General features: G+C 46.7%; 60 protein-coding genes, 2 tRNA genes and 3 rRNA genes (2 of these 65 only partly in view). 54 read left to right on the top strand and 11 right to left on the bottom strand.

The features are described 5' to 3' along the window. The 8 genes from EL262_RS05795 to EL262_RS05760 all read left to right on the top strand — a co-directional run. A protein-coding gene (locus tag EL262_RS05795) for a SusC/RagA family TonB-linked outer membrane protein (RefSeq protein ID WP_025838096.1) crosses the window boundary here: on the top strand, positions 1-947 show its 3' end. 2281 nt of this gene lie to the left of the window's left edge; only the last 947 of its 3228 coding nucleotides appear in the window; the start codon falls outside the window, past its left edge; its stop codon occupies positions 945-947. A 16-nt stretch (positions 948-963) separates the two neighbouring features. Continuing rightward, positions 964-2592: a RagB/SusD family nutrient uptake outer membrane protein gene (locus EL262_RS05790; RefSeq protein ID WP_159442738.1), complete on the top strand. Its 1629-nt coding sequence runs from the start codon at positions 964-966 to the stop codon at positions 2590-2592. 20 nt (positions 2593-2612) lie between these two features. Next, on the top strand, positions 2613-3365 hold the full coding sequence (locus tag EL262_RS05785) for a DUF4843 domain-containing protein (RefSeq protein WP_025838097.1): 753 nt from the start codon (positions 2613-2615) through the stop codon (positions 3363-3365). Between the two features lie 30 nt (positions 3366-3395). Further along, on the top strand, positions 3396-5057 hold the full coding sequence (locus EL262_RS05780) for a PKD-like family lipoprotein (protein WP_078735804.1): 1662 nt from the start codon (positions 3396-3398) through the stop codon (positions 5055-5057). A 36-nt stretch (positions 5058-5093) separates the two neighbouring features. After that, a complete protein-coding gene (locus EL262_RS05775) occupies positions 5094-6020 on the top strand; it encodes an ABC transporter ATP-binding protein (protein WP_036844711.1) in 927 nt (308 codons plus the stop codon). Between the two features lie 278 nt (positions 6021-6298). Further along, positions 6299-8593: a Gldg family protein gene (locus EL262_RS05770; RefSeq protein ID WP_078735805.1), complete on the top strand. Its 2295-nt coding sequence runs from the start codon at positions 6299-6301 to the stop codon at positions 8591-8593. A 42-nt stretch (positions 8594-8635) separates the two neighbouring features. Next, positions 8636-9958, top strand: a complete 1323-nt coding sequence (locus EL262_RS05765; protein WP_025838101.1) for a MutS-related protein — start codon at positions 8636-8638, stop codon at positions 9956-9958. Further along, a complete protein-coding gene (locus EL262_RS05760) occupies positions 9955-11286 on the top strand; it encodes a MutS-related protein (RefSeq protein WP_078735806.1) in 1332 nt (443 codons plus the stop codon). The genes EL262_RS05765 and EL262_RS05760 overlap by 4 nt, the downstream gene beginning before the upstream one ends. Before the next feature lie 185 nt (positions 11287-11471). Here EL262_RS05760 and EL262_RS05755 read toward each other — a convergent pair whose 3' ends face one another. The 6 genes from EL262_RS05755 to EL262_RS05730 form a co-directional block, all read right to left on the bottom strand. After that, entirely contained in the window at positions 11472-12146 is a 675-nt protein-coding gene (locus EL262_RS05755; RefSeq protein ID WP_025838103.1) for a YggS family pyridoxal phosphate-dependent enzyme, read from the bottom strand. A 17-nt stretch (positions 12147-12163) separates the two neighbouring features. Next, positions 12164-12592, bottom strand: coding sequence for a DUF4494 domain-containing protein (locus EL262_RS05750; RefSeq protein WP_025838105.1), 429 nt, complete (start codon positions 12590-12592; stop codon positions 12164-12166). Between the two features lie 23 nt (positions 12593-12615). Beyond that, entirely contained in the window at positions 12616-13188 is a 573-nt protein-coding gene (locus EL262_RS05745; RefSeq protein ID WP_078735807.1) for an isochorismatase family protein, read from the bottom strand. Next, positions 13185-14360 (bottom strand): 1-acyl-sn-glycerol-3-phosphate acyltransferase, encoded by a 1176-nt coding sequence (locus EL262_RS05740; protein ID WP_025838109.1) that lies wholly within the window; start codon positions 14358-14360, stop codon positions 13185-13187. Before EL262_RS05740 ends, EL262_RS05745 begins: the two co-directional genes overlap by 4 nt. 17 nt (positions 14361-14377) lie before the next feature. Beyond that, positions 14378-15391, bottom strand: coding sequence for a D-alanine--D-alanine ligase (locus EL262_RS05735; protein WP_025838112.1), 1014 nt, complete (start codon positions 15389-15391; stop codon positions 14378-14380). 219 nt (positions 15392-15610) lie between these two features. Next, entirely contained in the window at positions 15611-16693 is a 1083-nt protein-coding gene (locus EL262_RS05730) for a sugar-transfer associated ATP-grasp domain-containing protein (protein WP_036853589.1), read from the bottom strand. Positions 16694-17023: 330 nt separating this feature from the next. Here EL262_RS05730 and EL262_RS05725 point away from each other — a divergent pair, with 330 nt between their 5' ends. Further along, positions 17024-17983, top strand: a complete 960-nt coding sequence (locus tag EL262_RS05725) for a glycosyltransferase family 2 protein (protein ID WP_025838116.1) — start codon at positions 17024-17026, stop codon at positions 17981-17983. A 23-nt stretch (positions 17984-18006) separates the two neighbouring features. After that, complete coding sequence (locus EL262_RS05720; RefSeq protein ID WP_025838118.1) at positions 18007-18963, top strand: glycosyltransferase family 2 protein; 957 nt, start codon at positions 18007-18009, stop codon at positions 18961-18963. 303 nt (positions 18964-19266) lie between these two features. On the opposite strand, the gene EL262_RS05715 is transcribed toward EL262_RS05720, so the two are convergent. Both EL262_RS05715 and EL262_RS05710 read right to left on the bottom strand, forming a co-directional pair. After that, entirely contained in the window at positions 19267-19524 is a 258-nt protein-coding gene (locus EL262_RS05715; protein WP_036853591.1) for a hypothetical protein, read from the bottom strand. Positions 19525-19666: 142 nt separating this feature from the next. Next, positions 19667-21277 carry a hypothetical protein gene (locus EL262_RS05710; protein ID WP_025838122.1) on the bottom strand — a complete coding sequence of 537 codons (1611 nt, stop codon included), beginning with the start codon at positions 21275-21277 and terminating at the stop codon, positions 19667-19669. Positions 21278-21559: 282 nt separating this feature from the next. On the opposite strand from EL262_RS05710, the gene EL262_RS05705 reads away from it, so the two are divergent. The 39 genes from EL262_RS05705 to rplQ all read left to right on the top strand — a co-directional run bounded on the left by EL262_RS05705 (position 21560) and on the right by rplQ (position 46618). Continuing rightward, positions 21560-22246, top strand: coding sequence for a helix-turn-helix transcriptional regulator (locus tag EL262_RS05705; protein WP_025838124.1), 687 nt, complete (start codon positions 21560-21562; stop codon positions 22244-22246). Positions 22247-22667: 421 nt separating this feature from the next. Beyond that, positions 22668-24199, top strand: a 16S ribosomal RNA gene (locus EL262_RS05700). A gap of 138 nt (positions 24200-24337) precedes the next feature. Then, positions 24338-24411, top strand: a tRNA-Ile gene (locus tag EL262_RS05695). A gap of 20 nt (positions 24412-24431) precedes the next feature. Further along, a tRNA-Ala gene (locus tag EL262_RS05690) sits at positions 24432-24505 on the top strand. Positions 24506-24796: 291 nt separating this feature from the next. Further along, positions 24797-27693, top strand: a 23S ribosomal RNA gene (locus EL262_RS05685). A 368-nt stretch (positions 27694-28061) separates the two neighbouring features. Then, a 5S ribosomal RNA gene (rrf, locus tag EL262_RS05680) occupies positions 28062-28170 on the top strand. The 16S, 23S and 5S rRNA genes sit together here with 2 tRNA genes alongside, the layout of an rRNA operon. Positions 28171-28379: 209 nt before the next feature. Continuing rightward, positions 28380-28790 (top strand): 30S ribosomal protein S12, encoded by a 411-nt coding sequence (gene rpsL, locus EL262_RS05675; RefSeq protein ID WP_025839414.1) that lies wholly within the window; start codon positions 28380-28382, stop codon positions 28788-28790. 272 nt (positions 28791-29062) lie between these two features. Continuing rightward, positions 29063-29539: a 30S ribosomal protein S7 gene (gene rpsG / locus EL262_RS05670; protein ID WP_025839415.1), complete on the top strand. Its 477-nt coding sequence runs from the start codon at positions 29063-29065 to the stop codon at positions 29537-29539. Positions 29540-29559: 20 nt separating this feature from the next. Further along, the gene (gene fusA / locus EL262_RS05665; protein WP_078735979.1) at positions 29560-31683 is read left to right on the top strand and encodes an elongation factor G; all 2124 of its coding nucleotides are present in this window, start codon (positions 29560-29562) and stop codon (positions 31681-31683) included. A 22-nt stretch (positions 31684-31705) separates the two neighbouring features. Beyond that, on the top strand, positions 31706-32017 hold the full coding sequence (rpsJ, locus tag EL262_RS05660) for a 30S ribosomal protein S10 (RefSeq protein ID WP_025839418.1): 312 nt from the start codon (positions 31706-31708) through the stop codon (positions 32015-32017). Positions 32018-32062: 45 nt separating this feature from the next. Then, on the top strand, positions 32063-32680 hold the full coding sequence (gene rplC / locus EL262_RS05655; protein ID WP_025839420.1) for a 50S ribosomal protein L3: 618 nt from the start codon (positions 32063-32065) through the stop codon (positions 32678-32680). Continuing rightward, on the top strand, positions 32680-33309 hold the full coding sequence (gene rplD / locus EL262_RS05650; RefSeq protein ID WP_025839422.1) for a 50S ribosomal protein L4: 630 nt from the start codon (positions 32680-32682) through the stop codon (positions 33307-33309). Before rplC ends, rplD begins: the two co-directional genes overlap by 1 nt. A 15-nt stretch (positions 33310-33324) precedes the next feature. Further along, positions 33325-33618 carry a 50S ribosomal protein L23 gene (rplW, locus tag EL262_RS05645; RefSeq protein ID WP_025839425.1) on the top strand — a complete coding sequence of 98 codons (294 nt, stop codon included), beginning with the start codon at positions 33325-33327 and terminating at the stop codon, positions 33616-33618. A gap of 8 nt (positions 33619-33626) precedes the next feature. Beyond that, positions 33627-34451 carry a 50S ribosomal protein L2 gene (gene rplB / locus EL262_RS05640; RefSeq protein WP_036847951.1) on the top strand — a complete coding sequence of 275 codons (825 nt, stop codon included), beginning with the start codon at positions 33627-33629 and terminating at the stop codon, positions 34449-34451. A 26-nt stretch (positions 34452-34477) separates the two neighbouring features. Then, positions 34478-34747, top strand: coding sequence for a 30S ribosomal protein S19 (rpsS, locus tag EL262_RS05635; protein ID WP_025839427.1), 270 nt, complete (start codon positions 34478-34480; stop codon positions 34745-34747). 42 nt (positions 34748-34789) lie between these two features. Continuing rightward, a complete protein-coding gene (gene rplV / locus EL262_RS05630; protein WP_036847954.1) occupies positions 34790-35194 on the top strand; it encodes a 50S ribosomal protein L22 in 405 nt (134 codons plus the stop codon). Positions 35195-35198: 4 nt separating this feature from the next. Continuing rightward, on the top strand, positions 35199-35936 hold the full coding sequence (gene rpsC / locus EL262_RS05625; protein WP_025839430.1) for a 30S ribosomal protein S3: 738 nt from the start codon (positions 35199-35201) through the stop codon (positions 35934-35936). A gap of 32 nt (positions 35937-35968) precedes the next feature. Next, positions 35969-36388, top strand: a complete 420-nt coding sequence (rplP, locus tag EL262_RS05620) for a 50S ribosomal protein L16 (protein ID WP_025839431.1) — start codon at positions 35969-35971, stop codon at positions 36386-36388. 19 nt (positions 36389-36407) lie between these two features. Beyond that, positions 36408-36602, top strand: a complete 195-nt coding sequence (gene rpmC / locus EL262_RS05615) for a 50S ribosomal protein L29 (RefSeq protein WP_025839433.1) — start codon at positions 36408-36410, stop codon at positions 36600-36602. 2 nt (positions 36603-36604) lie between these two features. Then, positions 36605-36871, top strand: coding sequence for a 30S ribosomal protein S17 (rpsQ, locus tag EL262_RS05610; protein ID WP_276525049.1), 267 nt, complete (start codon positions 36605-36607; stop codon positions 36869-36871). Positions 36872-36873: 2 nt separating this feature from the next. Then, positions 36874-37239, top strand: a complete 366-nt coding sequence (gene rplN / locus EL262_RS05605) for a 50S ribosomal protein L14 (RefSeq protein ID WP_025839437.1) — start codon at positions 36874-36876, stop codon at positions 37237-37239. 24 nt (positions 37240-37263) lie between these two features. After that, complete coding sequence (gene rplX, locus EL262_RS05600; RefSeq protein ID WP_025839439.1) at positions 37264-37584, top strand: 50S ribosomal protein L24; 321 nt, start codon at positions 37264-37266, stop codon at positions 37582-37584. Position 37585: 1 nt separating this feature from the next. After that, positions 37586-38134 (top strand): 50S ribosomal protein L5, encoded by a 549-nt coding sequence (rplE, locus tag EL262_RS05595; RefSeq protein WP_025839441.1) that lies wholly within the window; start codon positions 37586-37588, stop codon positions 38132-38134. 20 nt (positions 38135-38154) lie between these two features. Beyond that, entirely contained in the window at positions 38155-38424 is a 270-nt protein-coding gene (rpsN, locus tag EL262_RS05590) for a 30S ribosomal protein S14 (RefSeq protein ID WP_025839443.1), read from the top strand. A 111-nt stretch (positions 38425-38535) separates the two neighbouring features. Then, positions 38536-38931, top strand: coding sequence for a 30S ribosomal protein S8 (gene rpsH / locus EL262_RS05585; RefSeq protein ID WP_078735978.1), 396 nt, complete (start codon positions 38536-38538; stop codon positions 38929-38931). A gap of 15 nt (positions 38932-38946) precedes the next feature. Beyond that, positions 38947-39498, top strand: a complete 552-nt coding sequence (gene rplF / locus EL262_RS05580) for a 50S ribosomal protein L6 (RefSeq protein ID WP_025839446.1) — start codon at positions 38947-38949, stop codon at positions 39496-39498. A gap of 24 nt (positions 39499-39522) precedes the next feature. Then, entirely contained in the window at positions 39523-39867 is a 345-nt protein-coding gene (gene rplR / locus EL262_RS05575) for a 50S ribosomal protein L18 (protein ID WP_025839448.1), read from the top strand. A gap of 21 nt (positions 39868-39888) precedes the next feature. Beyond that, positions 39889-40395: a 30S ribosomal protein S5 gene (gene rpsE, locus EL262_RS05570; RefSeq protein WP_025839450.1), complete on the top strand. Its 507-nt coding sequence runs from the start codon at positions 39889-39891 to the stop codon at positions 40393-40395. An 8-nt stretch (positions 40396-40403) separates the two neighbouring features. Next, positions 40404-40580, top strand: a complete 177-nt coding sequence (gene rpmD, locus EL262_RS05565) for a 50S ribosomal protein L30 (protein WP_025839452.1) — start codon at positions 40404-40406, stop codon at positions 40578-40580. A gap of 20 nt (positions 40581-40600) precedes the next feature. Beyond that, positions 40601-41047: a 50S ribosomal protein L15 gene (rplO, locus tag EL262_RS05560; RefSeq protein ID WP_025839454.1), complete on the top strand. Its 447-nt coding sequence runs from the start codon at positions 40601-40603 to the stop codon at positions 41045-41047. Positions 41048-41052: 5 nt separating this feature from the next. Further along, positions 41053-42381 (top strand): preprotein translocase subunit SecY, encoded by a 1329-nt coding sequence (gene secY / locus EL262_RS05555; protein WP_025839456.1) that lies wholly within the window; start codon positions 41053-41055, stop codon positions 42379-42381. A gap of 18 nt (positions 42382-42399) precedes the next feature. Continuing rightward, the gene (gene map, locus EL262_RS05550; protein ID WP_025839458.1) at positions 42400-43185 is read left to right on the top strand and encodes a type I methionyl aminopeptidase; all 786 of its coding nucleotides are present in this window, start codon (positions 42400-42402) and stop codon (positions 43183-43185) included. A gap of 12 nt (positions 43186-43197) precedes the next feature. Then, positions 43198-43416 carry a translation initiation factor IF-1 gene (gene infA / locus EL262_RS05545; protein ID WP_025839460.1) on the top strand — a complete coding sequence of 73 codons (219 nt, stop codon included), beginning with the start codon at positions 43198-43200 and terminating at the stop codon, positions 43414-43416. Between the two features lie 13 nt (positions 43417-43429). Continuing rightward, positions 43430-43546: a type B 50S ribosomal protein L36 gene (ykgO, locus tag EL262_RS05540; protein ID WP_078735977.1), complete on the top strand. Its 117-nt coding sequence runs from the start codon at positions 43430-43432 to the stop codon at positions 43544-43546. Between the two features lie 43 nt (positions 43547-43589). Beyond that, positions 43590-43970, top strand: a complete 381-nt coding sequence (gene rpsM / locus EL262_RS05535) for a 30S ribosomal protein S13 (RefSeq protein WP_025839462.1) — start codon at positions 43590-43592, stop codon at positions 43968-43970. 16 nt (positions 43971-43986) lie between these two features. After that, complete coding sequence (gene rpsK, locus EL262_RS05530) at positions 43987-44373, top strand: 30S ribosomal protein S11 (RefSeq protein WP_025839465.1); 387 nt, start codon at positions 43987-43989, stop codon at positions 44371-44373. 152 nt (positions 44374-44525) lie between these two features. After that, positions 44526-45125: a 30S ribosomal protein S4 gene (gene rpsD, locus EL262_RS05525; RefSeq protein WP_025839467.1), complete on the top strand. Its 600-nt coding sequence runs from the start codon at positions 44526-44528 to the stop codon at positions 45123-45125. Between the two features lie 11 nt (positions 45126-45136). Then, positions 45137-46129 carry a DNA-directed RNA polymerase subunit alpha gene (locus EL262_RS05520; RefSeq protein ID WP_036847970.1) on the top strand — a complete coding sequence of 331 codons (993 nt, stop codon included), beginning with the start codon at positions 45137-45139 and terminating at the stop codon, positions 46127-46129. A gap of 21 nt (positions 46130-46150) precedes the next feature. Next, positions 46151-46618, top strand: coding sequence for a 50S ribosomal protein L17 (gene rplQ, locus EL262_RS05515; protein WP_025839469.1), 468 nt, complete (start codon positions 46151-46153; stop codon positions 46616-46618). 131 nt (positions 46619-46749) lie between these two features. Here rplQ and EL262_RS05510 read toward each other — a convergent pair whose 3' ends face one another. From EL262_RS05510 to EL262_RS05500, 3 genes are all read right to left on the bottom strand, one after another. Next, the gene (locus tag EL262_RS05510; RefSeq protein ID WP_126464375.1) at positions 46750-47895 is read right to left on the bottom strand and encodes an IS256 family transposase; all 1146 of its coding nucleotides are present in this window, start codon (positions 47893-47895) and stop codon (positions 46750-46752) included. A gap of 211 nt (positions 47896-48106) precedes the next feature. Beyond that, positions 48107-48562 (bottom strand): hypothetical protein, encoded by a 456-nt coding sequence (locus EL262_RS05505; protein WP_025839571.1) that lies wholly within the window; start codon positions 48560-48562, stop codon positions 48107-48109. Positions 48563-48596: 34 nt separating this feature from the next. Beyond that, on the bottom strand, positions 48597-51233 hold the full coding sequence (locus EL262_RS05500) for a valine--tRNA ligase (RefSeq protein ID WP_078735850.1): 2637 nt from the start codon (positions 51231-51233) through the stop codon (positions 48597-48599). A 465-nt stretch (positions 51234-51698) separates the two neighbouring features. Here EL262_RS05500 and EL262_RS05495 point away from each other — a divergent pair, with 465 nt between their 5' ends. The 5 genes from EL262_RS05495 to EL262_RS05475 form a co-directional block, all read left to right on the top strand. Beyond that, entirely contained in the window at positions 51699-53945 is a 2247-nt protein-coding gene (locus tag EL262_RS05495) for a RelA/SpoT family protein (RefSeq protein WP_078735851.1), read from the top strand. Between the two features lie 70 nt (positions 53946-54015). Beyond that, positions 54016-54675, top strand: a complete 660-nt coding sequence (gene rpe / locus EL262_RS05490; RefSeq protein ID WP_025839573.1) for a ribulose-phosphate 3-epimerase — start codon at positions 54016-54018, stop codon at positions 54673-54675. An 18-nt stretch (positions 54676-54693) separates the two neighbouring features. Next, a complete protein-coding gene (locus EL262_RS05485; protein ID WP_078735852.1) occupies positions 54694-56229 on the top strand; it encodes a ComEC/Rec2 family competence protein in 1536 nt (511 codons plus the stop codon). An 80-nt stretch (positions 56230-56309) separates the two neighbouring features. After that, positions 56310-56663 (top strand): redox-active protein, encoded by a 354-nt coding sequence (locus tag EL262_RS05480; RefSeq protein WP_078735853.1) that lies wholly within the window; start codon positions 56310-56312, stop codon positions 56661-56663. Between the two features lie 213 nt (positions 56664-56876). Continuing rightward, on the top strand, positions 56877-57186 hold the 5' portion of the coding sequence (locus EL262_RS05475; protein WP_025839603.1) for an Lrp/AsnC family transcriptional regulator. 164 nt of this gene lie beyond the right edge of the window; the window shows 310 of its 474 coding nt (coding positions 1-310); the start codon lies at positions 56877-56879; its stop codon lies off the right edge, out of view.

Here is a 57186-nt window from a genome sequence, read left to right as displayed (position 1 = left end):
TTGAAGCGAACTACTACCGTAAGGAAACCAATGATCAGATCTCTCAACTCAATATTCGCACTTCTTCGGGATTTGAGACTTATCATACCAATGCCGGCAGTATCCTCAATACCGGGTATGAGTTCAGACTCAATGCTGTGCCATATCAGGATAGAGACTGGCGCGTCGCTATCAATGCAACTATGGCTGCTAACAAGAATAGGGTGACATCACTTGGTCAGGAAGCGGAGCAGTACAACAAAAATATCCAAGACTTCCACAACGGAAAGTTGAAGATCGACTCCAAGGGCAGTGAAAAAGCCAAAAACGACTACGAGAAGCTGATGTTCATCCCATTGACTCAGTACTATGTGGGAGCGTCTACTACTGCTATCTATGCTGTCAGATCTTTAGGTATCGATCCATCATCCGGTCGTGAGCTCTTCCTCAAGAGAGACGGTACTCCCACTTATATCTGGGATGCAGTAGATCAACTTGTCGTGGGCGACACCAGTCCTAAGGCACAAGGAGCGTTTAGTATCAATGTCGGCTGGAAGAGATTTTATGTCAATGCCAACTTCCTTTATCAATTCGGTGGTCAGCAGTATAATGAAACGCTCTTACAGAAGGTCGAACATGCGGAGATCAGAGTTGGTAATGTTGACCGTCGTGTCCTTCTTGATAGATGGAAAAAGCCCGGAGATGTAGTGCCATTCTATGATATTGCACTTCAGATAAAGACCCAGCCTACTTCTCGTTACGTGCAGAACAATAACTATTTAGCATTCAGCGGTTTCTCTGCGGGGTATGATTTCGGTTCGGAAGTTACACAGAAGCTACACCTGACTTCTCTCGGTATTCGATTCAATGCGAATGAGATCACTCGTTGGTCAACCATCAGACAGGAGCGTGGTACAAGCTATCCTTATGCGAAGAATTACAGCTTTACGCTTACATTAGGAATATAACAAACAAGTAATGAGTATGAAATTATATATAAAGACCTTTACCTTCCTCTTCTGTCTAAGTCTCAGCGCATGTTCTTGGCTGGACATCGAACCTGAGGGTGAAGCAACAGATAAGAAATTGTACGGCACGGGAGATGGTTACCGTACTGCGTTAGCAGGTGTGTATAGCCAGATGGCCAATGAAAAACTCTACGGTGTAGAGTTGCAGTTTGGTTATATTGACTGTCTCTCTCAGCAATATGATTGGACTTGGAGCCGTAGTGATTTTGGCGGGCAAAGTAATGCCTCAGTATATCAAAGAATATCGTCGTTTGAGTTCCGGAATGAGGAAGTCTTGAATATGACAGATGCCATCTGGAAGACCGGTTATAATGCCATTGCTAATGCCAACAACCTCATTCAACAAGCAGAGCTTGAATCTCCAAGTCTTTTTGAGTATAAGGAGATAGAGCGATCGATGATTCTCGGTGAGGCTTATGCTTGTCGTGCATTGATGCACTTCGATCTCTGTCGACTTTTCGCTCCGGCTCCGGTCGAGAATGACAATAGTATCAAGCTTCCTTACGTCAAGAAGTATCCTGAGATTCAACCTGAAGGTATCGAAATATCAGCATACCTTGACAATGTAGTAGCAGACTTTGAAAAGGCGGCAGAGCTTACTTTGGCTTACGATACTACAGCTTTAGGTATGGGATCGAATGCCAGTTGGAGAGCTCGTTTTGAAAATGAAAATGAGAATGGGTTTGAGGATAAAGTACCCTCGGGTGAAGTACCCGAATCTTTCTTGAAGAACAGGGGCTTCCGTCTTTCTCATTATGCCATCAAGGCTCTTCTTGCAAGAGTGTATCTCTATATGGGAAACTATGACAAGGCTATGGCATGCGCGAAGGCTGTCTGGGATGCGAAGGCTGAAGGTATCAAGGGCTCAGGAGTTGTAAGAGATATGTACAAGGATGAAGAGTGGTACAATGTTGCTGGAACCAACGATGCCGAGCAAAAGAAAAGTCTTCGTCTGCCTTGGAATATCATCTTTGCTCTAAATAATGACAATGCCTATAACGACTACAAAATCGAGTCTTATTTTAAGAAGGTTGCTGATCGCCAGTCGCCCGGACGCTGGTTCTTGTTGGCTCTCAATGCTCAAGGTATTTTTACCAACAAGTCTGACAATTCGGATGAGTTCGAACAGGATTACAGAGGACACGCGATGACCTTCTCTCCAAACTCTCAAGGCATCTATGGTAGTGAGTCTCTACACGTGTATTCGCTCAAGCTGTTTCCAAGTGCAAACGAGACCGAGAGAAAAAAGACTTTGAATAAAAGTCCCATTATCAGAGTCTCTGAGATGCAGTACATCCTTGCAGAGTGTCATGCACGTAAGGGAGAGTTTGCTCAGGCTTACGAGATACTCAATATGATAAGAGAGAATAGAGGACTTAGAGGGACAGTACTCCCCGTTGCCGGAGATCTTGATACATTCTTCAGAGACTTTGTCAACGATGCTCAGAGAGAATGGATTTCAGAGGGACAGCTATTCTATCTCTATAAGAGGCTTCAATATCCATGTGTAGGGACTCAAGGGAATAAGCGTCCGATGAATAAGTCGGAGTATATGCCTCCTATCCCTGTCAATCAAAACTTCTAACAACACAACGGAATAGATCTATGAAGAAATATATATACATCCTTTTATCTGTCTTTATACTCTTGAGTATGTATTCGTGCCGAGAACAGGAGTTGCTTGTATTCGGTGAAGACAAGTATCTCTACTTCGAGAAGTTTTGGAAAGATGCAGTGGCTCCGGGCACGGAGAAGGCGGATTCTACCAGTGTGACATTCTTTTTTGCTAAACCCGAGGACACCAAGGTGTACGCAAATGTGATTGTCGTCTTAGCCGGACGTCCTTTGGAGCAAGATTTGAAGTTCAAGCTTAAAGTCGTGGATGAGCTGACAACAGCCCTCCCTTCTGAATACACTATTGCGGAGTCGTACACTTTCAGAGCAAAGCCCGTTGCTAAGCGTGAAAAGATGATCCAAGACACGATTCAGATACAGATCAATAGAAGTGATCGCCTTGATACTCTCAAGGAGGGATATAGGTTGGCTCTTGCCATCCAACAGGAAGGACAAGTGAAGATCGGACAGACAGAACGCTCTATAGCCATCCTTCATATCACGAAGGATCCTGTACGCCCATTGTGGTGGACTCGTGAGATCGAAGAAGGGCTTTTGGGTACCTATTCCACAAAGAAGTATCGACTATTCTTGCAAAATATCCCTGGTGCAGATAACCTCAGTACCAACTTTATTGTGGACAGTCCCGATAAAATGCGTAAGATGGCTCTTGCTTTCAAAGCTTGGCTTATCTCTAATCCTCAGACTGAAGAGGATGGCACTCCGATGACAGTTAAAGTATAATTGTTAATCATCTAATTTGATACGATAAAAATGAAACGGATACTATATTTCATATTTTTCTTAATGCTGATTACCTCGTGCTTTAAGGATACCGGGAATTATGATTACTTGGAGCTCAATCCACCTCGCTGGCTTTCCGAACAGCGTGGGGTCTATGCAGCCTATGGAGGTACTAATATTCATATTGAAGGCTCCAAACTCTTTGTTTGGCCAAAAGACTCTGCTCTCCGTGCAGAGAGTGTGAGATACGAGTGGGTAGTCAATGGCAAAGTGGTATCAGACAAGCTTGATTTTGAGATGCCGGTGGAGGAGCTGATGCAGAAGGTCGGTATCAAGGACTACAACTTAGATAAATCTTATCATGGGGTCTTTAAGATCATAGAGAAGGACTCTGAGATTTCATTCCAGAAAATTTTTAACTTATGGCTTTATCCATATTACGCTAATGGTGACTGGGCTATCTTCAGTGATAAGAATGGCAAGGCGCAGATCTCTACGTTGAGGAAGAGATGGACGTCTGATCAAAAAAGAGAATTCCTCCTGAAGAATGATGCATTTGAGGAGCACAACAATAACAAGTCGATAGAAGGTAAACCTATTGAAATGAGCTGGTCTTATGCTAAGCATATAGGGGTCTCCGGTGCATATACGGTTCTCACGGATCAGGGTAGCTATATTATCTCTGCTGATAACCTTGAGTATATCGGGTCTCTTGATGATGAATTTTTAGATGGTAAGCCAGCAAACTTTAAGCCTATCGCACGTGCGGATATTGATGTTTTGGGTCCTGATGGTCGTCCCGTAACATTTGTTGCTTCAGAGGATGGACTAGTCTATACAAGGGTTATGGGAGCAAACTACCTCGGTGGTAAGTTCCTGAGTGAACCGTACAAACTTGACGATAAGGGTTATGATATCTCTCTTTTTGGCAGCAGTCGTTTCACTTCCAACATCCTTTGCTATGATGAGAAGAATAAGCGTATTCTCTATGCCAGCCAATTCATCGAGCGTCTCAGTGCTAATGATGGTACTATGAATAGTATCCCTGTCTACAGAACACGTCTGACTCCTCTTGCAAGTACTCCCGGGTTCCCCTTGGCAGACCTCGGGGATAATATAGACATTGTTGCGATCAGAGCTACTTCTCACTATCCAGGTCGTTGGTACAATTTTATTGTCAGGTCGTTGGAGTCTATGTTTACGATCTTTTATAACAAGAAGGATGATCCTCAATTTACTTATACTGCGGACATTGCTGTAAATAACCAGAAGATGTACGTCAGAGACTTACCCAACAAGAGTAAGATCAAATTACCTCATATGACCAAGGATGATCTCATCTTGACAACAGGAAACTTGCGTTATGGCATTACCGAGGGAAATGCACGCCATAGGGTTTTCATTACTCGTTCAAGAGATAACTCTATCTGGTACTATACCCATAGTATGAATGCTATGGATTCGTCAGTCTCGTGGAAAAAATTTGATGTCCCCATAGAGTCTAAGATTACAGCGATTTCGTATGACTATTCTGACTGTGCATGGCTTATGATCGGATGTGAAAATGGAGATATCATGCTCTATGATATTACCGTTGTTTCTCAACCTGTGCTTCTCTACAAGGGTAATGTCGGAGGTAAGGTCTTGTCCTTTAGGGGACTGGGGTTCCGAACTTCTTCCCATGACCGATAATGATATGACTTGTATATAAAACAACTATACTACTAAATGAAAGAACCAATCGTAAAAGTCGAACACTTGTCGCACCGATACAGTGTGCAGTGGGCTGTGAGGGATATCAACTTCGAGATCCCCGGGCATGGTATATACGGACTTCTTGGCTCCAATGGAGCCGGGAAGTCTACCACCATGAACATCATGTGTGGTGCGCTCAAGCAGACCGAGGGGGATATATACATCAAGGGGCACAGTATAAGTAAGGAGCCCATCGAAGCAAAGCGTCGCATAGGCTTCCTACCTCAGGTGCCTCCGTTGCAGAAGGATCTTACGGTGAGTGAGTTCCTCTCCTATAGTGCCGCTTTGAGGTTTGTCCCCGATAGGGAGATCCCCAAGGCTGTCGATGTCGCTCTTGAGCGTTGTCGTCTGACTCATTTCCGTCACCGTCTGATCCGTAATCTCTCGGGAGGGTACCAGCAGCGTGTGGGGATTGCTCAGGCGATCATACACAATCCCGAATTCGTGATCCTCGATGAGCCCACCAACGGTCTCGACCCTAATCAGATCCTCGACGTGCGCCGTCTGATCAAGGACATTGCAGAGGAGCGCACGGTGCTCCTCTCCACTCATATCCTCTCCGAGGTGCAGGCGATCTGTGATCATATCTATATGATCGAGCAGGGGCAGCTCGTGTTTTCGGGCTCTGTGCGAGAGTTTGACAGCTATATCGTACCGGACTCGTTGATCGTTTCCCTCATGGCGATGCCTCCGGTCGAAGATCTTTCTCGTGTGCCCGGTGTCCTTGACGTCGAGGAGATGGGTGGATACACTTACAGGATAAAGTTCAACGACTATCAGGAGGTCACACAGCATCTTGTGGAGAAGAGTGTCGAGCACAACTGGTATCTCACTGAGATGACACTGGAGAAGAGCTCGATGAACGCTGTCTTTGCGGAGCTCTCCAAGAAGCGTTCGTGATCCTACGAGGGTTGGTCTATCATATCTGTATGCTTCGAGTGCCTATCTCGGCTCTGAGGAGTGCCGGCTGTCGTTTGGCCGATCTTTCTGCTCATCGCCAGCCTTGAAAAAAGGTCCAGGAAGACTCGAATTCAAGCTTAACGACTTTCGATCTCAAGTCTAACGACCTTCGAAATTAAGTCTAACGACTTTTTTGACGTCTTCGTCGTGGTCGGAGGAGCAAGAGGAGGTGGGAGCATACATCATCAATAATCTATGACGAAGTCTATTATTATCATATGAAGATTATATTCAAAATCGCCAAAGCAGAGTTGCAGGTATTGTTTTTTTCGCCCATTGCCTGGCTCATCTTGATCTTGTTTACATTTACGGCGAGTACCGACTTGGTGGGGATCCTCAAGCAGTTGGTTCAGAATGTCGCCATGGGATTCCCACTGTACAACCTTACAGGGACCCTCTTCTCAAGTTGGGAGGGAATCTATTCGGCGGTACAGAGCAATCTCTACCTATACATCCCTTTGTTGACGATGAACCTGATGAGCCGAGAGTTCAGCACCGGATCCATCAAGCTCCTTTACTCGTCTCCTGTGAGCAATACTCAGATCATCCTCGGGAAGTACCTCTCCGTGGTGATCTATATCTTTATCCTCATCCTCGTGCTGGCGAGCTATGCCGTATGGGGGGCGATGAAGATCGAGCACTTCAACTATGGGCTTATTTTCAGTGGATTGCTCGGGATATTCCTATTGACTTGTGCGTATGCTGTCATCGGTCTCTTCATGTCCACACTGACATCGTACCAAGTGGTGGCAGCCATCGGGACACTGACGATCCTCACCGTGTTGTCGATGATCTCCTCTTGGGGACAGAGCATCGCTTTCGTGCGTGATCTGACCTATTGGTTGTCGATGCCCGGGCGTTCGATGACGTTTGTTCAGGGGATGATCAGTACGGAAAATGTGCTTTACTTCATCCTTGTCATCGCACTCTTCCTATCGATGGCTATCCTCCGACTTAGATCGCTACGTACGAGCACTCCTACATGGATGATCGTATCTCAGTACGTGGGTGTGTGGGTCTTTGCCCTCACGCTCGGTTATATCTCATCTCAGCCTATGGTCAAGAAGTACTACGATGCGACCCTCACAAAGAGCAACACGATCACACCTCACAGTCAGGACATCATCAATCGTCTTGATGGCAAGGTGACGATCACCACTTATGTCAATCTCCTTGATCCATACTTTTGGATCGGTATGCCTGAGCGGATCAACGAGGATCGTAAACTCTTCGAGCAGTACCTGCGCTTCAAACCTGATATGAAGATGAAGTATGTGTACTACTATCATGAGGCGAACAATCCCGCATTCGATGAGCGTTTCCCTGACCTTACGACCCAAGAGAAGTTCGATAAGATCATCGAGATCAACGACTATAATCCAAAGATGTTTTTGACTCCGGACGAGTTCGCAAAGCTGGATGTAGACCTTTCGGGCGAAGGTTATAGGTTTGTCAGAGAGATCGAGTACAACGGTCGCAAGACCTTCCTACGCATCTTCGAGGACAATATGATCTTCCCTTCGGAGGGAGAGACCACTGCGGCCTTCAAGCGTCTTGTGATGGATCTGCCCATGGTCGGATTCGTTGCAGGGCATGGAGCTCGTCCGACGGATCACCACGGTGAGCGATCGTACAGTATGTTTGCACAGACCAAGACCTTCCGTCAAGCACTCATCAATCAGGGCTTTGCTTACTCCGATGTCACCCTTGATAAGGACATCCCCGAGGACATCAACATCCTTGTCGTGGCAGAGCTCCGTGAGCCTCTCTCCGATGATGAGCTTGGCCGTATCAAGAGATACATCGACAGAGGGGGGAATCTCCTCATCACCTCCGACCTCGGTCGCCAGGAGATCATGAACCCCATCGTAAGCCCTCTCGGCGTGCGCTTCGAACAAGGGTGTGTCGTACATCCTACCACAGAGCATCCGGCCGACCTTGTCGTAGGCTATCCTACGGTAGAGAGTGAGGAGCTTTCCTATTGGTTTGGGACACTGCGCTCTTATCAGTATGGTATAGCCATGACAGGGGCTACTCCCATGGTGTATGAGACCGATAAGGGTTTTGAGGTGACATCGCTCATGCGCACCGATTCTGTCGGAGTGTGGAATGAGATCGAGACCACCGACTTGCTCAATGACTCCGTGCATCATAACCCCGCAGTAGGAGAGGTCGAGCAGGCTTATGACCTTGCCTTGGGGCTCTCTCGCAAAGTCGGCGATCGTACCCAGAAGATCATCATCATCAGTGATGCCGACTGTATCAGCAATGGAGAAGTCGTGCGTGAACGTCCGGGAGTCAATGCGTTCAACTACTACATGATCTTGGGTGCGTTTGACTGGTTCTCCGATGGAGAAGTCCCCATCGATACACGTCGACCCGACTCTCCCGATGATCATATGGAGATCTCAGAGCAGACCGTCACCGGGGTCAAGGTCATCTTCGTATGGTTGCTCCCCGGACTTATGTTGCTCACTGCCATCCTCATTTGGTTGCGCCGAAGAGGTCGCTAAGTCATGATTTGTATCCAATATCCATAATGTAAGACGATAGCGATGGCATTTATCATAGACAAACAGACCCTTACGGATCTCAAGATCTTCAATAAGCCTCAGAGCGACTCGATCTTTGGGATCTTCAATAAGGTACGGACACGAGGCAGTGCGAGGATACTTGAAGATATGTTCAGGTATCCCCTCTCCGAGCCCGTCAAGATCCGTGAGAGGATAGAGATCTTTCGCTTCTTCATGGATCGAAAGATCGAACTCGGTTTCAACAGCGAATGGTTCGACGCCATAGAACATTACCTCAGCGACACCGATGAGCGTGCCCGCCTCAAGGCCCACAACGATACCATGCGTCAACGCATCAATAGACTCATCGGTGCCGATGTCTCCTATGCGATGATCCACAAGGCTGTGGCATCTACGGTGGAGCTTTGTCGAGAGGTAAGAGTGCTCATGCGTACTCTTGAAGAAGCACCTGCCGCTCTCCGTCACGATGTCCGGACACTCGGAAGCCTTCTCGACACAGAGACCTTTGCGTGGACGACCTCAGAGACGACACATCTGACATATGCCAAGGTGGCGATGTACGATGACTTCCTCCGTTATCGGGGCATCGATGACTTCCGACGCTTTTTGGAGATTCTTTATCGCATAGATGTCTACGGTACGGTGGCCAAGGTCGGCATGGATCAAGGTTTTGTCTTGCCCGAGGTCTTGCCTGACGAGCAGGACGACTTGTACATCAAGGGGCTCAGACACCCACTCCTCAAAAATGCCGTAGCCAACGATGTCTCCATGACAAAGGGGCAGAAGGTCATCTTCCTCACCGGAGCAAACATGGCGGGGAAGTCCACTTTCATGAAGTCATTCGGCACGATCATATTCTTGGCACACATGGGATTTCCCGTGCCTGCAGAGGAGATGAAGTTCAGTGTCCATGCCGGGATGTACACCACGATCAACTTGCCCGACAATATGCACATGGGCTTCAGTCACTTCTATGCCGAGGTGCGCCGTCTCAGAAAGGTGGCGGATCAGGTCAATCGGGTAGGACGGCTTGTCATCATCTTTGACGAGCTCTTCAGGGGGACGAATGTCAAAGATGCCCATGAGGCTACTGTCGAAGTCATGAGAGCATTTGCCGAACGCAATGATTGTATCTTCATGATCTCGACACACATCATTGAGGCCGGAGAGGATCTCAGGGACCATTCGGAGAGTATCAAGTTCGTCTACTTCCCCACCATCATCGGCTCTGACGGTAGACCCAAGTATACCTACCGACTCACCGAGGGTATCACCGCCGACCGTCATGGTATGATGATCGTGAATAATGAAAGAATAATAGAGATACTTAAACCCAAAGTATGAGCTTTATAATAGACAAACAGACCGTCCGGGATCTCAACCTGCTCGGCAAGTACGACAGCAAGTCTATCTATCACGTCTACGACCGTACACGTACCCGAGGTGGGCGACAGCTCATCGAGCAGATGTTCCATAATCCTCTCACCGACAGTGAGGCCATCAATGCTCGTAGTGCGCTCTTTCAGTCATTCATGGATCACCCTTGTGACTTCCCCTTTGATGACGAACACCTCGATGCTGTGGAGTATTATATGAGTATGCCTGCAAACAGCAATAGGGGGATGCACCTCATCAAGTTTGTGAAGATGAAGAGTATGCTCTACATTGCCGGAGACAGGATGATCGAGACAATGGGTGAAAATATCATCAAGACACTGAATCTATTCGATCACTTGTCCTCCTTCACCTCTCATCATGCCGAAGAGGTCGAGGCATACCGATCTGTGGACGAAGAGGTGAAGAGTCTCCTTGCCACAAAGGGGCTTGCCGGAATCATGAAATATAAGGATGCAGGTCGACTCACTTTTGCTCAGACAATGCATGCCCACAGAGTGCTTCGTATCTCTTGTCACTCCCAAGTGAGCCGACTCATGGAGATCATCTATCACCTCGACCTTCAGATCACTGTCGCTCGGGTGGCGAACGAACATGGCTTCACCAGAGCCGTGGCACATCCCGTACGTGAGGGGCAAAACATCTTCAGGGCTGTGACCCTCTTCCATCCCACCGTGCAGGGTGCCAAGGGCAATGATGTCACCATCGATGGGGAGCGAAATATGATCTTTCTCACCGGTGCCAACATGGCGGGCAAGTCCACCTTCATGAAGTCTGTCGGGATAGCGATCTATCTCGCACACATGGGATTCCCGGTGCCTGCGGCAGAGATGGAGTTCACCGTCAGGGATGGGCTCTTCACATCCATCAATGTCTCCGATGACATGGATCTCGGGCACAGTCATTACTACGCTGAGGTGATGCGTGTCAAGCACGTGGCACAGTATGTCGCTGAGGGGCATAACCTTTTTGTCATCCTTGATGAACTGTTCAAGGGGACGAATGTCAAGGATGCCCTCGATGCCACTTCTGCCGTCCTCAAGGCCTTCTCGGTACACCGCAACTGCTTCTTCATTGTGTCTACACACATCCTCGAAGCTGCGGATGCCCTCAAGGACTGTCCCAACATCCGCTACCATTACTTCCCTACCGAACTTGTCGGAGGGCTCCCACGATATACCTATCGCCTCACCGAGGGTATCACCGCCGATCGCCACGGTATGATGATCATCCGCAACGAACGTATCGTGGAGCGTATCAAGGGACTTGCTTCCTGATCATTTTCGATGGATATACTTAATGGCAAAGGCCGTGTCATAAATTTCTCTATGACACGGCCTTTGCCATTTTGTCTTCCGATGAGGAGACACGAAAGTTGATGCCTAACCGACGATAACCTACTGTATCTGACTCAGACGGATGTCTCTTGTGTTATCTTTGTGTTCGTGCCGTTGGGTGATGATCAGTACTCGCGCTGTCCAAATATCTTTGTGCCGACACGTACATAAGTAGCACCGTATTCTATTGCGATGGGGTAGTCATCGCTCATCCCTATGGAGAGGTGACGAAAGGTCTCGGATTCTGCGAAGTGTGCTGCTTTGATCTCGGTGAAGAGGGCTTGCATCCGGGCAAACTCTCGGCGTATCTGCTCCTCATCTTCGGTGAGTGAGGCCATCGCCATAAGTCCGGTGATACGGATATGAGACAGGTGCTTGTGTGCTCCGGAAGATAGATAGTCTTTGAGTTCCTCGATGCCGAAGCCGTGCTTACTCTCTTCGCCGGATATGTGTATCTGTAGGAGGACATCGATGGTGGCTCTGCCGAGGCGTTCGCATTGGCGTTCGATCTCGTCGAGGAGTTTTGGGCTGTCGACACTTTGTATCGTATGCACGAAGGGGACGATGTACTTGACCTTGTTCCGCTGGAGCGTGCCGATGAGATGCCATTTTATATCCTCAGGGAGTTGAGGAGCTTTGTCGACAAGCTCTTGTACTCTGTTTTCGCCGAAGAGGCGTTGCCCGGCATCGTACGCGTCGAGGATGGCAGGCACGGGGTGAAACTTTGATACTGCGATTAGGTCGACATGAGCAGGAAGCTCAGCCTTGATTGATTGTATCCGAGATGCTATCTGTGACATGTGGGATGCCGTTTTTCTTACTTCACTTCGTAAGGGAAGACATCCATGAGGGTTGTCTCTTGGATCGAGGCTATCTCATAGTCTGCCAGTGTGCCGTGCATCCCTTTGTTGATGCCATCGAGGGCATCTTGTATGTCATTGGCTTGGACGAGCATCTGGACATACTTCTTCTTCTCGACACCTGCTTTTTCGTCGAGTGTGATGAAGCCTACCTTGGCTTTGTAAAACCTGTCGCCCTTGTCATTGAGGAAGACTTCGGCATAGCGCACCTTGCGAAGGTTGTTGAGGACGAAGGATCCTCGGCTCTCTATTTGCTCGGCAATGCGTACTTCAGCCTCTGTGAAACTGACGGCATCCAAGAGGTAAGACTCGCTGACCTTCTTCATCATACCTTCTTGATTGACTTCTTTCTCGTATGTGATTTTTGCTTCAAACCAGTTGTTCATTGTCGTGTTTGTATTCTTAATAGTTAATGATTGAGTGGCAGTGATGTCGTAGTGGTTTGTTGTAACCCTGATTCCGAGATGAGGGCTGAGAGTTTCTCTCCTCCATCGAGACTCGGGCAGGCATCGGTGACGACGCACATCTTTTCGCCCAGCCCTTGGCGCACCAAGTCGCCTACAGACGTATGTACGCAGACATCTCCTGCAATGCCGGCGACATAGATGATGTCGGCATTGTCCATGATCCTCGGATAGGAGGTTGTGAAAGCGCTGTACTCATCACGATCTTGCGAAGTCGCCTTCTCGATATACGTGATGGGGGTGTGATGTTTGGATACTCGTGTCGCAACAGCTTCAAAGAGGTTGCTGTCGATGGCTGCACCGGGCGAATATTTTACACAGTGGGCGGGCCACAGACCTCCTTGAGCCTTGAAGCTGCAATGGGCTATCGTATGGGCATCCATCGTGATGATGATGTGGTCGATGCTCATGTCCGGTAATGCCTTGGCAAGTCTATCCATCCCTTCCCTTGCTCCGGGTACGGGCAGTGTGCCGTCTATGAAGTCGTACTGAGGGTCTACGATAAGCAGAATGTTCATCTCAATTCTCCTTTCGCTTTGAGCTGGTTGATAAGAGGGTTGGCGTACATTTCGAGGATGCGTTGAGTGAGGAAGTCTATATCCTTGTGTTCCATGTCGATCTTGTCAAGCTGTCCTTGGAGATAGCTCTCAAACTTCGCGCGCTCCTTGTCGCTGTACATTTCTCTGAATTTCTTACCTCCGTACAAGAGGTCATAAGCTACGTAATTGCCCGGATAGAGACGATAATTGCGATGTATCTCCCGATCTATGGCTTCGGCGATGCGAACGAACTGCTCCTGCTTGCCGTCACAACCCTCCACTATATCCGCGAGGCCTTTCAACTCTTTGCCGAAACAATAGTGCACTCGACCCTTTTCTCCCGCAAGTCCCTGTTGCATGTTGACGAAGTCGTCCATCTGTGTCTTCTTGTAGTCCGGATCCAGACGCTTTTGAAGCATTTCTTTTGCTTTCAGGTAGTCACAAGGATCGTATTCGTAAGATATGGCTAAGGGTACGATGTGCAGTTCCTCAAGAGCCGAAGGGACATCCGTGCCTCCGCTCATCGCAAGCATCTTCAGCAATGCCGGCTGAGTACGGTCATCCGAGTCCTTTGCCCTCCCCTCACGTTGTGCTATCCATACCGACTCTTCGTCATTGGTGATCGAGCGACGGATGTATTTCGACAGTGTCAGAGACTCTTTGAGCATCTCTCGCACCGATGGCGAACGTTTGACGATGAAGGCATCACAGAGACGAACGACGGAGCGTATCCAAGGACGGATGAGGAGGTTGTCTCCGATGGCGATGCGAGGCAGACCTTCGAATGCCTCATAACAGATGACATTGAGAAATGCAGAGTCGAGGATGATGTCCCTGTGATTCGAGATGAATGTGTGCTTGTGGCTCTGATCGAGACCGCTCTTACCGGATGAAGTGACGGAGAATGTCGTCTTTGCTGCGAGCTTGTTCATCACGTGGTAGACCACCATCGCTTTGAAGTCTCGGATGGAGTGTATGTTCGACATCACTTCCTCCTGCCTGTCTTGAGGAACATCGGCAAGGATCTGATTGAGGAATGGGATGAACTCCGGATCTTGTCTCAGTCCTGCCAAGACCTCTCTCACCTCATGATCAAGATGTGGACGTATGTCGTCAAATTCCGCAGGCAAAGTCTGTTTGTCTGTACTCATGTCTCTGTATGTACGTATTAGGATTGTCTTTTCTTCTTGTGGAGCTCCATCTGATGTCGGATGATGGAGGTGAGGACTTCTCCGATATTGAGTCCTGCAGCCGCTATCTGCTGCGGAATGAAGCTCGTTGCCGTCATTCCCGGTGTGGTGTTTACTTCAAGTAGGACAGGTATGTCATTCTCGATGATGAAGTCCACACGGATGATGCCCGAAGCATTGAGATGTCCATAGATCTCTCTTGTGAGATCCTGTATCCGGGTCGTCATTTCGGAAGATATACGTGCGGGGGTAATCTCTTCGACCTGGCCGTTATACTTCGCATCGAAGTCGAAGAACTCATTATGGCTCACGACCTCTGTCACCGGGAGCACGTGGATCCCCTCCGCATCGGCATAACAGCCACAGGTGACTTCTGTACCTTGGATCAGATGTTCGACCATCACTTCTGCCCCTTCTTTGAATGCCAGCGCAATGGCAGGAGCAAGTCCCTCGATTTCCGTAACCTTTGTCGTTGCCACACTCGATCCTCCATCGTTTGGCTTCACGAACGCAGGCAATCCCGGATCTACCGCAAGGACGATAGGTCGCACATGGTCAGTAGGTTGGAGCCTTACCGATGGTGCAATACGTATGCCAAAACTACTCAGGTATCGATTACACACGTACTTGTTTGCAGTCAAAGCTCCCGTCAATGTCGGACAACAAGAGTAGGGGATGTCGAGCATGTCGAAGTAGCCTGTGAGTTTGCCATCCTCACCCGGCGTGCCATGGATGGTGATGTATGCGTAGTCGAACTTGATGCGCTGGCCTGCCACGGTCGTGAAAGTGAAGTTGTTTTTGTCGATTTGGAGACGTTCGGTCCCTTCTTCGAGCAAAACGACCCATTCGTCCCTCGTGATGAGGACAGGGATGACATTGAACGGAGCACCCTCCAAAAAAGATAGGATGCCCTTTTGACTCTTCAGTGATACCTCCATTTCGCCCGAATAACCTCCGGCGATGAGGGCTATATTGGGGAGACCTGTATTCATAGATAGTGGATTTCCTTAATTCACAAAAGGATTGATTTACCTTTTGTTTCACTCAAGTATTTATCTCTCATACAAAGGTACATTTTCCTTGTTACATAACAGATCACATAAAGCCCAAATGAATCCAAAGGTAGGTGTATGTGTCGAATACAAGAGAAGAGGTGGAGACGAGCCTCCATGATGATTCAAGTTACAGGTGGATGCCCGTCTTTCTACTGATCAGAAGACTTTTACACGCTTGATCTTTTGCTTTAGCACATGGTCTATGACCTCTTGTGTACGATCTCCGAAGAGTGGTCCGTTGAAAGCCTGATGGCACTCCATTTCTTGGGAGTCCAGATTGAGCTCTATGACCCTTATCTCGCCCTCCTCGTCTATGGTCCCATCCCATGCAATGAAGCCCATGTAAGGGATCTGTTCGTGTAGTGAGAGGAGGCGATCGACCAAGCGTTGATAGCTTTCCAGTCGAGTCTCTGCAAAGACCAATCCCGTGGGTGAGCAGAGACGACGCTCAGCCATAGGGTTGTCTACCCCGAAGTGATGGAGCTGTCCATCGGGATGTACGGCAACCATCGTCCCTCCTGCCCCTGCATTGTCATTGAGCCTGTCGTCTGTTGCCATACGTAAGAATGACGATGCGAGTGTCGCTCGTCCATTTATGTTGAGTGTCACTACGCGCACGGTATTCGTCGAAGGGGGATTGAAACGCTTGAGCTCCTCCGATATCTTCAGTACTTTTTGGAAGATGTAGTCATTATTGTCAGCGATGGCTTTCTGCACGAATGCTTTAAGCTCTTCTTTTGTCATCTTGCTGAAGTCGATGAGACGAACCCCCTTGCCACCTCCTGTGAAGCCGGCAACCTTCATGACGACTTTCCCCTCATTTGCCAGGTTGCTCTCGAGATCATCGTGAGAGCATGGACGAAGGTCATTGCCCAAGGCGACACCATGTACGATTGCACCAAGAGGGGTTGGGAAGACTTCGCTGGGGAGTATCTTGTAACACAGTACTTTGTGCTGTAGTGCATCCCTATATGCAGGTGTGTTGAGACTTATCTCAAAGAGATTCCAGATATCTTGTGGTATGCATCGTTCATCGAAGGAGCCACTCATGTGTTTGAAATATCTGTGCCATCCTGTATTGAACGGAAGTCCGAAGACGCCCCACATGGCCTTGACTTTTGCTTCCTCCTCTTTTGTGAGAGGGGCGATTGACTCCTGAGAACTCATGTAAGCCTTCAGAGCACGGTCTCTTCGCCTTTTCTTTTCTTTGTACACAAATTTATTTAATAGCTTTCTCATCCTTTTTGATGTCTTGTCGAATAATCAAGGTTTATAATATTGCTGCTTTGTTTTCTTTCCAATGACTTGAGTCACATAGATGTCGTAAGTGTAAGTCTACCTGTATTCTTGTCAGTGATTGATGCCTTTCGGGGCATTTCTGCTCGTGATGACTGTGATTTGTTTTACTTCGTACAAAAATACGGTAAGATTTTCAAAAATCCCATATTTATCCGATTTGAGCGTCCATGTGGCATCAGTAAAAAGGGCGAAGCGTATTGTATCACGAAAGATAAGATCCCTCTAAAATCATTATCTTTGCGTCAAATAATTATAGTGTAAGAAAGAGTTATGAGCCCTATTATCAGTGTTATTATCCCAGCCTATAACGTTGCCAAACATCTCAATAAGTGTTTGGACTCTGTTGTCTCTCAGACATTGAGGGATATTGAGATCATATTGATCGACGATGGTTCCACGGATGATACACCTCGTCTCTGTGATGAATGGGCGCAGAAAGATGAACGCATCCGGGTTGTCCATCAGTCCAATGTCGGTCTTGCGGAGACCCGCAACAGAGGGGTTGCACTCGCTACCGCACCGTTTGTCGGCTTTGTCGATAGTGACGACTGGATCGAGCCCGATATGTATCAGCGTTTGTATGAAGCCCATCTTCGGTATGATGCCGATCTTGTCGTGTGTAATTTTCACATGGACTTTGTCGAAGAAGGGACTACCGAACTTATGCACCATAAGCCGAGTGGATTATACCCCAAAGCTGAGGCTCTTTTTCGTCTGATGATGGAGAAGGGGTTGGACTGTTATAGTTGGAACAAACTATATCGCCGCTCACTCTTTGACGGAGTCATTTATCCCAAAGGACGATGGATGGAGGATCATGCCACGACATATAAACTCTACTTCAACGCCGAGCGTATTGCTTACATTGAGACTCCGCTCTACCACTATATCCGTCATGGCGGAAGTTTCACGATGAGTTCAAGTGTGCTCAAGGAAGCCGATTACTTTCAGGCCATTCTCGAGCGCAGGGTCTTTTTCCTTGAGCACCCGTTCTTTTCTCCACGAGAGATGGCTCTCTTTCGGATCAAAGGTGCTCAGCGTACTATTTCTTCCATCAAGGTGCTTGACGAGATCACCAAGCCTGACGAAGCCCTTGATCTCAAGGAGGAGATGACAACATTTGTCCGAAATACCTTCTCCGTTTGTCGTAAACCTTCTTTTTGGAAGCGTCGTACACGTTTGGCCGTCAACCTCAATAAACTCTATGCTTATCTGAGATATTGGTCATAGATTCATCTCATTCCCTTTGATGTATGATGCAGTCAGCCTCTCCACAGATATCGGTCATCCTCTCGGTACACAATGCTGAGTCCCGTCTTGACAAGTGTCTGCAGTCCATCTTTGGTCAGTCTTTTCGTGATTTTGAAATCATTGTTGTCAATGATGGATCGACCGACAGAGCCTTAGATATTTGCGAACGTTACGCCGAGGTGGATTCACGTCTCCGCGTCATTTCCCAATCTTGCCAAGGACGATCTGCCGCATACAATGCCGGGATCCGGGTAGCACGAGGTCGCTATATCACAGTGGTCGACTCTTATGCTTGGATTGATACTGAGCACTTTGCTATTTTGTATGGCTTGGTCACGAGGTATCATGCCGAAATCTCTGTTGTTGAATGCACGAAAGAAGACTTGCCCACCCTCGACTTCGCTCTCACCGAAGGACGAATCACCGTCTACGAAAGGAGTACTGCTCTCACCGCTTTGTATCGGGGGAAGTTCCTTCGTGATCAGTTTTCGGGCAAACTTTATCATCGCTCCCTTTTTGACGAGGTGCAGTTTCCTGTTGGGCGATATTGTGAGGATATTTTTGTTACTTGTCACCTCTTTGCGCGTAGTGTTACCATTGTCCGCACGGATATCCCTACCTATCACTATATGCAAGGATCGACCCTTATCCCATCCTTTGATGCCGATCTATATCGGTATTTTGCCGATCGGAATGATGGGCTTGCTGCCAAACTTTCTTTTTTGGAGAGGCATGTTGATTTATTTTCTGACGCGGAAGATGCCTATAAGACTTCTGCGCTCAGCTTTTATCACCTTAAACGTGATTTTCTCAAAACGGCTAAGAGATGTACTGAGCAACGCTCCACACTCCTCAGTCAGATTGAAGCCAACTTTAAACACGCCTTGACAAATACATCAGCCCGACGTCTCGGTTATTTAAAATATCTTGATGTGTTGAGAGTCTTATATCTGACCTGAAATCAGGCTTTGCATTATCTCTGCTTGACAAGAGGGCGCTTTGTTCTTGTTCTTTTCTTTCTCTCCGTAAACACATAGTAGGAGAAACCACTCCAATACTGTTCTCATCATTTCATCCTCAAATCGGTCTTTTATTTGGTCAAGGGGCAGAATGTATTCTGTTTCGGGTAGGAGTAATTTTTATTCTCTGACGGAACACTTTCTGTCGCTCGACGAGCAATAAAAATATCGGAGACAGTCTGCGTTTGACGCAGTGTCTCCGATATACACGTAATTATTGTTTTAGATTAAAGCCGAATGCTTTTATTGACGGTACATATTCACCCCATAATAGCCGGCATAGATGTAACTTTGACTACCTCTCTTTCTGTAAAGGAAAGAGAATGACCCTCCGTTTTCCAAGTAAAGTTTCAGTGTATGTCCATCTACAAGTTTGTAAGTGCCTGCTTTTAGATCCTTATAGATCATACCACCTGCATCAGCTGCAGATATACGGAAAGTCTTATCTCCAAAAAACTTTATGACGTAATATGCCGTTTTCTTATTAAGCGCAGATTCCAAATTTACTTTCCCCCTCCATTCGGTGTTTTTGAATACATCGACCTCTGGAGCGTTATTGCCTTTTTTGCAAGATGACAGAGAGAGAACTAGTATCAGAAGAAGTAAATAATAGCGAATCATATTGAGCTGTTTTGGGTTACGGTTAATATACTTTTATCGGTACAAAAGATGCTGTTACTGTTCCATTCGAGACATTAAACAGTTCATAACCCTCATTACTTGATTTTAGAACAACAGGATCTGTGAAGTACAATACCAGAGTCCCTAAAATGTCATTTTCATCATTGTATACACTTTTCCCGGAGACAACTTTGGAGAACTTACTGCCTCTATTAGTCTCCCCTCCACCTTTAACCCCAACAGTTACGCCCTTTATAAGTGCGCTGATTGATGCTTCAAATGAACTTTTGGAGTTTTCTAAAAATTCTGCAGAGAAAGAATCAGAATGCTCTATTGTGTTTCCTTTGTCAAGCTCTGTGACTCTGATTAATTTGTGTAGACCCTGCTCCTTCAGATCCCAAGCATTTCCGAATCTTACATATGTTTTATTATGTAGCTTGTGAGGATATACCCATCTGGATTCAAATTCGTTTTTGTCAAGGGTGTAAATATATCTTGTCCTTCTCCAGAAATTTCCGGGTCTATCATCTCTGAGTGGATTCATCTTGAAAAGTTCCTTTGGAGAAACATTGAAGATTAATTGTTGATTCAGAATACCACCGGAATGGTATGGCGTTAGAACTTCAAATGAAAAAGCAAAATGCCCTTCTGTCCAAATTTGTGCTATAATTTCATCTATGTCCGCATGTACTTGACCATATCTCCATACAGATTCGTCCTCTAATACTTTCGGGTCATAATCTTCATTATCTCCAGCGATCGTGCCATAAGCTGCTTTATCAATCTTAAATCTGTAAAGAGTCTCGTTGAAATTAGTGTTTAGCTCGTTGTTATTTAGCCCATAGTACAAAAGAGCTCTTTGAGCTAATTTTGATGTGGATAAACTCCTGCTAAATGCTTGTTTGAGTTCCATTGGGAGTTCCGATGGTTCGATCAGTCCGTTGCCCAAAGGCTCTTCCCAGACTGTCCCCTTACTTGCTCTTAGTTTGTTATTATTAGTTCCATCGTAGGCCGGATGAGCAAATTCGTAAGTAAATGCAAGATTCTCACTTCCTGAAGATCTTAGTGTGCTTTTGACCTTGACTCGTCTGTTTTTATTAATCACAAATGTCGGAATCATAGGGAGATCAGAACCACTAAGGGCTGCGACAGAGTCTCCGGATACATATAGTGTTTTACTCCCTTGAGAATTGTCGGTTGCAACTCCGACTTCTCCTGAAAGATTCCAGTTTTTAAGATCTAACTCTTCACTGAATACCCCTAAATCTGAGGCAAATATGTTGAGCAATGGTGTGTTTTGCTCAAATGTTGCAAACTCAGCTGTTGTACCCTCCCATTGGGAGAGAATAAGCTCTCTAACGGTTGCTCCACTTGCCAATTTTATGTCCTTTATCTTATGGTATAAGATATCTGTGTTGTTGTCAAATTCCTTTAGTGCCTCCTGCTGGAGAAATGGCGCCAACTCTAAGTTTTGTGCCACTGCTTTTGACAGGGCTTTTGCAAATTGGTTGTTAAATGAAATTTGATCGATTGTGACTGATACTGGCAAGGACGGGGTTACATCTGTGGTTAGATCCTTTTTACAGCTGAACAATGCAAGAGCCATGGTGCTGGCAACTAAAAGCCTTTTCATTCTTTTAAATTGTTTGTTTTTTGTTGTGAGATTAAATTATTTAGGTTTGTTTTAACTGCTTGCAAAATTCTATATAAATTTTGACAATCGTCACTCTTATTTGTGTATTTCTGATTACCCTTTTGTGTAGTTTTTTTATTATTTCTTCGATTGTCTTGAAATCTCTATTTATCTTTGCCCTATGTTTATCTGGGTGTTTACGAATTTGTAATTCTTTTTATGAGATTGAATGCGTTATTTTCGGAGAGTCGGGAATCCCTGTCCGAAGACTGCTACAAAAAAATGAGGGGGTGTTTCGATGTGTTGGCATCAGTCTCCAGAGTTTGTTATCCGTCGTTTTACGTTGTTGACTATTATCGGCACAACTTCTTTTATGTCTCGGATAATCCACTCTTTTTGGGAGGCAAGCCTGGTGAGGAAGTCATGCGATTGGGTTATGAGTATTTTCTTGAACAGATACACCCCGAAGATTATGGGGTTATGATCGCAGTCAAAAAGTCTGCGATTCAATTTCTTCACGGGCTTCCGCCTGAGACTTGGACACGCTATACTCTTTCGCTTAATATCCGGATGAGGGACAATTACGGTGGGTACATTATGACAAATCACCGATGGACGCCGATGCGACTTAGCCCGGACAATCACCTATGGCTTTCGTTTTGCGCAGTCACTCTTGCTGTGGATAGTCATTCTTCAGATGCTTATATTTCATCTTTACACAACGATCGGAGGTGGATCCCGAGAGACGGTTACGAAGGTTGGGATATGGTCGATAAGGTGAGGCTCAAATCCGACGAAGTCCATCTCATCAAGCTTGCAGCTCAGGGGTTAACTATGGATGATATGGCAGATCGGCTCAACAAATCTGTCGATAGTATCAAAAAATACCGTAAGGCTTTGTTCAAAAAACTTGGAGTTAATTCGATGAATGAAGCCATCGTTTTTGCCATGACCCATCAGCTTCTGTAATTTTTTTTGATGAGCATATATTCAATGTGTGCCTCGAATACCGGGGCTTCAATGAAACGAAAAAAGTTTAGTATAGAGTTTGGTGGAAAGAAAAAAGTGTCTATCTTTGCAACCGCAAACGAGAGGCGAGCGCGCTTCTGAACGGATCGAAAATAAATTTTGGTTTAAAATTTGGAAGTAAAGAAAATCGTTTCTAACTTTGCAGAACCTTTGGGTCTGAAAGGACCTTCAGGTGAAAGAAAAAGAGATCATAGACATATTGATATTGGAAGGATAATTTTTGACAAGTAGTACAAGGGAATAAGATATTTTAAATATCGACATTGCCACGTCAAACATCTTGAAGAGAATTCTCAATAGGTTTATACATAGATATAGACACAATAATCTGAGCAAAGGAACAACAAACAAATTTATTTCAACAATGGAGAGTTTGATCCTGGCTCAGGATGAACGCTAGCGATAGGCTTAACACATGCAAGTCGAGGGGCAGCACGGGATTAGCTTGCTAATCTTGGTGGCGACCGGCGTAAGGGTGCGTAACGCGTATGCAACTTGCCTGTCAGTGGGGAATAACCCGGAGAAATCCGGACTAATACCGCATACACTTTGGTTTCCGCATGGGGACTTTAGGAAAGATTTATTGCTGACAGATAGGCATGCGTTCCATTAGATAGTTGGTGAGGTAACGGCTCACCAAGTCGACGATGGATAGGGGAGCTGAGAGGCTTATCCCCCACACTGGAACTGAGACACGGTCCAGACTCCTACGGGAGGCAGCAGTGAGGAATATTGGTCAATGGGCGAGAGCCTGAACCAGCCAAGTCGCGTGAAGGAAGACGGTCCTATGGATTGTAAACTTCTTTAGTAGGTGAGTACAAGCAGTTACGTGTAGCTGTAAGCAAGTAACCTAAGAATAAGTATCGGCTAACTCCGTGCCAGCAGCCGCGGTAATACGGAGGATACGAGCGTTATCCGGATTTATTGGGTTTAAAGGGTGCGTAGGTGGCTTTATAAGTCAGTGGTGAAAAGCTGTGGCTCAACCATAGTCTTGCCGTTGAAACTGTGGAGCTTGAGTGCGGATGAGGTAGGCGGAACGCGTAGTGTAGCGGTGAAATGCATAGATATTACGCAGAACTCCGATTGCGAAGGCAGCTTACCAAACCGCAACTGACACTGAAGCACGAAAGCGTGGGTATCAAACAGGATTAGATACCCTGGTAGTCCACGCAGTAAACGATGATTACTCGGAGTATGCGATATATGGTATGCTCCCAAGGGAAACCGATAAGTAATCCACCTGGGGAGTACGCCGGCAACGGTGAAACTCAAAGGAATTGACGGGGGCCCGCACAAGCGGAGGAACATGTGGTTTAATTCGATGATACGCGAGGAACCTTACCCGGGATTGAAATGTACATGACGGTTGGGCGAGAGCCTGACTTCCCTTCGGGGCATGTATGTAGGTGCTGCATGGTTGTCGTCAGCTCGTGCCGTGAGGTGTCGGCTTAAGTGCCATAACGAGCGCAACCCACATCGTCAGTTACTAGCAGGTAGAGCTGAGGACTCTGACGAGACTGCCGTCGTAAGGCGCGAGGAAGGTGTGGATGACGTCAAATCAGCACGGCCCTTACATCCGGGGCGACACACGTGTTACAATGGTAGGGACAAAGGGCAGCTACCTGGCGACAGGATGCGAATCTCCAAACCCTATCTCAGTTCGGATCGGAGTCTGCAACTCGACTCCGTGAAGCTGGATTCGCTAGTAATCGCGCATCAGCCATGGCGCGGTGAATACGTTCCCGGGCCTTGTACACACCGCCCGTCAAGCCATGGAAGTCGGGGGTACCTGAAGTGCGTCACCGCAAGGATCGCACGAGGGTAAGACCGGTAACTGGGGCTAAGTCGTAACAAGGTAGCCGTACCGGAAGGTGCGGCTGGAACACCTCCTTTCTGGAGCATCAGAATTATTGATAGAGGATTCGTTAAAGCTTTAAGAAGACTTACGAGGCAATTCTCCCTTATACGCTTGTCACCTTCAGTATCATAACCCTATTTTATACTGCAGCCTTTGGCTCAGAGCATCAAGCCAGTCCCTTAGCTCAGTTGGTTAGAGCGCTACACTGATAATGTAGAGGTCGGCAGTTCAACTCTGCCAGGGACTACAAGTAAAAGTATAATATTAGGGGGATTAGCTCAGCTGGCTAGAGCACCTGCCTTGCACGCAGGGGGTCATCGGTTCGAATCCGATATCCTCCACGATTCCTTCACTCTTCTGAGGGTGATGGACAGTATAAATAGCGATCATAGACATATTGACAAGTAAAGAATAGAGAATAGAAAACGTAAACGAGAGAAACGAGTTCTACGCTTCAGCTGTTTGGCGCAAGTCGGACGGTTGTGGCGGAAGGATTTATCTCGGGCGCTATACTTTTAAAAGAGTATAGTTTACGAAGTATACGAAATAAACGTAATAGTTCATTAGGAAGTTACTTTTTTGCTGTTGAAGACATAATCAAGACCTCTTAGGAGATCTTGTTAAAGATTCGATATAAAGCAGATAAGGGCAGACGGTGGATGCCTAGGCTCTAAGAGGCGACGAAGGACGTGATAAGCTGCGATAAGCTGTGGGTATTGGCACATACGATTTGATCCACAGATTTCCGAATGGGGCAACCCGGCGTGTTTAACGGCACGTCACAGACACGATGCGTGTTTGAGCGAACGTGGGGAACTGAAACATCTTAGTACCCATAGGAGAAGAGAACAATAGTTATTCCCTTAGTAGTGGCGAGCGAACGGGGATGAGCCCAAACCGGTGTTGTTTCGGCAATATCGGGGTTGTAGGGTCTCGAACAAAGTGTACAGGAGGTATGTAGAGGAACGGTTTGGAAAGGCCGGCCACAGTGGGTGACAGCCCTTTACTCGAAACAGAAGACCTGCATGACGAGATACCTGAGTAGCGCGGGACACGTGTAATCCTGTGTGAATCCGGGAGGTCCATCTCCCAAGGCTAAATACTCCTTAGAGACCGATAGTGTACAAGTACCGTGAGGGAAAGGTGAAAAGCACCTCGACGAGAGGATTGAAATAGACCCTGAACCCGTCTGCCTACAAGCGGTCGGAGCACAATTAATGTGTGACGGCGTGCCTTTTGCATAATGAACCTACGAGTTACTGTGAATAGCGAGGTTAAGTGTTTTAAGACATGGAACCGAAGCGAAAGCGAGTTTTAAATGGCGATAGTTATTTACAGTAGACGCGAAACCAAGTGATCTACCCTTGTCCAGGTTGAAGTGTAGGTAACACTACATAGAGGACCGAACCGTTAAACGTTGAAAAGTTTTCGGATGAGATGAGGGTAGGGGTGAAAGGCTAATCAAACTTGGAGATAGCTCGTACTCCCCGAAATGCATTTAGGTGCAGCCTTTGGAATATACTATAAGAGGTAGAGCGACTGATTGGATGCGAGGGTTTCACCGCCTATCAAGTCCAGACAAACTCCGAATGCTTATAGGCAGTGCCAAGGAGTGAGGGCATGGGTGCTAAGGTCCATGTCCGAGAGGAGAAGAATCCGGACCATCGGCTAAGGTCCCGAAATGACAACTAAGTTGTATTAAACGCGGTCACGATGCACAGACAGCTAGGATGTTGGCTTGGAAGCAGCCATTCATTTAAAGAGTGCGTAACAGCTCACTAGTCGAGGATTGTGGCATGGATAATAATCGGGCATAAGTTGTCTACCGAAGCCGTGGGATACGTAAGTATCGGTAGGGGAGCATTCCAAAACGGGTAGAAGGCACAGGGACGACCTGTACTGGACTATTTGGAAGAGCAAATGTAGGTATAAGTAACGATAAAGGAGGTGAGAATCCTCCTCGCCGAAAGACTAAGGATTCCTGATCAACGTTCGTCGTATCAGGGTTAGTCGGGACCTAAGGGGTAGCCGTTTAGGCGTACCCGATGGATGAATGGGTTAATATTCCCATACTCCCGCATTGAGTGATGTGGTGACGGAGTAGTGACAGTCCTGCCTACTGACGGAATAGTAGGTTGAAGGGTGTAGATTAAGATCGGTGTAGGCAAATCCGCATCGAGAGTCGAACCTGATAGTACACGGAACCTTCGGGGGAAGTGATAAGGGCGTAAGCAGACTTCCAAGAAAAACCGCTAAACGTTAATCAATGTAGGGACCCGTACCGTAAACCGACACAGGTGGTTGGGTTGAGTATACTAAGGCGCTCGAGCGATTCGCGGTTAAGGAACTAGGCAAATTGGTCCTGTAACTTCGGAATAAAGGACGCCTACGGAGACGTAGGTCGCAGAGAATAGGCCCAGGCGACTGTTTAACAAAAACACAAGGCTATGCAAACTGGAAACATGAAGTATATAGTCTGACACCTGCCCGGTGCTGGAAGGTTAAGAGGAGGAGTCATCCTTAAGGAGAAGCTCTGAATTGAAGCCCCAGTAAACGGCGGCCGTAACTATAACGGTCCTAAGGTAGCGAAATTCCTTGTCGGGTAAGTTCCGACCTGCACGAATGGTGTAACGATCTGGGCACTGTCTCAACCGCGAACTCGGTGAAATTGTAGTATCGGTGAAGATGCCGATTACCCGCAACGGGACGAAAAGACCCCGTGAACCTTTACTATAGCTTTACATTGTATTTGGGCATTAGATGTGTAGGATAGGCCGGAGACTGAGAAACAGGTACGCCAGTATTTGTGGAGTCGTTGTTGAAATACGGCCCTTTTGATGTTTGGATACTAACTCGTGGATAATGAGGACAATGTATGGTGGGTAGTTTGACTGGGGTGGTCGCCTCCAAAAGCGTAACGGAGGCTTCTAAAGGTGCCCTCAGGCCGATTGGTAACCGGTCGTAGAGTGTAATGGCATAAGGGCGCTTGACTGGGAGACACACAAGTCGCACAGGAAGGAAACTTGAGCATAGTGATCCGGTGGTTCCGTATGGTAGGGCCATCGCTCAAAGGATAAAAGGTACTCCGGGGATAACAGGCTGATCGCTCCCAAGAGCTCATATCGACGGAGCGGTTTGGCACCTCGATGTCGGCTCGTCACATCCTGGGGCTGGAGAAGGTCCCAAGGGTTGGGCTGTTCGCCCATTAAAGTGGCACGCGAGCTGGGTTCAGAACGTCGTGAGACAGTTCGGTCTCTATCTGTTGTGGGCGCGAGATATTTGCGAGGGTCTGACACTAGTACGAGAGGACCGTGTTGGACGTACCACTGGTTTATCGGTTGTTTCGCCAGGAGCACTGCCGAGTAGCCACGTACGGTAAGGATAAGTGCTGAAAGCATCTAAGCACGAAGCCCTCCTCAAGATTAGATATCTTTATAGGGTGGTTATAGACGATGACCTTGATAGGCTACAGGTGTAAATGCAGTAATGTAAAAGCCGAGTAGTACTAATAGCCCGAACGCTTTATATCGTTTTCTTGTATTCTTTTTGGGTTTCAGAAGAGATCCTGAAGGACGTAAATGACCTAAAAGAATAGAAGGAAACAAAAGAGAAAAATGATAAGCAAAACGAAAAGAGTAACACAGATATTCCAAACTGTTACGAAGTCGTATACGTAAAAAGAATTCGTATGGGTTCGGTCTCATAGGACAGACATCGAACCTGCGCGAGATGAATCGAGAGAATGGGACGAACGAAGGCCGAGAGGTTTTCGAGGAGTTTCTTTGAGTGGACGATTTCTACTTCTCTATCTTGGACTTGTCAGATATGCCTTAATATATCTCTCTGATGACCGGTGTAAAGAAACGGTCATGAATAAGAGGGAAATAATGAAATAATTAAGGTGGCTATAGCATTGGGGATCCACCTCTTCCCATCCCGAACAGAGCAGTTAAGCCCAATCACGCCGATGGTACTACGCAAGTGGGAGAGTAGGTAGCCGCCACTTTTACAGTCGAGAGAGCTTTGGAGACAGATGTCTTCGAAGCTCTCTCTTTTTGTTTCGTTTATCTAACTGTTTGGTTATTCGAAATAATATGTTTAACTTTGCAACTCGTGTAGTGTAATTTCTGCCGTAACCGTGTGGAAATGACGCTGTGCGAATGAAAAAGTGAATATTAGAAAACTTATTTTGAGAAATAACTAATAACTTAAGAAATGCCTACAATTCAACAATTAGTCAGAAAAGGAAGACAGACTATCGAAGAGAAGGGTAAGTCTCCAGCATTGGAAAGTTGCCCACAAAGACGTGGTGTCTGTGTGAGAGTTTATACAACTACTCCTAAGAAGCCTAACTCAGCTATGCGTAAGGTAGCCAGAGTGCGTCTTACTAACGGTAAAGAAGTAAACTCTTACATCCCTGGAGAAGGTCACAACTTGCAGGAGCACTCTATCGTTCTTGTTCGTGGTGGTCGTGTGAAGGACCTACCTGGTGTTCGCTATCACATCGTCCGTGGAACATTGGATACTGCAGGTGTGAACGGTCGTACACAACGTCGCTCTAAGTACGGAGCTAAGCGTCCTAAACCAGGAGCAGCAGCTGCACCGGCAAAGGGTAAGAAGAAGTAAGAGCCTCGTTGCTTGAGTAGTCTTGTCTATGAAAGTCGTCGATGACTTGCTTAGTGGGGCGAAGTGTACAAGCGTTATAGAGATTCTGAATCTTACTCTCCAGATAGATACTGGATTTCACTTTTTCGATTGTAACGAGAAACTTAGAATTGAATCAACAAACTAAACGTTTGAGTTTTATTGGATAGGCGCCTGGTTGAGTAAATGTTCCGGAGGGAACGTTGAAGTGTATGAGGCAACCAATGACAAGAACATTATTTTTTAGAAAAGACATGAGAAAAGCTAAACCTAAAAAGAGACAGGTCCTTCCTGATCCTGTATTTGGTGATGTAAAGGTGACAAAGTTTGTCAATCATCTTATGTATGATGGCAAGAAGAATCTTTCTTTCGAAATCTTTTACACTGCCCTTGATATCGTAAAGGGTAAGCTCGCCAACGAGGAAAAGTCTGCTTTGGAAATCTGGAAGACTGCACTCGAAAATATAACTCCTCAGGTCGAGGTCAAGAGCCGTCGTATCGGTGGGGCAACATTCCAAGTGCCTACTGAGATCCGTCCTGATCGTAAGGAGTCTATCTCAATGAAAAACCTTATCCTCTATGCTCGCAAGAGAGGCGGTAAGACTATGGCAGATAAGTTGTCAGCAGAGATTGTTGATGCTTATAACAATCAAGGTGGTGCGTTCAAGCGTAAGGAAGATATGCACCGTATGGCCGAAGCTAACCGTGCTTTTGCTCACTTTAGATTCTAACCTATTAAGGAGGATAAACAATGGCAAATAATTTACATCTCGAACTTACAAGAAATATCGGTATCATGGCTCACATCGATGCCGGTAAGACTACGACTTCTGAACGTATCTTGTTCTATACCGGTCTTACTCACAAGATCGGTGAGGTACATGATGGCGCTGCTACCATGGACTGGATGGAACAGGAGCAGGAGCGTGGCATCACAATCACATCCGCTGCTACAACCACATTCTGGAAGTACGATAACAATAACTTCAAGATTAACTTGATCGATACTCCGGGGCACGTTGACTTTACCGTAGAGGTAGAGCGTTCGTTGCGTATCCTTGATGGTGCAGTAGCTGCTTTCTGTGCCGTGGGTGGTGTCGAGCCTCAGTCTGAGACTGTATGGCGTCAGGCTGATAAGTACAAGGTGCCTCGTATCGGTTATGTCAATAAGATGGACCGCTCGGGTGCTAACTTCTTTGAGGTGGTACGTCAGGTGAGAGAAATCTTGGGTGCCAACCCTTGTCCGATCCAAATCCCCGTAGGTGCAGAAGAAACATTCCAAGGGGTCGTCGACTTGGTAACCATGAAGGCTTGCCTATGGCTTGACGAAACAATGGGTGCTGACTATGTGATCAAGGATATCCCTGCCGAACTTCAAGCCGAAGCTGAAGAGTGGAGAGATAAGATGCTCGAAACTCTTGCAGAGGTCGATGAGACTTTGATGGAGAAGTACTTTGAGGATCCTTCTACGATCACTGAGGATGAAATCCGTGCTGCTATCCGTAAGGGTACCCTTAACATGGATATCAATCCAATGCTTTGTGGCTCTTCGTTTAAGAATAAGGGTGTGCAGAGTCTTCTTAATGCTGTCTGTGCTTATCTCCCCAGCCCATTTGATAACCCCGTCATCGAGGGTACCGATCCTGCAGATCCTGAAGTCATATTGACTCGCAAGGTTGAGCACGATGAACCACTATGTGCGCTTGCGTTCAAGATCGCAACTGACCCTTATGTCGGTCGTCTTTGCTTCTTCCGTGTGTACTCTGGTCACCTTGATGCGGGTTCGTATGTCTACAACTCTCGCTCAGGTAAGAAGGAGAGAATCTCTCGTCTCTTCCAGATGCACTCTAACAAGCAAAACCCTAAGGACTCTATCGAGACCGGTGATATCGGTGCCGGTGTCGGATTCAAGGATATCCGTACAGGTGATACATTGTGTGATGAAGCTCATCCTATCACCCTTGAATCTATGGACTTCCCTGATCCTGTGATTGGTATCGCTGTCGAACCTAAGACTCAGAAGGACCTTGATCGTCTCGGTATGGGCTTGGCTAAGCTTGCCGAAGAAGACCCTACATTTACAGTTCAGACCAATGAAGATACAGGTCAGACTGTCATCAGCGGTATGGGTGAGCTTCACCTCGAAATCATCATCGACCGTCTCAAGAGAGAATTTAAGGTTGAGTGTAATCAAGGTCGTCCTCAGGTCTCTTACAAGGAAGCCATCACTGCTCCTGTCGAACTTCGTGAGACTTATAAGAAGCAGACCGGTGGTCGTGGTAAGTTTGCGGACATGATTGTACGCGTCGAGCCTGCTGATGCAGACTTCGAAGGCGAATTGCAATTTGTCGATGAAGTCAAGGGTGGTAATATCCCTAAGGAATTCATCCCAAGTATTCAGAAGGGTTTCACGCGTGCTATGAAGAATGGTGTGCTTGCGGGTTATCCTCTTGATAAGCTCAAAGTAACAGTCATCGATGGTTCGTACCACCCTGTTGACTCTGACCAGTTGTCTTATGAGATCTGTGCGATCCAAGCATTCAAGAGCGCTTCTGAGAAGGCTTCTCCTGTCCTCCTTGAACCTATCATGAAGGTGGAAGTGGTCACTCCAGAAGAGAGCATGGGTGATGTGATCGGTGACCTTAACAAGAGACGTGGTCAGGTAGAGGGTATGGAAAGTAACCGTAGCGGTGCAAGAGTAGTGAAGGCTAAAGCTCCACTTTCTGAAATGTTCGGATATGTGACTGCGCTTCGTACCATCACTTCAGGTCGTGCTACATCTACTATGAGCTTCTCTCACTATGCTGAAGTCTCTTCTTCTATCGCTAAGCAGGTGCTCGAAGAAGTACAAGGCCGTGTGGATCTAATCAAGTAAGAATTCAAAAGCATTATACATCATGAATCAAGTAATAAGAATCAAAATCAAGTCATACGACCACAGCTTAGTAGACAAGTCTGCAGATAAGATTGTAAAGGCTGTGAGCCCAACAGGTGTTAAGGTTTGCGGTCCTATTCCTCTTCCTACTCACAAGAGAATCTTCACTGTGAACCGTTCGACTTTCGTGAACAAGAAGTCTCGTGAGCAGTTTGAACTCTCTACTTACAAGAGACTTATCGATATCGCAAATGCTACGCCTGCTACTGTCGATGCTTTGGCTCGTCTCGAACTTCCAAGTGGGGTAGAGATCGAAATCAAGACTGATATCTAATCAGACTATAATATATTATTCATAACCAAAACGTTTTAAACTGAAATGCCAGGATTATTAGGAAAAAAAATCGGAATGACATCCGTTTTCAGTGCCGAGGGTAAGAATATACCATGCACTGTTATCGAAGTAGGTCCTTGTGTAGTTACGCAGGTGAAGACGATCGAAACTGATGGTTATGCTGCACTTCAACTTGGTTTCCAAGACAAGAAGGAGAAGCATACTACCAATCCATTGAAGGGTCACTTCGCAAAGGCTGCTGTAACTCCAAAGAGACACTTGGCCGAGTTCAAGTTCTTTGAGACTGAGTACAAGTTAGGTGATGTGCTCAATGTGGAATTCCTTGCTGATACCCAGTATGTCGATGTGATCGGCACTTCTAAGGGTAAGGGATTCCAAGGTGTTGTGAAGCGTCATGGCTTCGGTGGTGTCGGCCAGACAACACACGGTCAGCACAACCGTCTACGTGCTCCGGGTTCAATCGGTGCTTGCTCTTACCCTGCAAAGGTGTTCAAGGGTACACGTATGGCCGGACAGACCGGTAACAAGCGTGTCACTGTGCAAAACCTCGAAGTGATCAAGGTGATGCCTGAACACAACCTTCTTCTCATCAAGGGTTCTGTGCCAGGTGCTAAAGGTTCAATCTTAAGAATAGAAAAGTAATGGAAGTAAACGTACTTAATATTAGCGGTGCAGAGACCGGCCGTAAGATACAGCTCCCTGAAACCATCTTTGGGATAGAGCCTAACGATCACGCTATTTATCTTGATGTAAAGCAGTACAGAGCGAATTTGCGCCAAGGTACTCACAGCACAAAGGGTAGAAGTCAGATCTCCGGTAGTACTCGCAAGCTCTTCCGTCAGAAGGGTACAGGTGGTGCTCGTCGTGGTGACATCAAGTCTCCTTTGATGCACGGTGGTGGTACTGTCTTCGGTCCACAACCTCGCTCTTATGCAGAGAAGGTAAACAAGAAGGTGAAGAGACTTGCTCGTCTCTCAGCTTTGAGCTATAAGGCAAAGAATAACGAAATCATCGTTGTTGAAGATTTCTCTTTTGCTGCTCCAAAGACAAAGGAGTTTGCACAGGTCCTTAACAACCTCAAGGTGGCTGACAAGCGTTCGCTCTTCGCTTTGAATAATGCCGACAAATCCGTATATTTGTCTGCTCGTAACATACAAGGCGTTAGCATGATGCAAGTAGATCTACTCAACACTTACAAGATTGTTGAGTCGAAATATCTTGTCATCACTGAAAGCGCGCTTGCAAGACTTGCTGAATTGTTGAACGCATAATGAATTGAATAAGAAATGGGAATATTGATTAAACCTATCATTACAGAGAAGCAGACAAAGGTTACCGAAGGTATGCCTAATCGTTATGGCTTCCGCGTAGTTCGTGATGCGAACAAGTTTCAGATTAAGAATGCCGTTGAGGAAATGTATGGTGTGAAGGTCGTCAGTGTCAATACAATGAACTATGACGGTAAGAGATCAATGCGCTATACTAAGGGTGGTATCATCTCAGGAAAGAAGCCGGCTTTCAAGAAAGCTATTGTCACTCTTGCTGATGATCAAACAATAGATTTCTTTAGCAATATCTAAATATAGAAATGGGAATACGTAAATTGAAGCCCACTACGCCTGGGCAAAGACACAAGGTTATTGGTGCATTTGATGCAATCACTGCAAGTACACCAGAGAAGTCTCTTGTCGTTGGTAAGAAGCGTACCGGTGGTCGTAATAACACCGGTAAGATGACTGTCCGCTATATCGGTGGTGGTCACAAGCAACGTTACAGATTTATCGACTTCAAGAGAAGAAAAGATGGTATTCCTGCTACAGTAAAATCGATCGAGTACGACCCAAACAGGTCGTCTCGTATCGCTCTACTGTATTATGCTGACGGGGAAAAGACGTATATCGTGGCGCCCGACGGCTTGCAGGTAGGCCAGACAGTGATGTCAGGGGAACAAGCAGCTCCAGAAGTAGGAAACTGCCTTCCTTTGGCTAGTATTCCGGTAGGTACTGTGATCCACAATATTGAGTTGCGTCCGGGTCAAGGTGCAAAGCTCGTGAGAGCTGCCGGTGTGTTCGCACAGCTGACATCTCGTGAAGGTGCTTATGTCGTCATTAAGATGCCTTCTGGTGAGACTCGTAGAATCCTTTCTTCTTGTAAAGCTACTATCGGTAGTGTTGGTAACTCTGACCACGCTCTCGAACGCTCGGGTAAGGCCGGTCGTTCACGCTGGTTGGGTCGCAGACCTCACAACCGTGGTGTGGTAATGAACCCTGTCGATCACCCAATGGGTGGTGGTGAAGGTCGTGCTTCCGGAGGTCACCCAAGAAGCCGTACAGGTCTTTACTCTAAGGGTCTTAAGACACGTGCTCCAAAGAAGCACTCTTCAAAGTACATCATTGAAAGAAGAAAGAAGTAAGAAACCCTATTTAAGCGAACAAAACTATGAGTCGATCACTTAAAAAAGGACCGTTCATCAGCGTTAAGCTGGAGAAGAAAATCCTCGCACAGAATGAAAGCGACAAGAAGAGCGTCATCAAGACTTGGTCACGTGCTTCTATGATCTCTCCTGACTTCGTTGGTCATACGATCGCCGTTCACAACGGAAATAAGTTTATCCCCGTATTCGTTACTGAAAACATGGTAGGTCATAAGTTGGGCGAATTTGCACCAACCCGTACTTTCCGTGGTCACAGTGGTAACCGTAAGAAATAATCGTCGGGGACACTAAACCATTATTAAAAAAGATATAATAATATGGGTCAAAGAAAAAGATTGTCAGCTGACGCACGCAAGGAGGCAAACAAGACTATATACTTTGCTAAGTTATCCAATATCCCTTCTTCTCCTCGTAAGATGAGACTTGTGGCTGATATGGTCAGAGGTATGGAAGTTAATCGAGCGTTGGGTGTGCTAAAGTTTTCCAATAAAGAGGCTGCTGCTCGTGTAGAAAAACTGTTGCGTTCGGCTATTGCGAACTGGGAACAGAAGAATGAGCGTAAGGCAGAGGATGGAGAACTCTTCGTTACCAAGATCTTCGTTGATGAAGGTGTTACCCTCAAGAGAATGCGCCCACGCGCACAAGGTAGAGGTGCACGTATCCGCAAGAGATCTAATCACGTGACTTTGTTTGTCGATACACTTAACTCAAAACAGAATTAATTAGATGGGACAGAAGACTAATCCAATAAGCAATCGTTTAGGGATCATCCGTGGATGGGACTCAAATTGGTTTGGAAAGAAGAGCGACTTCGCTGATACCCTCCTTGAGGACAGCAAGATTCGTAAGTATCTAGGTGCTCGTCTCTCTAATGCAAGTGTTTCGCGTATCGTCATCGAACGTACGCTCAAGCTCATCACTATCACTATCTGTACTTCTCGTCCTGGTGCAGTCATCGGAAAAGGTGGCGCTGCCGTGGATCTCCTCAAGGAAGAGCTTAAGAAGATCACAGATAAGGATGTGCAAATCAATATCTTCGAAATCAAGCGTCCCGAAATCGATGCATCTATCGTGGCAAGTACAATTGCACGTCAGCTCGAAGGTCGTATGGCTTATCGTAGAGCTGTCAAGATGGCTATCTCTTCAGCAATGCGCTCTGGTGCAGAGGGTATCAAGATCCTTGTCTCTGGTCGTTTGAATGGTGCTGAAATGGCACGTGCTGAGATGTTTAAGGAGGGTCGTACACCTCTACATACTTTCCGTGCAGAAATTGACTATGCTACCGAAGCGGCTCTCACAAAGGTCGGTCTTATCGGTATCAAGGTATGGATCTGCAAGGGTGAAGTGTATGGCAAGAAGGATCTCGCTCCTAACTTCACTCAGTCTAAGGACTTCGGTAAGCGTGAGAATGCACGTGGCGGTCGTGAAGGTCGCGATAGACGTAATAGAAGATCTAATCGCTAAAGTCCAACTAATCAGCTTAGAAAAGTAAGATCATGTTACAACCAAAGAAAACTAAATTTAGAAGGCAGCAGAAAGGCCGTATGAAGGGCTTCGCTAACCGTGGTAACCAACTCTCTTTTGGTTCGTTCGGTATCAAGGCTCTTCAGAGTAAGTGGATTACCGGACGCCAGATCGAGGCAGCTCGTATCGCTGTGACAAGATATATGCAACGTCAGGGTCAAGTATGGGTACGTATATTCCCTGATAAGCCTATCACCAAGAAGCCTGCAGAAGTGCGTATGGGTAAGGGTAAGGGTTCGCCAGAAGGATTTGTGGCTCCTGTTACCCCAGGTCGTATGCTCTTCGAAGTCGAGGGTGTCTCTTACGAAATCGCAAAAGAAGCACTCCGCCTTGCAGCTCAGAAGCTCCCTGTTACAACTAAGTTCGTCGTAAGACGTGACTATGAATTTTAATCACGAATAGTAGAGAGTTATGAAAAATAGCGAAATAAGAGAACTTAGTGTACAGGAGTTGCAAGAGCGCCTCTCATCAGAAACTATGAAGTACGAAAAGATGAGAATGAACCACAGCGTGACACCTCTAGATAAGCCATCTGAACTTACTAGCCAACGTCGCCTGATCGCTCGCCTCAATACAGTGCTTCGTGAGAAGAATAATAATAAATAAATATCCGCTCTGAAATGGAAAGAAATCTAAGAAAAGTAAGACAGGGCGTTGTTTCGAGCAATAAGATGGATAAAACCATAACTGTTGCTGTTCGCTGGAAAGAGAAACACCCTATATATGGAAAGTTTGTCAACAAGACAAAGAAGTACTACGCGCATGACGAAAAGAATGAGTGTAACATCGGCGATACAGTACGTATCATGGAAACTCGTCCATTGAGTCGCATGAAGCGTTGGAGACTAGTACAAATCATTGAAAGGGCTAAGTAATTATGATACAGCAAGAATCAAGATTGGTCGTAGCCGATAATAGCGGTGCAAAGGAAGCTCTTTGTATTCGTGTCCTCGGTGGTACGAAGAGAAGGTATGCCTCAATAGGCGATGTCATCGTCGTTTCTATCAAGAGTGTGATCCCATCAAGTGATGTCAAGAAGGGTACAGTAACTAAGGCAATCATTGTCAGAACTAAGAAGGAGATCCGTCGTGCTGATGGTTCTTACATTCGTTTTGATGACAACGCTTGTGTCCTCCTTAACAATGCTGGTGATATGAGAGCAAGCCGTATCTTTGGTCCTGTGGCCAGAGAGCTCAGAGCTGCTAATATGAAGATTGTCTCACTCGCTCCCGAGGTTCTTTAATAATATATTTGGAAAGGAATAGCAATGAGAAAATTTCATATCAAGAAGGGTGACACTGTATACGTGAACTCTGGAAATGAGAAGGGTAAGACCGGTCGCGTATTGATGGTGAATGTCGAAAAGGAAAGAGCTGTTGTCGAAGGTCTAAACTTCGTGACTAAGAGAGCTAAGCCATCTGCTAAGCATCCACAAGGTGGGCTTATCAAGATCGAGGCTCCTATCCATATCTCTAACCTTAATCCTGTAGACCCAAAGACAGGGAAACCTACTCGTGTCGGTCGCAAGAGAGATGAGAACGGTAAGCTAGTACGTATCGCAAAAAAATCAGGGGAGGTATTGAAGTAATATGTCAACAGCTAATCTAAAGAAAGAATATTCAGAGCACATTGTGCCTGAGTTGATGAAAGAGTTTGGGTACACCTCTATCATGCAGGTGCCTGTGTTGAAGAAGATTGTCATCAATCAAGGTCTTGGTGCTGCTGTCGCAGACAAGAAACTTATTGATGTCGCAGTATCTGAACTTGCAGCTATCACTGGTCAAAAGCCTGTTGTGACACTTTCAAGAAAGGATATCTCTAACTTCAAGTTGAGAAAGAAGATGCCTATCGGTGTTATGGTAACTTTGAGACGAGAGCAAATGTATGAGTTCCTCGAAAGACTTATCCGTATCGCTCTTCCTCGTATCCGTGACTTCAAGGGTATCGACGGTCGTCTTGATGGTCGTGGTAACTATACACTTGGTATCACTGAGCAGATTATCTTCCCGGAAATTAATCTTGACTCAATCACCAAGATCATGGGTATGAACATCACTTTCGTAACAAGTGCTCAGACAGACGAGGAAGGTTTTGCTCTACTCAAGAGATTTGGTCTACCTTTTAAGAAAGATAAATAATACTAAATATATAGTAGAGCATGGCAAAAGAATCAATGAAGGCTCGTGAAGTAAAGAGAGCCAAGCTGGTTGCAAAGTATGCAGAAAAACGTGCAAGACTCAAAGCAGAAGGTAACTATGAAGCTCTTCAGGCGCTTCCTAAGAACGCTTCTCCTGTGCGTCTCCACAATAGATGTAAGATCACTGGTCGTCCAAAAGGGTATATCCGTCTGTTCGGTATTTCTCGTATACAACTAAGAGAAATGGCTGCTCAGGGACTTATTCCCGGGGTGAAGAAGGCTAGTTGGTAAATTTATTGTATCTTTACAGGCTGGTAAAAGTATCGTTAGGCAACTCGTTTGCCTAATGTGCTTATTTGTTAAATATTGTCCGAGAGTTCGGATCAATTTAATCTTAATAAAATGACAGATCCAATTGCAGATTATTTGACGCGGTTGCGTAATGCCATCATGGCTAAGCACCGTGTAGTGGAGATCCCTGCTTCAAACCTAAAGAAGGAAATGACAAAGATCCTCTTTGAGAAGGGATACATCCTCAACTATAAGTTTGAGGAAGAAGGTCCACAAGGTACGATTAAGGTCGCTCTTAAGTACGACATCGTATCTAAGAAGAATGCTATCAAGGCACTCAAGCGTGTTTCAAAGCCCGGTTTGAGAAAGTACGTTGGCTATAAGGATATGCCACGTGTATTGAATGGTTTGGGTATCGCTATCTTGTCTACTTCTCGTGGTGTGATGACCAACAAGGAGGCAGTAGACCTAAAGATTGGTGGTGAGGTATTATGTTATGTATATTAATAGAAAGGAGATATTATGTCTAGGATAGGTAAACTTCCAATATCAGTCCCAAGCGGTGTCGATGTTTCTATTAAGGATAATGTAGTTACTGTAAAAGGCCCCAAAGGTACTTTGAGTCAATATGTAGATCCTCGAATTGTTGTCGAAGCGAAGGATGGAGAAATCCACGTGACTCGTCAGCAAGAAACTCGCGAGGAAAGAGCTCTTCACGGTCTTTACCGCTCGTTGGTGAACAACATGGTGGTAGGTGTGTCTGAAGGCTACAAGAAAACCCTTGAACTTATCGGTGTGGGTTACAGAGCGGCGAACAATGGTCAGATCCTTGAACTTTCGCTCGGATTCACACACCCTATATATTTGCAACTACCTACTGAGGTTAAGGTAGAGACTAAGATGGAGCGTAACAAGGCGCCTATCATCGAACTCGAGTCTGCTGACAAGCAGCTTCTTGGCCAAGTTTGTGCTAAAATTCGTTCATTCCGTAAGCCTGAGCCTTATAAGGGTAAGGGTATCCGATTCGAAGGTGAGTACATCCGTAGGAAGTCTGGTAAGACAGCTGGTAAGTAATCTACGTAAACATCTATTTTGATTATGATAACTAAAAGAGAAAGAAGACTTAAGATAAAGAGACGTGTGCGTAGAAATATTTTAGGTACAGCTGAAAGACCACGTCTAACAGTGTTTAGAAGTAACAAGCAGATCTACGCACAGCTTGTCAATGATATTGATGGCAAGACTATCGCCGCTGCAAGCTCACTTGGTATGGAAGATAAGCTTCCTAAGACTGAGATTGCTGCTAAGGTGGGTGCTGCTGTTGCTCAAGCTGCGATGTCTAAGGGAGTTGCAGAAGTTGTGTTTGACCGTAATGGCTATCTCTATCATGGTCGTGTGAAGCAGCTCGCAGATGCGGCTCGTGAAGCAGGTCTTAAATTTTAACGTTTAGAACAGTATTGAACAATGAATAGAGTAAAGTCTGCTAATGGCCTGGAACTAAAGGATAGATTGGTTGCGATCAATCGTGTTACTAAGGTTACTAAGGGTGGTCGTACATTTACTTTCGCTGCCATCGTGGTCGTCGGTAATGAAGATGGTATCATCGGATGGGGACTTGGTAAGGCTGGTGAAGTCACTACTGCTATTGCAAAGGGTGTCGAAGCTGCTAAGAAGAACTTGTTCCAAATCCCTGTACACAAGGGTACCATACCTCACGAACAAACTGCTCGCTTCGGTGGTGCTCGTGTTATGATCAAGCCTGCATCTGAAGGTACCGGGGTAAAGGCCGGTGGTGCGATGCGTGCGGTGCTTGAAAGTGTTGGTATCACTGACGTTCTTGCTAAGAGTAAGGGTTCTTCTAACCCTCACAACCTTGTGAAGGCAACTATCGCAGCTCTTGGTGAGCTTAGAAGCCCGCTTGAGGTTGCTAAGGTCAGAGGTATCTCAGTAGAAAAAGTATTTAGAGGTTGATAGTAACTATGGAAAAAATTAAAGTTAAGCAGGTTAGAAGCCGTATTCGCTGCCCAAAGGATCAGAAGGCTGCTCTTGATGTACTTGGTTTGAGAAAACTGAACAGAGTAGTAGAACTCGAAGCTAATGACGCTGTATTAGGTAATATCCGTAAGGTACGTCACCTAATTGAGATTGTAGAATAACAATAAAATTATAGATTATCATGAACTTATCAACGTTAAGACCTGCACAAGGTACAACAGCGCGTAAGAGAATCGGTCGCGGGCCAGGATCTGGTCTAGGCGGAACCTCTACTCGTGGTCATAAGGGTGCAAAGTCTAGATCAGGTTATTCTCGTAAGTTCGGCTTTGAGGGTGGACAGATGCCTCTTCAGAGACGCTTGCCAAAGTTTGGATTTAAGAATCCTAATAGAGTGGAGTATACCCCGGTAAACCTCGATGCTATTGTTAGAATGCTTGAAAATAATCCTGCCGAAAAGATCACTGTCGCAGACTTTGTGGCGGCTGGTCTTGCTCACAAGGATGCACGCATAAAGGTGTTAGGTAACGGGGAACTTAATTCAAAAGTGGCTGTTGAGGCACATGCATTCTCTAAATCTGCCGAAGAGGCGATCAAGAATGCAGGTGGTGAAGCTACCAAAGTACAGTAACAGTAATGAAACTGGTAAAGACGATTCAAAATATTTGGCGGATAGAGGAACTTAAATCTAGGATCCTCACGACTGTCTTTTTTATCATCCTCTATCGTCTTGGTACATTTATAGTACTACCCGGGATTGATCCTGGAGCATTGACTGCTCTTCAGGATCAGACCCGTGGTGGTCTTTTGGCTTTGTTGGACATGTTCTCAGGGGGTGCGTTCTCCAACGCATCGATTTTTGCCCTTGGTATCATGCCTTATATCTCTGCATCCATTGTGATGCAGTTGATGGCTATTGTTGTACCATCTTTTCAGAAGATGCAAAGAGAGGGTGAGAGCGGACGTCGCAAGATCAATCAATGGACACGCTATCTGACCATCCTTATTCTGCTATTCCAAGCTCCCATCTATTTGATTAACCTTCAGCAGAACCTCGTTCAAGCCGGATCGGCCTTGCCTTCTGGCTTGTGGTTCAGAGCTACTTGTACCGTGATCCTCACAGCCGGTTCAATGTTTACTCTTTGGTTGGGTGAGCGTATCACTGACAAGGGTATCGGTAATGGAGTTTCGTTTATCATCCTTGTGGGTATCATTGCTCGTTTGCCTCAATCATTGGTGAATGAGTTCACTTTAAGGTTTACTACATCAGGAGGGCTCTTCCTATTCATTGCTGAGATGTTGGTGCTTCTCGCTGTGATCGCAGGTGCTATCCTGCTTGTGCAGGGTACAAGACGTGTGCCTGTACAGTATGCGAAGAAGATCGTTGGTAACCGCCAGTACGGTGGGGCTCGCCAATATATTCCATTGAAGGTCAATGCAGCGAACGTGATGCCTATCATCTTTGCTCAGGCTATCATGTTTATTCCTCTAAGCTTTATGAGTTTTGGGAATGCTCAACCTTCTCCATTCTGGCAAGGTTTTTTGAATGGTACCGGATTCTGGTATAACTTTATCTTTGCTCTTTTGATCATCTTGTTTACATACTTCTACACAGCTGTGACCATCAACCCTGGACAGATGGCTGATGATCTGAAGAGAAATAATGGTTTTATCCCCGGTATCAAGCCTGGTAAGGCAACAAAGGAGTATCTTGATGATGTGATGAGTAAGATTACTCTTCCCGGAGCGATATTCCTTGCCATTGTTGCTATCCTTCCCGCATTTGCTCGTTTGTTTAATGTGAGTCCGGAGTTTGCGCAATTCTTCGGAGGAACATCTTTGATCATCCTTGTTGGTGTCGTGCTTGACACATTGCAACAAATCGAGAGCCACCTCCTCATGCACCACTATGATGGTTTGTTGGAGACTGGTCGTATCAAAGGACGTTCAAGTGGAGCATATTGATTTCTTCTCTCTTAGTATATGATTACACTAAAGACCGCGGAGGAAATAGAGAAACTTTATGCTGCGAATCAGCTGGTCGGTAAGACTCTGGCTGAAGTGGCTAAGCATATCGAACCCGGTGTGACGACCAAGCAACTTGATCGTATTGCACATGAGTTTATATTGGATCATGGTGCCACTCCTGCCTTTTTAGGCTATGAGGGCTTTCCCGGATCCTTGTGTACTTCGGTCAATGAGCATATCGTACATGGTATCCCTTCCGATAAAGTCTTCTTAAAAGAAGGTGATATAGTGTCGGTGGACTGTGGTACTAAGCTTGATGGTTTCACGGGAGACTCGGCATTCACTTTTCCTGTTGGTGAGGTGAAGGAGGATGTCCGAAATCTATTGAATACAACACATGAATCACTATATGAGGGCATAGCTGCTGTGCAAGCCGGCCGACGTATAGGTGATGTGGGGCATGCTATTCAGACCTATTGTGAGAAGAGAGGCTTCTCTGTTGTCAGGGAGTTTGTCGGTCATGGAATTGGTCGGGAGATGCATGAGGATCCACAGGTGCCCAACTACGGTAGGCGTGGTACCGGCGCAATGATTCAAGAAGGTTTGTGTATATGTATTGAGCCAATGATCAACCTGGGCTCAAAAAACATATCCATGGGTAATGACGGTTGGACTGTCCGTACAAAAGACGGCAGACCCTCAGCCCATTTCGAACTCTGTGTTGCCGTTGTCGAAGGACGAGCAAAATTGATGTCGACCTTCGAGTTTGTGTATGACGTTTTAGGGAAGAAACAATTCTAAGTATAAGAACAAATGGCTAAACAATCCGCTATTGAACAAGACGGCGTAATAGTCGAAGCTCTTTCCAACGCTATGTTTAAGGTAGAGCTGGATAATGGACATGTCATTACAGCACATATCTCAGGTAAGATGCGAATGCACTATATTCGTATCTTACCTGGAGACCGTGTAAAGGTAGAGATGTCTCCATACGACTTGACTAAAGGTCGCATATCGTTCAGATACAAATAATACTCAATATTTTATGAAAGTTAGAACATCTTTAAAGACACGTACTGCCGATTGTAAGATCGTAAGAAGAAAGGGGCGCCTATATATTATCAATAAGAAGAACCCCAAATACAAACAACGTCAAAAATAATTCGTATTTTTGCACTTCAAATTGTAATCATTAAATTTATAGTATGGCTATAAGAATTGTTGGTGTAGACTTACCACAAAACAAGAGAGGAGAGATCGCCTTGACTTATATCTATGGGATCGGACGTAGTAGCGCTAGTACTATTCTTGACAAAGCCGGTATCGATAAGGATATCAAGGTTAAGGATTGGACAGACGATCAGGCTGCTGCTATCAGAGAAATCATTTCGACTGAATTCAAGGTTGAAGGAGACCTTCGTGCCGAAGTTCAGTTGAATATTAAGCGATTGATGGATATCGGTTGCTATCGTGGTGTCCGCCACCGTATCGGTCTTCCATTGAGAGGTCAGAGCACAAAGAATAATGCTCGTACGCGTAAGGGTCGCAAGAAGACCGTTGCTAATAAGAAGAAAGCTACAAAGTAATATTTAATACATTATTATGGCAAAGAAAGCAGTCGCAAAGAAAAGAAAGGTGCAGGTCGAAGCTATTGGACAGGCGCACATTCACTCATCTTTCAATAATATCATCATCACCCTTACCAATGCACAAGGACAGGCTATCTCTCAGTCAAGTGCTGGTAAGATGGGCTTCCGTAGCTCAAAAAAGAATACCCCTTATGCTGCTCAGATGGCTGCACAAGACTGTGCAAAGGTTGCTTATGACGCAGGTCTTCGTAAGGTGCGTGTATTCGTAAAGGGACCAGGTAATGGTCGTGAGTCAGCAATCCGTACCATTCACGGTGCTGGTATTGAAGTAATGGAGATCATTGACGTTACACCAATGCCACACAACGGTTGCCGTCCTCCAAAGAAGAGACGTGTGTAATCTTCCACACACTATCTCATTATATTAAAAGTATTTTATCAGACCAGTTAGTTCATGAATGAGGTGTATATGTAAAATATTTATGGATTGCTTTATTTCCTCTCAAACAATCGCGGCTGTACATATACTATCTCATGTAAAAAGGTTTTAAAATGGCAAGATATACAGGCCCTAAAGCTAAGATCGCTCGTAAGTTTGGCGAGCCTATCTATGGCACTATCAAATCAAAGAAAAACTATCCTCCGGGACAACACGGTAACTCACACCGTCGTAAGACATCTGAGTACGGTATTCAGCTGCGCGAAAAACAAAAGGCAAAGTACACTTATGGCGTACTTGAAAGACAGTTCCGCAACCTCTTCGAAAAGGCATCTCGTATGAAGGGGGTTAAGGGTGAAGTCCTCATCCAACTCTTGGAACAACGTCTTGACAACGTAGTATATCGTCTAGGTATTGCGAAGACACGTGATGCTGCACGTCAGCTCGTTTCACACCGTCACATCGTCGTTGACGGTAAGGTGGTAAATATCCCATCATTCTCTGTTCAACCGGGCCAGGTTGTCGGAGTCAGAGAGCGTTCAAAGTCTCTTGAGGTTATCTCAGACTCAGTATCTGCTGCATCACACACTAAGTATGCATGGTTAGAGTGGGATAAGGGTAGCATGAGCGGTAAGTTCCTACACGTACCACAGAGAGCTGATATTCCTGAAAACATTAAGGAACAGTTAATCGTAGAATTGTACTCAAAATAATAAATAGAGATATGGCTTTAATCGCATTTCAAAAACCCGAACGTGTCCTAATGCTCGAATCAACTCCTTTTCATGGGAAGTTTGAGTTCAAGCCATTAGAGCCTGGGTATGGCATTACTATTGGTAATGCTCTGCGCCGAATATTGCTATCGTCTCTCGAGGGTTTTGCCATCAACTCTATCAAGATCGACGGCGTAGATCATGAGTTTGCTACTATTCCGGGGGTTATCGAAGATGTGACAAACATCATCCTTAACCTAAAGAAAGTTCGCCTCAAAAAAGTGGTAGAGGATGCTACAGAAGAGACCGTAAGCATCAAGGTAAGTAAGTCTGAGCAATTCACAGCATCGGATATCTCTGCACAGCTTAGCAGCTTTGAAGTGCTGAATAAAGATCTCGTAATTTGTAATTTAGATAAGTCAGCTTCATTTAATATTCAGCTCACTATAGACAAGGGGCGTGGATATGTGCCGGCTGAAGAAATCGCCGAAACATTTGGCGATCCTCAGCAGATCGCTATTGATGCTATCTACACACCTATTGTCAATGTCAAGTATAAGGTCGACAATACTCGTGTCGAGCAGAAGACTGACTATGACCGTCTTGTGATCGAGGTGGATACAGATGGATCGATCTCTCCAAAGGATGCTTTGAAAGAGGCCGCGGTCATTCTTATCCATCACTTCAATCTATTCTCTGATGAGAGTATTGATATTGAGTTGGAAAACCAAGCTGAAGACGAGATATTTGATGAAAGCATACTCCATATGCGTCAACTATTGAAGTCTAAGCTTGCAGATCTTGATCTATCTGTAAGAGCACTCAACTGCTTGAAGGCGGCTAATGTCGAAACGCTTGGCGAGCTTGTCAGATACAACAAGAACGAACTCCTTAAGTTCCGCAACTTCGGTAAGAAGTCACTCAACGAACTTGAAGACTTGTTGGATCAGCTCAATTTGACATTCGGTCTAGACATCTCAAAGTACAAATTAGACAAAGAATAACTTAGACGAATATTTTAAGTAATGAGACACAATAAGAAATTCAATCACCTTGGTCGTACAGCTTCGCACAGAAGTGCAATGCTTTCGAATATGGCCACTTCTCTTATCATGCACAAGAGAATCGTTACTACACTTGCAAAAGCGAAGGCTCTAAGGGTGTATGTCGAACCGATCATCAATCGTGCCAAAGAAGACACTACACACTCACGCCGTATGGTCTTCTCTAAGCTACAAAATAAATATGCCGTAACAGAGCTATTCCAAAATATTTCTAAGGCTATCGCTGAACGCCCAGGTGGATACACTCGTATCCTCAAGATGGGTCGTCGTCAGGGTGACGATGCCATGATGTGCTTCATCGAACTTGTGGATTTCAACGAAGATCGCAAGACCGAGAAGGCTGCAGGTGCAAAGGCTGCTGCTCCAAAGACACGTCGTTCACGTCGCAAAAAGACTGAAGAAGCAGCTGAAGCTACTGCGGAAGCATAATCTATCTCACAGCATACGCTACTATATTAAAACACCTCATCAAGGGATCCCTTGGTGAGGTGTTTTTTCTTTTCTATTAGTGTCGCCAAACTTTAGAAGAGGGCAAAATGTCTCTTTCAACCCTCATAATGTCAGTGTCCGAAAAAGTGTGTAAGGTTAGTTCTCCCTTTTTCAGACAGTACCATTTCTCGGGCTACAGAGCCCAAGAGAAAGACGACGGCATCAGCCGAGGGTAGAGCCCCACGCATACGTAACGTACGCTTATAGTTGCGATTAAGACGCTCCACCCAATTCGTTGAGTAAATCATACGACGAACCTCCTCCGGGTACCTCAGATAGGTGAAGTAGCCTATATTGCGAGGTGCCGACAAGGAGAGCAGGCTCCGGTAGCTTTTCCCCCAACGTTCTGCAAATGTACACAATTTCTCAAATGCCTTGATGGGTGTAAGACTTGTACCCGAGATCGGAAACAAGTCTTCCAACTCTTGTCTCATCCTATCCTTGTCCCTCTTCGATACGGCATTAAGTGCGTGACGCTTGAAATGAACGACACACAGCTGATGGGAGGAGTGAGGGAAAGCCGAGGCGATGGCTCGTTCAATCCCCTGTAAAGTATCTGAGATGATCAGGTCTATACGTTCGACTCCACGTGTTTTGAGGGCTTTCAACTCTGCCTCCCAATTCAACGCTCCTTCCGTGGGATGATTCACCACACAAAGCACCTCCCGACTACCGTCAGGAAGCAACCCCAACATCGTGTAATAGGCTTCCTGAGCCACACGATCCTCCCGCCGTGTGTAGGCAAAGGTTGCATCGATGTACACCGCCAAATTGTGGGGCGACAGTTGGCGTTCCAACCACTTGTAGATCTCCTCTTTACTCGTGTTCGAGAGATAACTGACTTGCAGCTTGCTATAGTGATAGCCGTAGATCCGTTCGCACACAGCACCAATGTCTTCGCACGAAAGGCCTCGGGTATAAAGCTCGTGAAACAACAAGGCTCGTTCGCTCTCTTGGCCGGAGAGAATACCCAAAATCAGGGGCTGAAAATTCCCTGAACGAGTACGTGGAATGCGAAGCTCAAAGCTACAGCCATAGCCCCGCCATCGACGAGGACGGAAACCATTGCATTGTTCACCCTCATGCTCTTCGACAAAGAGAGCACGTTCTTGCTTCGAGAAGGTGTCCAATAGTACACGGATAAGTTCGTTAATACCTGCCTCTGATGATAGCATTTCAGAAATAAATGCCGACTTTTGTGTTGTTGTAAGCTCCATTGTTCTTAGGTTTATTTTTTTCTTACCTCAAAGTCAAGGACTAATGGGGCTTACACACTTTTTCGGACACTACCCTTTAACTTTTTGTGTTGATGGATAATAAGAGGATCAAGTTGTTTTGGTATGGTGTTTCCTCTTGAGAATAAATACACCCCTTATAGAGATTAAATGTGTGCTCTATAAGGGGTGTTGTATGTTTGTGGGAGATCGATTACTGCTCTTTCATTAAGTTGGTGAGGAAGGCGTCCAGTTCTTTGTCCAGACCTTCCATGAGAGGGAGATCGAGTCCCATCCATTCGTCTCCGATCTGGAGAAGCTCCGTAGGGGCAGCATCGCCCGGAGCTTGATAGAGGACCGAGATCGGGAGTTGGAATGCAGGCCGATCGAAGTAGCCCTTATTTTGCATCACGAGGAGGGTTGCTCGTATGGTGTTGATAGCAGTCTTCTCTACCTCATCGATGTTTTCAGGCTTCTCTACACACCAGTGGTATATGGTCTTGTGTACCGTACAAGTCTCATCTTCGTCAGAGATGGAGAGATCCCCTTGGGGAAGGTCCAATCGGACATAGATGTCACTGATCGAGAAGATGTCTGAAGCATCGAGTTGGGTGTAGAAGTCATCGAATAGATCTTCTACGAGTACTCTGTCTTTGGTATTCTTGTCCATCACTGTTTGATTATTGCTTTGGTTTGTGGTCGGGTTATTGTTTGAGGGCAGCCATACGGGTACGGATGTTCTCCAGTTTTTCGAGCGCATCAGACTCTTTTTTGCGTTCGAGGGCGACGACTTGTTCCGGAGCTTTGGATACAAACTTTTCGTTGGAGAGTTTGCCACGTACACTTGCGAGGAATTTCTCATAGTACTTCTCCTCATCGGCAAGTTTGGTCAACTCTTCTTCGACATTCACAAAACCTGTGAATGGTACACTGTACGTATGCGTCCCTATCATGAACGAAGCCACATCTGCCCCTTCGAGCACTCCGGTCTTTATCTCACTTATATTCGCCAGCTTGGTGATCACTGCCACAGCCCAAGGGCACATAGCCCCCTCGGGAGCGTAGAGTTCGAGGGCCTCACGAGGAGAGACGTTGCGAGAAGCACGCAGATTGCGCACGGCAGAGACAATCTCACGTGCGATCTCCATGTAGTCGATGATGTCCTTATTTCCCTCTTCACTCTTTGAGATCTGCTGAACTGCAAGGCTGTCACCCTCTTTCCTTGGGGCAAGTGCCTGCCAAAGCTCTTCGGTGATGAATGGCATGAATGGGTGTAGGAGACGAAGGATGTGATCGAAGAAGTTGTTGGTCTCTTCGAGCGTCTTGCCATCTATGGGCGCACCGTAATCCGGCTTGATGAGCTCAAGATAAGTACCCGAGAAGTCATCCTTGACGAGCTTATAGAGGAGTAGCATCGCATCGCTGATACGGTATTTCGAGAAGAGATCCTCGAGCTCCAAAGATGTCGCCTTGAGTAGCTCAGCAAACCACATCACTGCAGTTTGTGCCGCTGCGCTCTGAGGTAGAGACGCATCGACTTCCCAACCCTGAATGAGGCGGAACGAGTTCCAGATCTTGTTATTGAAGTTACGTCCCTGCTCGCACATCGCTTCGTCAAAGAGGATGTCGTTGCCTGCGGCTGCCGAAGTCATAAGTCCCATACGTACACCATCCGCACCGTAAGTCTCGATGAGGTGGAGCGGGTCAGGGCTGTTGCCGAGAGACTTTGACATCTTACGACCTTTGGCATCACGCACGATACCGGTGAAGTAGACATTGCGGAAAGGCATATCCCCCTCGTACTCGTAGCCCGCCATGATCATACGAGCCACCCAGAAGAAGATGATGTCCGGACCGGTCACAAGGTCACTTGTGGGGTAGTAGTACTTCATCTCCTCATTGCCCGGCTTATTGATGCCGTCGAATAGGGAGATAGGCCACAGCCACGACGAGAACCAGGTGTCGAGACAGTCTTCATCCGGACGAAGGTCTGCCATGGTGAGGGAGTCATTGCCTGTCTTTACTTTAGCTTTTGCCAAAGCCTCTTCTGCCGTAGCTGCTACGACATATCCCCCTTCGGGCAAGAAGTAGGCAGGTATGCGGTGACCCCACCAAAGCTGACGAGAGACACACCAGTCCTTGATGTTCTCCATCCAGTGGCGGTAGGTGTTCTTGTATCTTGAGGGATAAAATTTCAGTTTGTCCTCCATCACAGGCTTGAGAGCCATCTCTGCGAGACGATCCATCTTGAGGAACCACTGCATCGAGAGCTTGGGCTCTATGACCACATTTGTACGCTCGGAGTAACCCACCTTGTTGGTATAAGGCTCCACTTTTTCGAGAAGGCCTGCCGCTTCGAGGTCACGCTCGATCTGCTTACGTACGGCGAAGCGATCCATACCGATGTATAGCTCGGCCGACTCGTTGAGTGTCCCATTGTCGTTGAATATATCAATGCTTGGGAGGTTGTACTTCTCGCCGAGCATGTAGTCGTTCACATCATGTGCAGGAGTGACCTTGAGACACCCCGTGCCGAACTCTATGTCCACATAGTCGTCCTCGATGACCGGGATAGAGCGTCCCACGAGGGGCACGATGACTCGCTTCCCCTTGAGCCAAGTGTTTTTGGGGTCATTAGGGTTGATACACATTGCCGTGTCACCCATGATCGTCTCCGGACGCGTGGTAGCCACCACGGCATAGCGACCGTCAGGGTCGCCTTCGACCTTGTAGCGGAGATAGTAGAGCTTTCCGTGCTCTTCCTTGTACACCACTTCTTCGTCCGAGAGTGCAGTGAGAGCTTCCGGATCCCAGTTGACCATCCTTACACCACGGTAGATCATCCCTTTCTCGTACAAGTCCACAAAGACCTTGATGACACTCTCGCTACGGAGCTCATCCATGGTGAAAGCGGTACGATCCCAGTCGCACGAAGCTCCGAGGTAACGAAGTTGCTTGAGGATGATCCCACCGTGCTCTTCCGTCCAGTCCCATGCGTGCTTGAGGAACTCCTCTCGACTGAGATCGGTCTTCTTGATCCCTTGGCTCGCGAGTCTCTGCACCACCTTGGCCTCTGTCGCTATTGACGCATGATCGGTACCGGGGATCCAGCAAGCGTTCTTGCCGGTCATACGGGCACGACGTACGAGGATGTCTTGGATGGTGTTGTTGAGCATGTGTCCCATGTGGAGGACGCCGGTCACGTTGGGTGGTGGCATCACTATGGTATAGGGTTCACGATGATCAGGCTTGGAGGCGAAGAGCTTGTGGTTCATCCAATAGGTGTACCATTTGCTTTCGACCTCAGAGGGGTTGTACTTAGCACTTAATTCTGTTGCCATTATAATAATCTGTGATGTGACATTGACATTTTCGATCGTTGCGAAGGGGCAAAGCCTACTCCACAACCTTACAAAGTTACATTTTTCTGACGAAACCTCTCACAGCGTACCAATTACAGTTTTGAAAAAAGAGACAAGGAGGGACGCCCCAAAAAAAGTCGTAAGATTCGATGAAGAAGGTCGTAAGGATCGATGACGAAAGTCGTAAGATTTGATTTGTCGCCTTCTTTGAGTTTTTTCAGAGGAGGTCTCAGAGATCCTTTACCGACCTGTTTTTATAGGAAGTAAGGAGCTTACTTCTCAGTGGATTATGTCGATGTGGGGCCGGAGCATGAGCCTTTGTGTTTCCTCCGTATGTAAGTATTTGGGCGTGGTAGTGTAAGTCAAAAGAAAACTTTTGTATATTTGTCTTTACACACCATAATCCGACTGCTTCGGCTCAGGAGAGAGTTAAATCTATACAATATGCACGGGACCATTAGCCAACAAGACGAACAGTGGATAGCTCAGGAGTTTGACCAACTCCTCAATGACTATCTCAAATCGAACCATCGAAAGAGGACCGACAAGATCATCAAGGCCTTCAATCTCGCCAAGAGTGCGCACGCCGGAGCGAAGCGCAAGAGTGGTGAGCCTTATATCTTGCACCCTATTGCGGTGGCTTCGATCTGCTGCAATGAGATCGGGTTGGGGTCGACATCGATAGCGGCTGCCCTCTTGCATGATGTGGTCGAGGATACAGACTATACGGTGCAGGATATCCGAGATATGTTTGGCAACTCTATTGCGGTTATCGTGGATGGGCTGACCAAACTCTCCGGTGAGATCCTTGCAAAGACGAGCCTTGATGGTCTCGACACTTCTGCACAGCTCGAAAATATCCGCCGCCTGCTCCTTACCGCCAACCGTGACATCCGTGTGATCTTGGTCAAGATCGCTGACCGTCTCCATAATATGCGTACCCTTTCGAGCATGACGGAGGCGAAGCAGGCAAAGATCGCCGCAGAGACACGCCTCTTCTACTCGCACCTTGCCGAGCGTCTCGGTATGTATGATATCAAGCAGGAGCTGGAGGATCTTTCGCTCAAATACGATCACCCTGAGGAGTATGAGCATATCCGTCACCTGATCGAGGAGTCGGACAGTCAGAGAGTTTCGGTCTTTGACAAGTTTTATGCCGCCATCAAGTCTGATCTTGATGACATTGCGGTTGATTATAGGATACAACACCGGGTCAAGTCGGTCTATTCGATATGGAACAAGATGAAGACAAAAAATCTCCCCTTCCATGAGATTTACGACGTCTTTGCGATCCGCATCGTATTTGACCCCTCTTCGCCCGAAAACGAATACAACGACTGCTTCCGTATCTATCATGCGATCTCCAAGCACTTCAGGTCGAAGAGCGATCGCCTCAGAGACTGGCTCAGCAGTCCCAAAGAAAATGGTTACCAAGCTCTGCACTGTACCGTCATGGGACCCACCGGTCGATGGGTGGAGGTGCAGATACGTTCTCGTCGTATGCACGAGATGGCAGAGCGTGGGCTGGCCGCACATTGGCGTTACAAGGCGGACACCGATGAGATGGACAACATAGAGGAGAAGATCCTCAACAATGTGCGTGCCCTTCTCAGCAACCCCGGTCCGGATGCTTCGGAGGATTACGAGACACTGATGTACAAGTTTGCCACCGAGGAGATGTTGATCTTCAAGAAGGATGGTTCGCAGATACGTTGTCCCGGAGGTGTCACGGTGCTTGACTTTGCATACTTCATGGGAGATGAGATGGGGCATCATTGTATCGGTGCCAAGGTCAACCATGAGATGGTCAATATCGATCATGTCCTCAATAGCGGTGATCAGGTCGAGATCCTCACGACAGCCAAGACCACACCCAAGGAGGAGTGGCTCTATTACGCCAAGACCCCACAGGCGAAGCGTAAGATACGCACCTATCTCAGCCAAGAGCGTTATGCTAAGGTCAAGGCCGGTAAGGAGGCCTTTCGTAACTTTGTCGAGGCTCAGGGTTATCTCGTCAGTGACCTCATCCGTGAGGGACATTCGGTGCTTCGTTATCCCGATAGCGATGACTTTTACTTCGCCATCAACAGGGGAGAGCAGCCTCTCAATGACGAACTTATAGATGAACTCAATCGCATCATGGAGCTCTTCCGCACCAATGGGGAGCAAGAGGAGCATCAGCCCTGGGAGTCCGATGAGAGTGGAGCACCGGCTCTCGATCCTTCAAAGAAGAAGGAAACCTATACCCTCACCGCCAAGGATGGTAAGCGTAACTATATCCGTGCGACTTGTTGTAAACCGGTCTTCGGGGAAGATGTGCATGGCATCCTGAACAAGGAACGTCAGGTGATGGTGCATAAGAAGTATTGTCCTGAAGCCATGGCACTCAAGGCGACCAAAGGTGACAGTATCGTGTCCGTTGCTTGGGGACCACATATCAACTCCACTTTCGGCGTCACGCTTGACATCGAGGGCGCAAATCTTGAAGGCTTCGTCTACAATATCATCGCCACGCTTCGTAGTCTGGGGATCCCGCTCACGGGGATAGACTTCACGAGTTCGAAGGATCGTGCCATCGGTTATATCAGTGTCCGTGTGCGCAACCTCACCGAGATGGACAACCTTGTCAAGCGTCTCAGAGATGAAAACGAGCTCCTCAAGATCCTCCGTCGGGACATCACTCGTAGATAAATCTCGTCGAGTACTCAATCACGAAACATATACTAACAAACACCAATCTCAGACATAAGTAAACAACATCATGATGAAGAAAGGACAGCGGATCATCGCACCGTCGATACTTTCGGCAGACTTCCTCAACCTCGGCAGAGACATCGAAATGCTCAACAGAAGTCAGGCAGAGTGGATACACATGGACATTATGGACGGACGATTTGTGCCGAATATATCTTTCGGTCTGCCTATCGTCCAAGCGGTCTCTGCCGTGACCGACAAGGTGTGCGACGTGCATCTGATGATCGAGCAACCCGAACAATACATCAAGGCCTTTGCCAAAGCCGGGGCAGATATCCTCACTGTGCACTATGAGGCTGTGAGACACCTTCATCGTGCCATGCAGGAGATACGCGAAGCCGGTATGAAGGCCGGGGTCGTCCTCAATCCTCATACTCCTGTCTCCCTTCTTTCGGACATCTTGCCTTATCTCGATATGGTACTTTTGATGTCGGTCAATCCCGGTTTCGGCGGACAGAAGTTCATCTCACAAGTGCTCCATAAGGTGTCCGAGCTTCGTCGTATGATAGACGAAGGAGGCCACGAGGTCATCATTGAGGTGGATGGCGGTGTCAATGCAGAGACTGCGCCCCTCCTTTTCGATGCCGGTGCAGAGGTACTCGTCGCCGGTAGTTATGTCTTCGGTGCATCAGATCCCGAAGCAGCCATTGCCGGTCTGTTGAAGTAACGAAATAACGTCACGTCCATGGAGAGCGAACTTCGCCCCATAAGCTATGGAGACCGTCCCGCATATCTGTTGATGTGGGGCGGTCTTTTTGGTTTTGCGCTCCATTGGGCAGGGTGGCTCGTCGGTGGAGGGGTTGTCTGGGGGATAGGTTTGCTGCTGCATTGGCTCTTGTGGTCGAGGACTTCTGCCCTATGCGCACCGCTGTGGATAGGTGCGTGGGCACTGATCTTCGGCTTGTACTGCGAAGTGCGTACACCCGTGGTCGAGCAGAGTGATGTAGCCGTCACCCTTTATGACACCGACATTCGTATAGACTATCCCTTGCCGGTGCGGGAGGGAAATGCTCAGCGAGTGAAGGCGGAGGTGGCATTTGGGGATGACGGTGAACGCCTCACCACGCTCCTTCATATCCCTCGCTCCGAAGCTTTGTCTGACAGTTTGCTCTATGGCGCGACACTCAAGGGGACTCTCGATGTGGTGCCTCTGCATCTCATGCCCTCGGAGGGGTATGCCACCTACCTACGTACCCGAGGGATCGAAGCCGTGGGCTATCTTCAATCCGTTTCGAGTACTGTGCAGAGCGCTCGCTCCTCATTCAACGCTCACTTGATGAAGTGGAGAGAAAGCCTCATCCGGCATTTTGATCTATCTGTCGAGAGATATATCGACGAAAAGGGCAGGGCACTTCTCTATGCGCTTCTCTTGGGCGAACGCTCTCGACTCGATAGATCCGACAAGGAGGTGTTTGCCGAAGCCGGTCTGTCGCATCTCTTGGCTTTGAGTGGGTTTCACCTCGGGATCATCTATCTTGTCGTGGCTCGGGTCTTGTCCTGGTTGCTTCCTCTGTACCGCTATCGAAAACTGAGATACATCCTTCTGCTCTTATCGCTTGTGGCTTATACCCTCTTTACGGGTGCTGCGCCCTCTACACTCAGAGCCTTGCTGATGTCCGGGCTTTATCTCGGCGCAAGACTGCTTGACCGGCGTCCCGACGGTGTGCAGATCTTGTCTCTCACTCTCGTCATCCTATGGCTCATCAATCCTCATAGCATCATGAGCCCCGGGCTCATCATGAGTGCTTCGGCCGTATGGGGCATCCTTGTCTTCTTTCCACTCCTTCAGAGCTTGCTACACACTCGACATCCCGTGCCCAAGTATCTGTACGAAGCCTTTTGTCTGACGGTCTCCGCTCAAGTCGGAGTCCTGCCGTGGATCCTTTTCTTCTGGGGTGCTGGTAGTCTCATGCCCTTTTGGAGCAGTGTACCGATGACGATGTTGACGGCTGTCTTGATCCCCTTGGGGCTTATTGCTCTTGTCGCTTCACTTGTCATCCCCTCGGCATGGATGGCGCCGATGCTCTATCTCTTGGACATTCTTATCCGCCTCCTGCTCGATGGTGGAAATTTCTTTGCCGAGGTCGACTTGCCGGAGATTGCTCTCACCTTCGGTCTTCCCTCTGTCGGGTTGTACTATATTCTCTGTCATTACGTGTTATATCAGCCGGCAGTGAGGGTGCTTATCGCAAGACAACGAAAAGATTATACACTTTTCTGATCAGATTTTTGCCTTTTTTCTGAACAAAAAAGGGTTACCTTTGTCTTATAGAAAGAACACTCATCATAAAACTTAATACAATGGCTAAATCAACCGACTTTTTTCATGTAAAACCACAAAACTGGAACTGTGCCCAATCGATACAAAAGGGCTTCCAGCATGTCACAAAAATGTCTGACGAGGAGATCGAACTCACCTATCGTCCCATGGGCGGAGGGCGTGCCGAAGGGGGGCTGTGTGGTGCTCTTTACTCTGCTGAGAATATCCTTAAGGAGAGAGGTCTTCCGTCGATCAAAGACGAATTTACCCGTCGTGCAGGTGGTGCTACTTGTCGTGAGCTCAAGGGGGAAAATAAGTTCCCCTGCACTTCTGCTGTAGACCTGGCCGAGGAACTCCTCACTGAGCGTCTCAAAGAAGCCGGCATGGACAAGTAACACATGTCTGTCCCATCCCAAACCCAAAAGAGGGCGTGTCAAAATTTGAGTCTTGACCACCCTCTTTTGTCGTATTCTCTTATCTTGAAATGACATTTTGTTGTCTTTGGTGAACCATTTCCTATCCTTTAGTGTTAAGATGGCGGAGGTGTATAGGAAATGGGTTAAATGTACACTGAGAAAAAGAGTTAACACAAAGAAAAGGATATAGTTATGGTTAAGATTGACAATCTCGATAGGAAAATACTGAATGTGATCATTTCCAATGCTCGGACGCCTTTCAAGGAGATCGCTGACAGCTGTGGTGTCTCCAGAGCTGCGGTGCACCAGAGAGTACAGCGTCTGATCGAAGCCAAAGTCATCACAGGGTCGGGTTATCATGTAGACTACAAGCTTTTGGGCTACACGACATATACTTATGTCGGGGTGAAGCTCGAGAAGGGCTCTCTCTTCAGAGAGGTGAGCGAAGCTCTCAAGCAGATCAATGAGATCGTGGAGTGTCACTTCACCACCGGTGCGTATG

Origin of the sequence: Porphyromonas cangingivalis (assembly GCF_900638305.1) — a bacterium.
GTDB lineage: Bacteria > Bacteroidota > Bacteroidia > Bacteroidales > Porphyromonadaceae > Porphyromonas_A > Porphyromonas_A cangingivalis.
This window is presented reverse-complemented; position numbering and strand designations above follow the sequence as displayed.

Excerpts from the sequence above, each read along its gene's own strand:
- EL262_RS05790 (WP_159442738.1), top strand. The coding sequence starts at position 964 with ATGAAATTATATATAAAGACCTTTACCTTCCTCTTCTGTCTAAGTCTC.
- EL262_RS05785 (WP_025838097.1), top strand. The coding sequence starts at position 2,613 with ATGAAGAAATATATATACATCCTTTTATCTGTCTTTATACTCTTGAGT.
- EL262_RS05780 (WP_078735804.1), top strand. The coding sequence starts at position 3,396 with ATGAAACGGATACTATATTTCATATTTTTCTTAATGCTGATTACCTCG.
- EL262_RS05775 (WP_036844711.1), top strand. The coding sequence starts at position 5,094 with ATGAAAGAACCAATCGTAAAAGTCGAACACTTGTCGCACCGATACAGT.
- EL262_RS05770 (WP_078735805.1), top strand. The coding sequence starts at position 6,299 with ATGAAGATTATATTCAAAATCGCCAAAGCAGAGTTGCAGGTATTGTTT.
- EL262_RS05765 (WP_025838101.1), top strand. The coding sequence starts at position 8,636 with ATGGCATTTATCATAGACAAACAGACCCTTACGGATCTCAAGATCTTC.
- EL262_RS05760 (WP_078735806.1), top strand. The coding sequence starts at position 9,955 with ATGAGCTTTATAATAGACAAACAGACCGTCCGGGATCTCAACCTGCTC.
- EL262_RS05755 (WP_025838103.1), bottom strand. The coding sequence starts at position 12,146 with ATGTCACAGATAGCATCTCGGATACAATCAATCAAGGCTGAGCTTCCT.
- EL262_RS05750 (WP_025838105.1), bottom strand. The coding sequence starts at position 12,592 with ATGAACAACTGGTTTGAAGCAAAAATCACATACGAGAAAGAAGTCAAT.
- EL262_RS05745 (WP_078735807.1), bottom strand. The coding sequence starts at position 13,188 with ATGAACATTCTGCTTATCGTAGACCCTCAGTACGACTTCATAGACGGC.
- EL262_RS05740 (WP_025838109.1), bottom strand. The coding sequence starts at position 14,360 with ATGAGTACAGACAAACAGACTTTGCCTGCGGAATTTGACGACATACGT.
- EL262_RS05735 (WP_025838112.1), bottom strand. The coding sequence starts at position 15,391 with ATGAATACAGGTCTCCCCAATATAGCCCTCATCGCCGGAGGTTATTCG.
- EL262_RS05730 (WP_036853589.1), bottom strand. The coding sequence starts at position 16,693 with ATGAGAAAGCTATTAAATAAATTTGTGTACAAAGAAAAGAAAAGGCGA.
- EL262_RS05725 (WP_025838116.1), top strand. The coding sequence starts at position 17,024 with ATGAGCCCTATTATCAGTGTTATTATCCCAGCCTATAACGTTGCCAAA.
- EL262_RS05720 (WP_025838118.1), top strand. The coding sequence starts at position 18,007 with ATGATGCAGTCAGCCTCTCCACAGATATCGGTCATCCTCTCGGTACAC.
- EL262_RS05710 (WP_025838122.1), bottom strand. The coding sequence starts at position 21,277 with ATGAAAAGGCTTTTAGTTGCCAGCACCATGGCTCTTGCATTGTTCAGC.
- EL262_RS05705 (WP_025838124.1), top strand. The coding sequence starts at position 21,560 with ATGAGGGGGTGTTTCGATGTGTTGGCATCAGTCTCCAGAGTTTGTTAT.
- rpsL (WP_025839414.1), top strand. The coding sequence starts at position 28,380 with ATGCCTACAATTCAACAATTAGTCAGAAAAGGAAGACAGACTATCGAA.
- rpsG (WP_025839415.1), top strand. The coding sequence starts at position 29,063 with ATGAGAAAAGCTAAACCTAAAAAGAGACAGGTCCTTCCTGATCCTGTA.
- fusA (WP_078735979.1), top strand. The coding sequence starts at position 29,560 with ATGGCAAATAATTTACATCTCGAACTTACAAGAAATATCGGTATCATG.
- rpsJ (WP_025839418.1), top strand. The coding sequence starts at position 31,706 with ATGAATCAAGTAATAAGAATCAAAATCAAGTCATACGACCACAGCTTA.
- rplC (WP_025839420.1), top strand. The coding sequence starts at position 32,063 with ATGCCAGGATTATTAGGAAAAAAAATCGGAATGACATCCGTTTTCAGT.
- rplD (WP_025839422.1), top strand. The coding sequence starts at position 32,680 with ATGGAAGTAAACGTACTTAATATTAGCGGTGCAGAGACCGGCCGTAAG.
- rplW (WP_025839425.1), top strand. The coding sequence starts at position 33,325 with ATGGGAATATTGATTAAACCTATCATTACAGAGAAGCAGACAAAGGTT.
- rplB (WP_036847951.1), top strand. The coding sequence starts at position 33,627 with ATGGGAATACGTAAATTGAAGCCCACTACGCCTGGGCAAAGACACAAG.
- rpsS (WP_025839427.1), top strand. The coding sequence starts at position 34,478 with ATGAGTCGATCACTTAAAAAAGGACCGTTCATCAGCGTTAAGCTGGAG.
- rplV (WP_036847954.1), top strand. The coding sequence starts at position 34,790 with ATGGGTCAAAGAAAAAGATTGTCAGCTGACGCACGCAAGGAGGCAAAC.
- rpsC (WP_025839430.1), top strand. The coding sequence starts at position 35,199 with ATGGGACAGAAGACTAATCCAATAAGCAATCGTTTAGGGATCATCCGT.
- rplP (WP_025839431.1), top strand. The coding sequence starts at position 35,969 with ATGTTACAACCAAAGAAAACTAAATTTAGAAGGCAGCAGAAAGGCCGT.
- rpmC (WP_025839433.1), top strand. The coding sequence starts at position 36,408 with ATGAAAAATAGCGAAATAAGAGAACTTAGTGTACAGGAGTTGCAAGAG.
- rplN (WP_025839437.1), top strand. The coding sequence starts at position 36,874 with ATGATACAGCAAGAATCAAGATTGGTCGTAGCCGATAATAGCGGTGCA.
- rplX (WP_025839439.1), top strand. The coding sequence starts at position 37,264 with ATGAGAAAATTTCATATCAAGAAGGGTGACACTGTATACGTGAACTCT.
- rplE (WP_025839441.1), top strand. The coding sequence starts at position 37,586 with ATGTCAACAGCTAATCTAAAGAAAGAATATTCAGAGCACATTGTGCCT.
- rpsN (WP_025839443.1), top strand. The coding sequence starts at position 38,155 with ATGGCAAAAGAATCAATGAAGGCTCGTGAAGTAAAGAGAGCCAAGCTG.
- rpsH (WP_078735978.1), top strand. The coding sequence starts at position 38,536 with ATGACAGATCCAATTGCAGATTATTTGACGCGGTTGCGTAATGCCATC.
- rplF (WP_025839446.1), top strand. The coding sequence starts at position 38,947 with ATGTCTAGGATAGGTAAACTTCCAATATCAGTCCCAAGCGGTGTCGAT.
- rplR (WP_025839448.1), top strand. The coding sequence starts at position 39,523 with ATGATAACTAAAAGAGAAAGAAGACTTAAGATAAAGAGACGTGTGCGT.
- rpsE (WP_025839450.1), top strand. The coding sequence starts at position 39,889 with ATGAATAGAGTAAAGTCTGCTAATGGCCTGGAACTAAAGGATAGATTG.
- rpmD (WP_025839452.1), top strand. The coding sequence starts at position 40,404 with ATGGAAAAAATTAAAGTTAAGCAGGTTAGAAGCCGTATTCGCTGCCCA.
- rplO (WP_025839454.1), top strand. The coding sequence starts at position 40,601 with ATGAACTTATCAACGTTAAGACCTGCACAAGGTACAACAGCGCGTAAG.
- secY (WP_025839456.1), top strand. The coding sequence starts at position 41,053 with ATGAAACTGGTAAAGACGATTCAAAATATTTGGCGGATAGAGGAACTT.
- map (WP_025839458.1), top strand. The coding sequence starts at position 42,400 with ATGATTACACTAAAGACCGCGGAGGAAATAGAGAAACTTTATGCTGCG.
- infA (WP_025839460.1), top strand. The coding sequence starts at position 43,198 with ATGGCTAAACAATCCGCTATTGAACAAGACGGCGTAATAGTCGAAGCT.
- ykgO (WP_078735977.1), top strand. The coding sequence starts at position 43,430 with ATGAAAGTTAGAACATCTTTAAAGACACGTACTGCCGATTGTAAGATC.
- rpsM (WP_025839462.1), top strand. The coding sequence starts at position 43,590 with ATGGCTATAAGAATTGTTGGTGTAGACTTACCACAAAACAAGAGAGGA.
- rpsK (WP_025839465.1), top strand. The coding sequence starts at position 43,987 with ATGGCAAAGAAAGCAGTCGCAAAGAAAAGAAAGGTGCAGGTCGAAGCT.
- rpsD (WP_025839467.1), top strand. The coding sequence starts at position 44,526 with ATGGCAAGATATACAGGCCCTAAAGCTAAGATCGCTCGTAAGTTTGGC.
- EL262_RS05520 (WP_036847970.1), top strand. The coding sequence starts at position 45,137 with ATGGCTTTAATCGCATTTCAAAAACCCGAACGTGTCCTAATGCTCGAA.
- rplQ (WP_025839469.1), top strand. The coding sequence starts at position 46,151 with ATGAGACACAATAAGAAATTCAATCACCTTGGTCGTACAGCTTCGCAC.
- EL262_RS05510 (WP_126464375.1), bottom strand. The coding sequence starts at position 47,895 with ATGGAGCTTACAACAACACAAAAGTCGGCATTTATTTCTGAAATGCTA.
- EL262_RS05505 (WP_025839571.1), bottom strand. The coding sequence starts at position 48,562 with ATGGACAAGAATACCAAAGACAGAGTACTCGTAGAAGATCTATTCGAT.
- EL262_RS05500 (WP_078735850.1), bottom strand. The coding sequence starts at position 51,233 with ATGGCAACAGAATTAAGTGCTAAGTACAACCCCTCTGAGGTCGAAAGC.
- EL262_RS05495 (WP_078735851.1), top strand. The coding sequence starts at position 51,699 with ATGCACGGGACCATTAGCCAACAAGACGAACAGTGGATAGCTCAGGAG.
- rpe (WP_025839573.1), top strand. The coding sequence starts at position 54,016 with ATGATGAAGAAAGGACAGCGGATCATCGCACCGTCGATACTTTCGGCA.
- EL262_RS05485 (WP_078735852.1), top strand. The coding sequence starts at position 54,694 with ATGGAGAGCGAACTTCGCCCCATAAGCTATGGAGACCGTCCCGCATAT.
- EL262_RS05480 (WP_078735853.1), top strand. The coding sequence starts at position 56,310 with ATGGCTAAATCAACCGACTTTTTTCATGTAAAACCACAAAACTGGAAC.